The 41,733-nt window shown below is 72.8% G+C and carries 38 protein-coding genes; 9 read left to right on the top strand and 29 right to left on the bottom strand.

Going from position 1 to position 41,733, the window contains the following annotated elements; genetic code table 11:
• The 11 genes from ACFV0Q_RS08915 to ACFV0Q_RS08865 form a co-directional block, all read right to left on the bottom strand.
• A partial coding sequence (locus ACFV0Q_RS08915; protein WP_385002668.1) for a polyprenyl synthetase family protein occupies positions 1–536 on the bottom strand: 536 nt, incomplete at its 3' end.
• Positions 533–1,936 (bottom strand): hydroxysqualene dehydroxylase HpnE, encoded by a 1,404-nt coding sequence (gene hpnE / locus ACFV0Q_RS08910; RefSeq protein WP_385002665.1) that lies wholly within the window; start codon positions 1,934–1,936, stop codon positions 533–535. The genes hpnE and ACFV0Q_RS08915, both read right to left, overlap by 4 nt.
• Before the next feature lie 184 nt (positions 1,937–2,120).
• Positions 2,121–3,080: a presqualene diphosphate synthase HpnD gene (hpnD, locus tag ACFV0Q_RS08905; protein ID WP_385002661.1), complete on the bottom strand. Its 960-nt coding sequence runs from the start codon at positions 3,078–3,080 to the stop codon at positions 2,121–2,123.
• Positions 3,081–3,088: 8 nt separating this feature from the next.
• The gene (gene hpnC / locus ACFV0Q_RS08900) at positions 3,089–4,030 is read right to left on the bottom strand and encodes a squalene synthase HpnC (protein ID WP_385002658.1); all 942 of its coding nucleotides are present in this window, start codon (positions 4,028–4,030) and stop codon (positions 3,089–3,091) included.
• A 366-nt stretch (positions 4,031–4,396) separates the two neighbouring features.
• On the bottom strand, positions 4,397–5,179 hold the full coding sequence (locus ACFV0Q_RS08895; protein WP_385002655.1) for an ABC transporter ATP-binding protein: 783 nt from the start codon (positions 5,177–5,179) through the stop codon (positions 4,397–4,399).
• Entirely contained in the window at positions 5,172–6,101 is a 930-nt protein-coding gene (locus ACFV0Q_RS08890) for an ABC transporter permease (protein WP_385002652.1), read from the bottom strand. The genes ACFV0Q_RS08895 and ACFV0Q_RS08890 overlap by 8 nt, the downstream gene beginning before the upstream one ends.
• A gap of 96 nt (positions 6,102–6,197) precedes the next feature.
• Positions 6,198–7,070, bottom strand: a complete 873-nt coding sequence (locus ACFV0Q_RS08885; protein ID WP_385002674.1) for a glycosyltransferase family 2 protein — start codon at positions 7,068–7,070, stop codon at positions 6,198–6,200.
• Positions 7,071–7,078: 8 nt separating this feature from the next.
• A complete protein-coding gene (locus ACFV0Q_RS08880) occupies positions 7,079–7,858 on the bottom strand; it encodes a CDP-alcohol phosphatidyltransferase family protein (protein WP_385002649.1) in 780 nt (259 codons plus the stop codon).
• Positions 7,836–8,897: an iron-containing alcohol dehydrogenase family protein gene (locus ACFV0Q_RS08875; RefSeq protein WP_385002645.1), complete on the bottom strand. Its 1,062-nt coding sequence runs from the start codon at positions 8,895–8,897 to the stop codon at positions 7,836–7,838. Before ACFV0Q_RS08875 ends, ACFV0Q_RS08880 begins: the two co-directional genes overlap by 23 nt.
• On the bottom strand, positions 8,885–9,637 hold the full coding sequence (locus ACFV0Q_RS08870; protein WP_385002642.1) for a sugar phosphate nucleotidyltransferase: 753 nt from the start codon (positions 9,635–9,637) through the stop codon (positions 8,885–8,887). Before ACFV0Q_RS08870 ends, ACFV0Q_RS08875 begins: the two co-directional genes overlap by 13 nt.
• Positions 9,634–11,409: a DUF5941 domain-containing protein gene (locus ACFV0Q_RS08865; RefSeq protein WP_385002671.1), complete on the bottom strand. Its 1,776-nt coding sequence runs from the start codon at positions 11,407–11,409 to the stop codon at positions 9,634–9,636. The genes ACFV0Q_RS08870 and ACFV0Q_RS08865 overlap by 4 nt, the downstream gene beginning before the upstream one ends.
• 338 nt (positions 11,410–11,747) lie before the next feature.
• Between ACFV0Q_RS08865 and ACFV0Q_RS08860 the strand changes: the two genes are divergently transcribed.
• Positions 11,748–12,308 carry a GNAT family N-acetyltransferase gene (locus ACFV0Q_RS08860; protein WP_385002639.1) on the top strand — a complete coding sequence of 187 codons (561 nt, stop codon included), beginning with the start codon at positions 11,748–11,750 and terminating at the stop codon, positions 12,306–12,308.
• Positions 12,309–12,439: 131 nt separating this feature from the next.
• Positions 12,440–13,039 carry an isopentenyl-diphosphate Delta-isomerase gene (idi, locus tag ACFV0Q_RS08855; RefSeq protein ID WP_385002636.1) on the top strand — a complete coding sequence of 200 codons (600 nt, stop codon included), beginning with the start codon at positions 12,440–12,442 and terminating at the stop codon, positions 13,037–13,039.
• Positions 13,040–13,100: 61 nt separating this feature from the next.
• Here the strand turns inward: idi and ACFV0Q_RS08850 are convergent, their stop codons facing one another.
• Positions 13,101–13,628, bottom strand: a complete 528-nt coding sequence (locus tag ACFV0Q_RS08850) for an ATP-binding protein (RefSeq protein WP_385002633.1) — start codon at positions 13,626–13,628, stop codon at positions 13,101–13,103.
• Positions 13,629–13,722: 94 nt separating this feature from the next.
• Positions 13,723–14,400 (bottom strand): HdeD family acid-resistance protein, encoded by a 678-nt coding sequence (locus tag ACFV0Q_RS08845; RefSeq protein ID WP_385002630.1) that lies wholly within the window; start codon positions 14,398–14,400, stop codon positions 13,723–13,725.
• A gap of 80 nt (positions 14,401–14,480) precedes the next feature.
• On the opposite strand from ACFV0Q_RS08845, the gene ACFV0Q_RS08840 reads away from it, so the two are divergent.
• Positions 14,481–15,227, top strand: a complete 747-nt coding sequence (locus ACFV0Q_RS08840) for an enoyl-CoA hydratase/isomerase family protein (protein ID WP_385002627.1) — start codon at positions 14,481–14,483, stop codon at positions 15,225–15,227.
• Here the strand turns inward: ACFV0Q_RS08840 and ACFV0Q_RS08835 are convergent.
• Positions 15,205–15,837 (bottom strand): DJ-1/PfpI family protein, encoded by a 633-nt coding sequence (locus ACFV0Q_RS08835; RefSeq protein WP_385002624.1) that lies wholly within the window; start codon positions 15,835–15,837, stop codon positions 15,205–15,207. The two genes, ACFV0Q_RS08840 and ACFV0Q_RS08835, sit on opposite strands and share 23 nt — an antisense overlap.
• A gap of 330 nt (positions 15,838–16,167) precedes the next feature.
• The gene (locus ACFV0Q_RS08830) at positions 16,168–17,106 is read right to left on the bottom strand and encodes a GlxA family transcriptional regulator (RefSeq protein WP_385002621.1); all 939 of its coding nucleotides are present in this window, start codon (positions 17,104–17,106) and stop codon (positions 16,168–16,170) included.
• A gap of 113 nt (positions 17,107–17,219) precedes the next feature.
• On the opposite strand from ACFV0Q_RS08830, the gene ACFV0Q_RS08825 reads away from it, so the two are divergent.
• Entirely contained in the window at positions 17,220–18,857 is a 1,638-nt protein-coding gene (locus ACFV0Q_RS08825) for an ABC-F family ATP-binding cassette domain-containing protein (protein WP_385002618.1), read from the top strand.
• Between the two features lie 21 nt (positions 18,858–18,878).
• Here ACFV0Q_RS08825 and ACFV0Q_RS08820 read toward each other — a convergent pair whose 3' ends face one another.
• The 5 genes from ACFV0Q_RS08820 to ACFV0Q_RS08800 all read right to left on the bottom strand — a co-directional run bounded on the left by ACFV0Q_RS08820 (position 18,879) and on the right by ACFV0Q_RS08800 (position 25,004).
• Positions 18,879–19,664, bottom strand: a complete 786-nt coding sequence (locus ACFV0Q_RS08820) for an SDR family NAD(P)-dependent oxidoreductase (protein WP_385002616.1) — start codon at positions 19,662–19,664, stop codon at positions 18,879–18,881.
• A 5-nt stretch (positions 19,665–19,669) separates the two neighbouring features.
• Positions 19,670–20,866 (bottom strand): MAB_1171c family putative transporter, encoded by a 1,197-nt coding sequence (locus tag ACFV0Q_RS08815; protein WP_385002613.1) that lies wholly within the window; start codon positions 20,864–20,866, stop codon positions 19,670–19,672.
• Positions 20,856–21,308, bottom strand: a complete 453-nt coding sequence (locus ACFV0Q_RS08810) for a hypothetical protein (protein WP_385002610.1) — start codon at positions 21,306–21,308, stop codon at positions 20,856–20,858. The genes ACFV0Q_RS08815 and ACFV0Q_RS08810 overlap by 11 nt, the downstream gene beginning before the upstream one ends.
• 312 nt (positions 21,309–21,620) lie before the next feature.
• Positions 21,621–24,062 carry a Tex family protein gene (locus tag ACFV0Q_RS08805; RefSeq protein ID WP_385002607.1) on the bottom strand — a complete coding sequence of 814 codons (2,442 nt, stop codon included), beginning with the start codon at positions 24,060–24,062 and terminating at the stop codon, positions 21,621–21,623.
• A 78-nt stretch (positions 24,063–24,140) separates the two neighbouring features.
• A complete protein-coding gene (locus ACFV0Q_RS08800; protein WP_385002604.1) occupies positions 24,141–25,004 on the bottom strand; it encodes a hypothetical protein in 864 nt (287 codons plus the stop codon).
• A gap of 357 nt (positions 25,005–25,361) precedes the next feature.
• Here ACFV0Q_RS08800 and ACFV0Q_RS08795 point away from each other — a divergent pair, with 357 nt between their 5' ends.
• Positions 25,362–26,867, top strand: a complete 1,506-nt coding sequence (locus ACFV0Q_RS08795; RefSeq protein WP_385002602.1) for a M1 family metallopeptidase — start codon at positions 25,362–25,364, stop codon at positions 26,865–26,867.
• 36 nt (positions 26,868–26,903) lie between these two features.
• Here the strand turns inward: ACFV0Q_RS08795 and ACFV0Q_RS08790 are convergent, their stop codons facing one another.
• Positions 26,904–27,806, bottom strand: a complete 903-nt coding sequence (locus ACFV0Q_RS08790) for an oxygenase MpaB family protein (RefSeq protein ID WP_385002599.1) — start codon at positions 27,804–27,806, stop codon at positions 26,904–26,906.
• Between the two features lie 213 nt (positions 27,807–28,019).
• Here ACFV0Q_RS08790 and sph point away from each other — a divergent pair, with 213 nt between their 5' ends.
• Positions 28,020–29,015: a sphingomyelin phosphodiesterase gene (gene sph / locus ACFV0Q_RS08785; protein ID WP_385002596.1), complete on the top strand. Its 996-nt coding sequence runs from the start codon at positions 28,020–28,022 to the stop codon at positions 29,013–29,015.
• 57 nt (positions 29,016–29,072) lie between these two features.
• Here sph and ACFV0Q_RS08780 read toward each other — a convergent pair whose 3' ends face one another.
• A complete protein-coding gene (locus ACFV0Q_RS08780) occupies positions 29,073–30,902 on the bottom strand; it encodes an AMP-dependent synthetase/ligase (protein WP_385002593.1) in 1,830 nt (609 codons plus the stop codon).
• A gap of 87 nt (positions 30,903–30,989) precedes the next feature.
• Here ACFV0Q_RS08780 and ACFV0Q_RS08775 point away from each other — a divergent pair, with 87 nt between their 5' ends.
• Both ACFV0Q_RS08775 and ACFV0Q_RS08770 read left to right on the top strand, forming a co-directional pair.
• Positions 30,990–31,718, top strand: coding sequence for a MerR family transcriptional regulator (locus ACFV0Q_RS08775; RefSeq protein ID WP_385002590.1), 729 nt, complete (start codon positions 30,990–30,992; stop codon positions 31,716–31,718).
• Between the two features lie 10 nt (positions 31,719–31,728).
• Complete coding sequence (locus tag ACFV0Q_RS08770; RefSeq protein ID WP_385002587.1) at positions 31,729–32,403, top strand: 1,4-alpha-glucan branching protein; 675 nt, start codon at positions 31,729–31,731, stop codon at positions 32,401–32,403.
• Between the two features lie 114 nt (positions 32,404–32,517).
• On the opposite strand, the gene ACFV0Q_RS08765 is transcribed toward ACFV0Q_RS08770, so the two are convergent.
• The 6 genes from ACFV0Q_RS08765 to ACFV0Q_RS08740 form a co-directional block, all read right to left on the bottom strand.
• Positions 32,518–34,689 carry a 3-hydroxyacyl-CoA dehydrogenase NAD-binding domain-containing protein gene (locus ACFV0Q_RS08765; RefSeq protein ID WP_385002584.1) on the bottom strand — a complete coding sequence of 724 codons (2,172 nt, stop codon included), beginning with the start codon at positions 34,687–34,689 and terminating at the stop codon, positions 32,518–32,520.
• A gap of 46 nt (positions 34,690–34,735) precedes the next feature.
• Positions 34,736–35,950 carry an acetyl-CoA C-acetyltransferase gene (locus tag ACFV0Q_RS08760; protein ID WP_385002581.1) on the bottom strand — a complete coding sequence of 405 codons (1,215 nt, stop codon included), beginning with the start codon at positions 35,948–35,950 and terminating at the stop codon, positions 34,736–34,738.
• 27 nt (positions 35,951–35,977) lie between these two features.
• Positions 35,978–37,120: an acyl-CoA dehydrogenase family protein gene (locus ACFV0Q_RS08755; protein WP_385002578.1), complete on the bottom strand. Its 1,143-nt coding sequence runs from the start codon at positions 37,118–37,120 to the stop codon at positions 35,978–35,980.
• A 12-nt stretch (positions 37,121–37,132) separates the two neighbouring features.
• A complete protein-coding gene (locus tag ACFV0Q_RS08750) occupies positions 37,133–38,158 on the bottom strand; it encodes an LLM class F420-dependent oxidoreductase (protein ID WP_385002576.1) in 1,026 nt (341 codons plus the stop codon).
• Entirely contained in the window at positions 38,158–39,291 is a 1,134-nt protein-coding gene (locus tag ACFV0Q_RS08745) for a CaiB/BaiF CoA transferase family protein (protein ID WP_385002573.1), read from the bottom strand. The genes ACFV0Q_RS08750 and ACFV0Q_RS08745 overlap by 1 nt, the downstream gene beginning before the upstream one ends.
• Positions 39,292–39,406: 115 nt before the next feature.
• On the bottom strand, positions 39,407–39,808 hold the full coding sequence (locus tag ACFV0Q_RS08740) for an MmcQ/YjbR family DNA-binding protein (RefSeq protein WP_385002571.1): 402 nt from the start codon (positions 39,806–39,808) through the stop codon (positions 39,407–39,409).
• 96 nt (positions 39,809–39,904) lie between these two features.
• Here ACFV0Q_RS08740 and ACFV0Q_RS08735 point away from each other — a divergent pair, with 96 nt between their 5' ends.
• Positions 39,905–41,104 carry a saccharopine dehydrogenase family protein gene (locus tag ACFV0Q_RS08735; protein WP_385002568.1) on the top strand — a complete coding sequence of 400 codons (1,200 nt, stop codon included), beginning with the start codon at positions 39,905–39,907 and terminating at the stop codon, positions 41,102–41,104.
• 63 nt (positions 41,105–41,167) lie between these two features.
• On the opposite strand, the gene ACFV0Q_RS08730 is transcribed toward ACFV0Q_RS08735, so the two are convergent.
• Positions 41,168–41,733, bottom strand: a 566-nt coding sequence (locus ACFV0Q_RS08730; protein WP_385002565.1) for an endonuclease V, incomplete at its 5' end; no start/stop codon positions are given.

Here is a 41,733-nt window from a genome sequence, read left to right as displayed (position 1 = left end):
GTGCCGAGCTCCAGGAGGACCTCGTTGGCGAGGGCGAAGAGGGCGTCGCCGACGAGGATCGCCAGCGCCGGTCCGTGCACCTTCCACACCGTGTCGCGGTGGCGGCGCTGCTCGTCGCCGTCCATCAGGTCGTCGTGCAGCAGCGAGAAGTTGTGGACGAGCTCCACGGCGACGGCACCGGGGATGCCGACCTCCGCGGAGGCGCCCGCGGCCTCGGCGGAGAGCAGGGCGAGGGCGGGGCGCACGGCCTTGCCGCCGTCGCCGTCCGCCGGGTTGCCCTGGGCGTCGATCCAGCCGAAGTGGTAGGCGGCGACGGTGTCCATGGGCGCCGCGAGCCGGTCTACGGCGGCGCGGAGCACGGGGGTCGACAGCGTGCGGCCGCGTTCCAGGAGGGCGAGCGTGTCCGCCTTCTCCCCGCCGGCCGTGCCCACACTGGCAGCCGTGTTCTCGACAGCCGGGTTCCCCGGGTTCACTGGCTCTCCTCTGGTTCCTGTACGTGCTGTGCCGGTCGTGCTGTTGGTCGTGCTCGTCGTCATGCCGCCTCCTGCGGAGGATGTCCGGCGGGGCGGCCGAGGGTCTCGAGCGCCGCTCGCGCGGCGCCGAGGCCGCTGCGGACGGCGCTCTCCATGGTCGCGGGCCAGCCGGTGGCGGTCCACGCACCGGCGAGATAGAGCCCCGGCGTGTCGGTCCGGTGGCCGGGGCGCAGCCGGCCGACGCCCGGGGTGGGGGCGAAGGTGGCGGTGCGTTCCCGGGTGACGAAGAAGTCGCGTACCTTCGCGCCGCGGGCGGCGGGCAGCAGCCGCTCCAGCTCGGGCAGGTACTTGGTGCGCAGCACCGAGACGGGTTCGTCGATGTCGTCCTGGGCGACCGACTGGGACAGGGCCAGGTACTGGCCGCCGTCGGTGAGCCCGGAGGCGTCGGTGCGGTCGAACACCCATTGGACGGGCGATCCGAGCGCGGCGAAGAAGGGCTGCCGGAGCACCTTGCGGTCGTACACGACGTGGACGTTGAGGATGGGCGCGGTGCCGATGTCGAGGAGCTTGTCCGGGTCGGCGAGCGCGCCGGGCGGCAGCAGGGCGTGCGCGTCGCGCTGCGGGACGGCGAGGACGACGGTGCCCGCCCGGAGGGACTCCTCCTCGGTGTCGACGCGCCAGTGGCCTTCGCCGGTACGGGAGAGGCAGGTGACCCGGGTGCGCAGTTCGGTGCGTACGCCGGCGGCGTCGAGGGCCTTGCGGGCGAGGGTGTCGTGGAGGTCGCCCAGCGGTACGCGGGCCCAGCCGATGTCGGCTGCGCCGTTCTCGGAGAGCAGGCCGGTCTTGAAGACCATGGCGGCCAGGCCCAGTGAGGACTGCTCGGCGGTGGCGTTGAGGGTGGCGATGCCGACGAGGTCCCAGAGGGCTTCGATGGTGCGCGGGGACTGGCCGTAGCGGGCCAGCCAGGTGGCGAAGTCGAGGCCGTCGAGCGCCGGGTCGGCGGGGTCGAGGCGGCGCAGGGCGAGGGCGGCGCGGCCGACGCTCGCCCGTTCGGCGAGGGAGAGGTGCGGGTAGCGGGCCAGCGAGGCGGCCAGGTGCAGCGGGACGGGCAGGGCGCTGCGGCGCAGCCGGCCCAGGCGCGGTCCGCCGGGGTGGGCGACGTCGAGCACGGGGACGTCGAGCCGGTCCTGGAGGGGGGCGAGGGCGGCGCCGTCTACGCGGTCCAGGAACCACCGGTAGGCGGTGCAGCACCGCAGGTAGACGTGCTGGCCGTTGTCGACGGTGAGCTCGCCGCGCTTGAAGGAGAAGGCGAGGCCGCCGAGCCGGGGGCGGCCTTCGAGCAGGGTCACCTGGAGTCCGGCGTCGGCGAGTTGGAGCGCGGCGGTGACTCCGGCGAGGCCGCCGCCGACGACGACGGCACGCCGGCCGGCGTCCTGCGGCGCGTGCTGCGGCGCGCTGCTCATGCGTCCTCCCCCGTGGTGCGGTGGCCGTTCTGGTCGGTGGGTGCGGGCGCGGCGGATCCCGCCGCGGCCCGGGGCCCGGCTTCGCCCGCCCGGAGAGACGCCGCCGCCCGCGGCGGGGTTGCCCGGCCGCCCGCCGGACCTGCCGGGAGGGATGCGGCGGGGCCGCGGGTCCTCGTGCGGGCCATCAGATGCGCCTCCGCGTGCTCTGGCGGGAGATGGTGCGGGCGTCGAGGCCCGAGAGGCCGCGGACGGCCACGTACGCCTTCTCGTGGGTCGGCAGCGAGACGCGTCCGCGCAGCACCGCCTCGGGTTCGCGCTCGATGCGGTCCAGGAGGCGGCGGTAGATCCCGGCCATCGCGGCCACGCAGGCGCCGCTGCGCCGGTCGAGCATCGGCAGCAGCCGGTAGCCCTCGACGAACAGGGCCCGGGCGCGCCGTACTTCGTGGTGGACGAGGCCGGCGAAGTCGGATCCGGGCGGCATCCGCTCGCCGCGGAAGCCTTCCGAGCAGCCGAACTTGGCGAGGTCCTCGGCCGGGAGGTAGGTGCGTCCGTTGGCCGCGTCCTCGCGAACGTCCCTGAGGATGTTGGTGAGTTGCAGGGCCAGGCCCAGGGTGTCGGCGTACTCGTCGGCGCGGGCCGCTTCGGCGGCGCCGAGGCCGCCGGTGTTCACCGTGCCGAAGACGCCGAGCGAGAGCCGTCCGATGGCTCCGGCCACGCAGCGGCAGTAGGCCTTGAGGTCGTCCCAGGTCTCGTACTCCTGGCCGCGGACGTCCATCAGGACGCCGTCGATGAGTTCGTCGAGGCCGCCGAGGGGGATGGGGAAGCGGCGCGCGGCGTGCGCGAGGGCGACGGCGACCGGGTCGGTGTCGTCCTCCGCGATCTCCTCGGACCGGATCCGGCCGAGCAGGGCGCGCGTCTCCTCCAGCCGGACGAGCTTGGCCTCGGGCGCCAGCGTGCCGTCGCCGATGTCGTCCACGCGCCGCGAGAAGGCGTACAGCGCGGACATCGCCTGCCGCTTGTCGGTGGGCAGCAGCCTGATGCCGTACGCGAAGTTGCGCGCCTGCGTGCCGGTGACGGCCTCGCAATAGCTGTAGGCCGCGAGGACCGGAGCTGACGGTGCGGACGCGTGTGTGGGGCCCTCCACGTTCGGGCTCACCCCTTTCTCGGCGCTGTGCGCAATACGGCGGCCACCTCGCGGAGCAGGAGGCTCCTGGTGGGCTTGGGCGGGCCGGGAAGCACGTCGAAGCCGGCGGCCGAAATCGCTCGCAGGGCGGCTCGCCCCCCTCCCACGAATCCCGCGAGCAACAGCCGTAGCCTGCCGTGCACGCTACCCACGAGGGGGGTGCCTTCATTCAGGAGCTCGCGTGCGCGTTCAGATTCGAACGCGACCAGGGAGCGCACGGAGGCGCCGGCGGACGCCGCCCGCAGGTCGGCCTCGGCGACGTGGAAGCGGCGCATGTCCTCGGCCGGGAGGTAGATCCGGTCGCGGCCGAGGTCCTCGGTGACGTCCTGGAGGTGTTCGGCGATCTGGAGGGCGGTGCAGACGGCGTCGGAGCGGCGCACCCGCTCGGGGGTGCTCGTACCGGTGAGGGAGAGCACGAGGCGGCCGACCGGGTTGGCGGAGAGCTCGCAGTAGTCCAGCAGGTCCCCGTACGTCTCGTAGCGGGAGACGCGCTGGTCCTGGCGGTTGGCCTCGATCAGCCCGAGGAAGGGCTCGGGGGTGAGGCCGTGGTCGCGGACGACGGGCCGCAGGGCCAGCAACAGGGGGTGGCGGGGCGGGCCGTCGGCGGAGCCGAAGACGCGCAGCAGGTCGGCCTCGAAGGCGTCGAGCATGGCGAGCCGGTCGTCGACGGCGGCCGGTTCCAGGCCGAGGAGCACGGCGTCGCGGCCACCGGGGGCGAGGTCGCCGTCGCCGATGTCGTCGACGAGGCGGGCGTAGCCGTAGACGGCCGTCAGGCCGTCGCGCCAGGCGCGCGGCAGGAAGGCGGGGGCGACGGGGAAGTTCTCCGCCGCGGCCTTGGCGAGGGTCGCGCGGGCGTGGGGGTCGAGTGCGGCGTCGGGGGCGCCGGGCCGGATGCCGGGCCCGGGGGTCACCGCCCGCCGCCCGTGGCGGGGACGGCCACTGTGCCTGGGGGCCGCAGAGTTCCCGTAGCCATTGCCGTCACGTCTCCCGTTCTACACTGCCGACCCAAGTCATCCCATTTCGGACACGCCGCCGAACTTTACCCGGGAGTATCCGGGGAGGACCGGCTGCGGGGAATCGTCCCCTCTTGGCGCGATTGAGAACTGGTCCAGCTTACGCTGTACAACACCGCCGGGGCCTATCGGGTGGTCATCGCGTCCCGGAATGTCGGCCTCCGGTTGCCCGGCGTACACCTGGCGAAGCCCCCGCCGCGCGGAGCGGCAGGGGCCTTGCGGCGGCCGGGAAGCGGCCCGGGCCGGATCGAAGTGATCAGCCGGTCAGTGGCTGGTGGCCTTCTCGTACGCCGAGACGACTTCCTCGGTGGGCCCGTCCATCAGGAGTTCGCCCTTTTCCAGCCACAGCACCCGGCTGCAGGTGTCGCGGATGGAGTTGTTGTTGTGGCTCACCAGGAAGACCGTGCCGGCCTTCTCCCGCAGTTCGCGGATGCGCGCCTCGGAGCGGACCTGGAACTTGCGGTCACCGGTGGCGAGCGCCTCGTCGATCATCAGGACGTCGTGGTCCTTGGCGGCCGCGATCGAGAAGCGCAGGCGCGCGGCCATGCCCGAGGAGTAGGTGCGCATGGGAAGGGAGATGAAGTCCCCCTTCTCGTTGATCCCGGAGAAGTCGACGATGTCCTCGTAGCGCTCCTTGATCTGCTCGCGGGTCATGCCCATCGCGAGACCGCCGAGGACCACGTTGCGCTCGCCCGTGAGGTCGTTCATCAGCGCGGCGTTCACGCCCAGCAGCGAGGGCTGGCCGTCGGTGTAGACCTTGCCGGACTCGCAGGGCAGCAGGCCCGCGATGGCGCGCAGCAGGGTGGACTTGCCGGAGCCGTTCGAGCCGATGAGGCCGATGGCCTCGCCGCGGTACGCCGTGAAGGAGACTCCGCGTACGGCGTGGACCCGGCGGACGCCCGGGGCGTCGCCCTTGCCGCGGCGGAGTATCTTGCTCAGCGCCGCGGTGGCGCTGCCGCGGCCGGAACTGCCGGTGTTGACGCGGTACACGATGTGCACCTCGTCGGCGATGACGGTGGGCACGTTGCCCTTGGTGATCTCAGCCACGGCCGTAACGCTCCTCAGCCTTCCAGAAGTACACGAAACCGCCGGCGCCGATGAGGACGGCCCAGCCGACCGCGAAGGCCCAGACGTGGGGCGGGAGGTTCTCGGCACCGTAGTCGTCGATCAGGGCGAAGCGGACGAGGTCCATGTAGATCGCCGCGGGGTTCCACTGGAGGACGTCCGCGATCCACGCCGGCTTGTCCTTCAGCATCTCGCTGATCGAGAACATGACGCCCGAGGCGTACATCCACGTGCGCGTGAGGAAGGGCATCAGCTGCGCGAGGTCGGGGGTCTTGGACCCCATCCGCGCGAAGACCAGCGCGAGGCCGGTGTTGAAGACGAACTGGAGGGCCAGCGTCGGGACCACCAGCAGCCAGGACAGCTGCGGATAGTTCCCGAAGGCGACCGCCACGATGACCACGACGATCATCGAGTAGAGCAGTTGCTGGAGCTGCTGCATCGAGAAGGAGATCGGCAGCGACGCGCGCGGGAAGTGCAGCGCGCGCACCAGGCCGAGGTTGCCGGGGATCGCCCGGACGCCCGCCATCAGCGAGTTCTGGGTGAAGGTGAAGACGAAGATGCCCATCACCAGGAAGGGGATGTACACCCCCTTCTCCATGCCCCGGCCCGCGTTCAGGATGAGGCCGAAGATCAGGTAGTAGACGAGCGCGTTCAGCAGCGGGGTCGCCACCTGCCAGATCTGGCCGAGCTTCGCCTGGCTGTACTGCGCCACCAGCTTGGCCCGCGAGAAGGCCATGATGAAGTGGCGCCGGCCCCAGAGCTGCCGCACGTATCCGCCCAGGCTGGGCCGAGCGCCACTGACCGACAGGCCGTACTTCCTGGCGAGCTCGGCGGGGCTCAGGCCCGCGTCGTCGGACGGCGGCTTGCTCGTGGCGAGGGCGCCGTCGTGGGTTGTGTCACTCACAAGTTGAAACTTTCCGTCTTCAAGATGCGGCAGGAGGGGCATCGGGGCTGGAGCGCCGGACCCGTGATCGGGCCCATGCTCCCAGACGCGAGCTTGTCAGATGACAGGCGGTCGGCCCAGCCGGGTCAGCCGCCAGACCGTACGCCACTTCATGGGGTGCCGGGGACCGCAAGGAGTGGTCCAGCCCTCCTTGAATCCGCCGAACCAGGCCTTGAGCGCCGGCAGCGAAGGCCTGCGTACGAGCGTCAGCGCGAGCCAGACGCCCAGGTAGACCGGGACCAGCGGGGCGGGCAGGTTGCGGCGGGCGAGCCACACCCGGTTACGGGCCACCATACGGTGATAGACGGCGTGACGGGACGGGGCGGTCGTCGGATGCAGCAGCACCATGTCCGCGCGGTAGTCGATCAGCCACCCCGCGTCGAGCGCCCGCCAGGCGAGGTCGGTCTCCTCGTGGGCGTAGAAGAACTCCCCGGGCAGGCCTCCGACCTGCTCGAACACCGTCGTGCGGACGGCGTTGGCGCCGCCCAGGAAGGTGGTCACGCGGGAGGAGCGCATCGGGTCCGAGGCGCGCAGCCGGGGCACGTGGCGGCGCTGGGTCTCGCCGCTGTCCGGATCGGCGATGCGGAAGCTCACGATCCCGAGCTCGGGGTCCTCGGCGAAGGCCTGCCGGCACAGCTCGGCGGTGTCGGTGCGCTCCAGGAGCCCGTCGTCGTCGAGGAAGAGCAGGACGTCGACGTCGCGGCCGCCGGGGCCGAAGGCCTCGATGCCGACGTTGCGGCCGCCCGGGATGCCCAGGTTCTCCGGCAGGGAGACCGTGCGTACGCCCTCGGGCAGCCCGGTGAGCTCCACGCCCTGGCCGACCACGACCACCTCGACGGGGGCGCCGTCCTGCCGGGCCACGGACTCCAGGAGAGCCTTGAGCTCGTCGGGACGGTTGCCCATGGTGATGATCACGGCGCCCAGCCGCATCGCCGCGGTCACTTCAGCCTGCTGGAGGCCAGGATCGACACGAGGTGCAGCAGGGTCTGGAGCAGCGCGATGCCGGCCAGTACGGCGACACCCAGCCGGGAGAAGAACAGGTCGCCCCGGATCTGGTCCAGGACGGCGAGCACCAGGATGAGGAGGGACGCCTCGATGCCGAGGACGAGCCGGTGGAACTTGAGCGCGGCGGCGGCCCTGCGGGCGAGCGCCATGCCGGAGGAGCGCGGCTCGGACGCCGACTCCTTCACCGGCTCCTTGCCGACCTGGTGGCGGGCCACGCCGACGAGGTCGGTCTCGGCCTTGATCAGGATCGCGCCGAGCGCCGCGAGGGTGCCCAGGAAGGCCCACAGCCAGTCGATGCGCCCGGTGCCCCACAGGTCGGAGGCGCGCAGGCCGAAGCCGACGAGCACCGCGGCGTCGCACAGGTACGCGCCGACCCGGTCCAGGTAGACCCCGGAGAGCGAGAACTGCTTCTTCCAGCGGGCCACCTCGCCGTCGACGCAGTCGAGCAGCAGGTACAGCTGGACGGCCAGCACGCCGAGGACGGCGCCCCAGACGCCCGGCACCAGCAGGGCGGGCAGGGCGAGGACCCCGGCGAGGGTCATCACGTAGGTCAGCTGGTTCGGCGTGACCTTGGTGGTGACCAGGAGACGGGTGATGCGCAGCGAGATCTCGCGCATGTACAGGCGTCCGCCCCAGTGCTCGCCACTGCGCCGGTCCTTGACGCCCGGCGGGTGAACGACGGGCCGGAGTTCAGCTACGGATGGTCTGGGCATAGTCGGCGTAAGCGTCCCTGATCTCGGCTGCGGACAGGTTGAGGTGCTCCAGGATGGTGAAGCGTCCCGGGCGGGTCTGGGGGGCGTAGTCGACGGCCGCGACGAACTCGTCCACGCTGAACCCGATCTCCTCGGGCAGCACGGGCAGTCCGTGGCCGCGCAGCACCTGGACGAACAGTCCGGCCTGCTCGGCGGCCCCGCGCAGGTGCATCGCGAAGGCGGCGCCGATGCCGACCTGCTCGCCGTGGAGCGCGGAGCGCCCCGGGTAGAGCAGGTCGAAGGCGTGGCTGATCTCGTGGCAGGCGCCGGACGAGGGCCGGCTGTCGCCGCTGATCGACATGGCGATGCCGGAGAGGACGAGGGCCTCGGAGAGCACGGTGAGGAACTCGTCGTCCCCGCATCCGCCGGGGTGGCGCAGGACGGATTCGCCCGCGGTGCGTGCCATGGCGGCGGCGAGGCCGTCGACGGCCTCGCCGGTGATCGCGTGCGAGAGCTCCCAGTCGGCGATGGCCGAGATGTTGGAGATCGCGTCGCCGATCCCGGCGCGGATGAACCGCACCGGGGCCTCCTTGATCACGTCGAGGTCGATCACCATGGCGATCGGCGTGGGCACGCCGTAGGAGCCGCGCCCGTTGTCGTTGTCCAGGATGGACACCGGGGAGCAGATCCCGTCGTGCGACAGGTTGGTGGCGACGGCCACCATGGGCAGGCCGACCCGCGCGGCGGCGTACTTCGCCACGTCGATGATCTTGCCGCCGCCCAGGCCCACGACGGCGTCGTAGCGGCGGCCCTTTATGTCGTCGGCCAGCTTGACCGCGGAATCGATGGTGCCGTCGACGACCGGGTACCAGTCGGCGTGCGGCAGGACGGGCTCCAGCTTGGCGCGCAGCGCCTGACCGGAGCCCCCGCTGATCGCGATGGCGAGTTTGCCGGACGCGGAGATGCGCTGGTCGGCCAGGAGGCCGGCCAGGTCGTCCATCGCCCCTCGGCTGATGTCGACGACAACAGGCGAGGGGATCAGCCGCGTCAGTACTGGCATGCGATCGTCCGGCCCTTGGCGAGGTCGTCGTGGTTGTCGATCTCGACCCACTTGACGTCGCCGATGGGGGCGACGTCGATGGTGAAGCCGTCGTTGACGAGCTGCTGGTAGCCGTCCTCGTAGTAGAGGTCGGGGTCGCGCTCGAAGGTGGTCTTCAGGGCCTCGGCGAGCTGCTCGGCGGCCTCGGGCTCGATGAGGGTGACACCGATGTACTCGCCCGTCGCGTCGGCCGGGTCCATCAGCTTGGTGATCTTCCGCACGCCCTGACCGTCGGCGGTGACGACCTTCATCTCCTCTTCGGCCAGGCTCTTGACCGTGTCGAGGGCGAGGATGATCTTCCGGCCGTTGCCGCGGGCGGCGAGCAGGGTCTTCTCGACGGAGACGGGGTGGACGGTGTCGCCGTTGGCGAGGATCACGCCCTGCGCCAGGACGTCACGCGCGCACCACAGGGAGTAGGCGTTGTTCCACTCCTCGGCCTTGTCGTTGTCGATCAGCGTGATCTTGACGCCGTACTTGGCCTCCAGCGCCTCGCGGCGCTCGTAGACGGCCTCCTTGCGGTAGCCGACGACGACGGCGACCTCGGTGAGGCCGACCTCGGCGAAGTTGCCCAGGGTCAGGTCGAGGACGGTGAGGCTGTCCTCCTGCCCCTCGGGACCGACCGGCACGAGGGCCTTGGGCAGGGTGTCGGTGTAGGGACGCAGGCGGCGTCCGGCACCGGCAGCGAGTACAAGGCCGATCATGCTGGTTCTCCTTCGTCATGTACGGCGGGTGCTCCGGAGGAGACCCAGAAGCGGATGCTCTCCACGAGCACCACCAGTGCCACGAACACGGCCATGGCCGTGAGCGCGACGGGGAACGCGTCACGGGCGAGGACGGCGGCCAGCACCACGGTCAGCAGGACCCGGCCCTCGTGGCCGCCGGTCGTCCGCACCAGCCAGTGCGGGGGCGCGCCCGAGCCACCGCGGATGCGGTAGACCGTGTCGTAGTGATGGTAGGCGACCGCCGCGACCAGTCCGAATGCGGCGGGAAGGGCTCCGGGCACGTCCGCCTTCGCGGCGAGCACCAGGACCGTCACGTACTCGGCGAACCGGAAGAGCGGCGGGATCAGCCAGTCGAGGGGGCCCTTGAGGGGGGCGGCGACCGCCGCTCCGGAGAACAGGACGTAGGCCACGGCCGTCCCGGCCAGCCACGGGTCGCCGAAGCCGCGGATCACGGCGCCGCCGGTCATCAGCACCACGCCGGCCGCGGCCAGCCACACCGCGGCGCGGTCGGGCCGCTTGCCGGGCCGGGGGGAGCCGGTCCAGGCGAGGATCCCGGAGTCCGCGAGGTCGGCGAGTGCCCGCGCCGCCCGGTCGGTGCGGGTCGCCTTGCGGGTCAGGGAGCGCAGGACGCGGCCCGCGGTGGTGTAGAGCGCGCCGAAGGCGCAGCCGGCGAGGAGCGCGTAGAAGACGATCCGCGGGGTGGTGAAGGCGGTCAGCACCGCGATCATCGCCCAGCGCTCGCCGATCGGCAGGATGATCATGCGTCGGACCCAGACGGTCCAGCCGACGCTGTCGAGCCGGTCGGAGAGGGCCGCGGTCGGGCTCGTGTTCGCGGTGGCGTCGTGGTTGGCCTCGTTGAAGGCGAAGTCGACGACGTGCCGGCAGGTCATGAGGATCATCGCGCCGAGCGCCAGGGCCCAGACGTCGTCGCCGTTCCTGGCGGCTCCGAGCGCGAGCCCCGCGTAGAAGGCGTACTCCTTGGCGCGGTCGAAGGTCGCGTCGAGCCAGGCGCCCAGCGTCGAGTACTGCAGCGAGTAGCGGGCGAGCTGCCCGTCGGTGCAGTCCAGGACGAAGGAGACGAGCAGCAGCACCCCGGCCGTGACGTAGCCCCAGCGCTCGCCGGTGGCGGCGCAGCCCGCCGCGACCAGCGCGGTGAGCAGGGAGGCGGTGGTGACCTGGTTCGGGGTGAAACCGCGGCGCGCGCACCAGCGGGCGATGTAGCGCGAGTACGGGCTGATGAAGAAGGTGGTGAAGAACCCGTCGCGGGACTTCACGGCGGTGCGCAGGCGTACCGCCTCGTCGTCCACGGCCGCCACGGCGGCGACGGCCTCGTCGCGCTGCGCCCCGGCGGCGGGCACGGCCGCGACCAGGGTGCCGAGCTCGGGCCGCTGGACGGTGGTCCCGGCGGCCTCGACGGCGGCGGCGAGCCGGTCCGCGTAGGGGCCGGTGCCGGTGGGCGCGAGGGCGGCGGCCTTGTCGAGGGCGCCGCGCGCTCCGGCCTGCACGGCGAAGGCGCCGGTCACGGCGCAGGCGTCGAAGCGCGGGTCGGTCAGCGCGAGGCGCAGCGCGTGCGGGTGCCCGACGAAGGCGCTGTCGACGACGGCCACCCGCTCGTCGGCGGGTACGCGGGCCAGCGCGGCGGCGGTGTCTTCGGGACCGGTGACGGGGCGGACGTCGAACCCGAGCGAGCGGAGCTCGTCTTCAAGCGGTGATCCGGGGACCGGCAGGCCGGTGAGGATGACGGTCGACAGACGGACTCACTCCTTGCAGCGAACATTTCTCGAAGGGGCGCCCGGTGGGGCGGCGGCACGTCGGCAGAGGCTATCGGATGAATGGAACGCCGTATTCATCAGCCTTTTGGGTCCCTTGAGGCCCGTTTGGTCCCGGATGTTAGGGTGGACGCCGACGTGTACGAGTCCCGTAAACACGTCCCGGAACGAGAAATGAGGTGGGGTCGATGACCGTCGCAGTGGTCGCTGCCGAGCGCGGCGCACTCCGGTACGTCCCCCTCTCTTCCTTCCGGGCTCCCCGCCAGGGCTGAGCGCACCGTTCGGCCCCGTCGGCCGGAGCCCCCGTTCAAGGGCTCACGTTGACCGACCACACCCACACCACGGACAACATCCACACCCACACCCACACCGCCGTCGGCCGCTGGCCGGTCCGGCCGGAAGCCGCCTCCGACGTGGCCGCCGTGCGGGCCGTCAACCTGGCGGCCTTCGACACCCCGCTCGAGGCTGATCTGGTGGACGCGCTGCGCGCCGACGCCGCCTGGCTGCCGGGGCTCTCCTACGTCGCCGAGGGCCCGGACGGGTCGGTGGCGGCGCACGCCCTGCTGACCCGGTGCGCGGTGGACGGCGCAGCGGCCCTCGCGCTCGCGCCGGTGGCCGTCGATCCCGCGCTCCAGCGCTCGGGCGCCGGCCGTGCCGTCGTACGGGGCCTGCTCGCGGCGGCCCGGGAGCGGGGGGAGGCGCTGGTGCTGGTCCTCGGGCATCCCGCGTACTACCCGCGCTTCGGCTTCGTTCCGGCGTCCGCCTTCGGGATCCGGGCGCCCTTCGAGGTGCCCGACGAGGCGATGATGGCGCTGGTACTGGACGATTCCGTTCCGGTGCCGGCGGGAACGATCGGATATCCGGCCCCGTTCGGGATCTGACCGCGCAGGCGCGTGTCCGCCCTCCGCCGCCTACCACGCGGCGGAGGGCGGACATGCGTTGATCGCCGAAGTGGGGACAAGCCTCTTTTGTACGGCAGACTGAAGGCCGGAGTCCGAAGCGAAGGATGGGTATGCCGACCACACCAGCCACCGACGCCAACAGCGCGTCCGCCGGCACCGGAACTCAGGAATCGATCATGCTCGAACTGGTCGACGAGTCCGGCAACACCATCGGCACGGCGGAGAAGCTCTCCGCCCATCAGGCGCCCGGTCTGCTGCACCGGGCGTTCTCCGTGTTCCTCTTCGACGAGCAGGGCCGGCTGCTGCTCCAGCGGCGCGCCCTCGGGAAGTACCACTCCCCCGGCGTCTGGTCGAACACCTGCTGCGGCCACCCCTACCCCGGCGAGTCCCCGTTCGCGGCGGCGGCCCGGCGGACCCACGAGGAGCTGGGCCTGTCGCCGTCGCTGCTCGCGGAGGCGGGGACCGTGCGCTACAACCACCCGGACCCCGCGTCCGGGCTGGTCGAGCAGGAGTACAACCACCTTTTCGTGGGACTGGCGCAGTCGACGCCGAAGCCGGATCCGGAGGAGGTCGGCGACACGGCCTTCGTCACGGCCGCGGAACTGGTCAAGCAGCACGCCGAGGTGCCGTTCTCGGCCTGGTTCATGACGGTGCTGGACGCGGCGCGCCCCGCGATCCGCGAGCTGACCGGCGACGCCGCGGGCTGGTAGCGGGTACGCCGCCCCCGCGCGGCCGCCCCGGTGCCGCCGCTCCCGGCGGCCGGCCGGCGGCTCAGGGCGCGGGGGTGGCGGCGAGCGGGAGGGCGGCCCAGATCACCTTGCCGCCCGTCGAGGTGTGCTCGACGTCGCACACCCCGCCGGCCTCCCGCGTGATCTCGCGCACCAGCAGCAGGCCCCGGCCGCCGGTCTGGCCGAAATCGGCCTCCAGCGCCTTGGGCCGGTACGGGTGGTTGTCCTCGACGGCCACCCGTACCCACTCGCGGCCCACCGCGACCTCGACGGCCACCTCCGGGGAGAGCAGGGCCGCGTGCCGGACCGAGTTCGTCACCAGTTCGGAGACGATCAGCAGCAGGGAGTACACCAGGTCCTGCTGGGCCGGCACCCCCTGGCGGCCGAGCAGGTCGCGGACCGCGCGGCGGGCCTGGGGAACGGATTCTTCTACCGCGGGCGCGGTGAAGCGCCACACTCCCTCGTACGCGAGGGGGTCCGCCGGAGCCGGCGCCTCACCCTCCCTGGCTGGCGGGACGCTCCCGCTGTCGTTCATCTTCCGGCCCCCGTCTTCGCGCTCGATCGTCTCCACGTGCCAAGAGTGGGGACGGCGCTGGTCCGGACCGCGTCGCTGACCAGAAGTCAGCGTCAATCGGACACTTTCTGACCATTGGCGTATGACAGAGTCAGTTGTGCGACTGCTTCTGATCCGGTGCGGGCCTCTTCTCGGCCGCCTCGCGGACCCCGTCCACCTCCTTCGGCCCGGACGCCCCCTCGTCCTCCCTGACCAGGCCGAGGATGCGCCGGGCGCCCATTCCCATGACCACCAGGCTCAGTCCGTCGAACAGCAGGGCGAGCGAGAAGAACGTACCGATCACGTACAGACTGCTGCCAGGCCAGCTGGAGAGGATCAGGACCCCGAGCAGGATCCCGAAGGCGCCCTGGACGAGGGCCGGCCCGAAGTTGGCGCCGCGCACCACCAGCGCGCCGACGAGGCGGAACACCCCGCCGGTGAGGAACAGCAGCGCGGCGAACATGGTCAGCGCCTCGGCGCTCGCCTCGGGGCGCCGCAGGATCACGAACCCGGCCGCCAGGTCGATCGCGGCGACGATGACGGCGAGCCAGAAGTAGTTGCTCCCCCGCGACAGCACGGCCTGCGCGAGACCGACCACACCGCCGATCAGCAGCAGCCAGCCGAAGAGGACCATCGAGGTCAGGGTGGCCACGCCGGTGTACACCAGGCCCACCAGGCCCGCGATCACGAGGATCACCCCGAGCAGGGCCAGCAGCCCGTAGCCGCGCTTCAGCTCCTTCTTCTCCTGCTGGGGTTGCGGAGCGGTGCGGTCGGAACGGTCGGTGCCCATGGGCGTGCCACCTTTCAGCACCCCCCGGGGGACGGACTCCCTTGATCATAGGATCGGCGGCCCGGGATAGCATCCGGCGCATGGACGCAGCCCTCCGCTCCACCGTCACCGACGGCGTGGCCACCGTCGTCATCTCGCACCCCGCCAAGCGCAACGCCATGACCGCCTCGATGTGGCGCGCCCTGCCGGAGCTGCTGCCGGGCCTGGCCGCGGATCCGGCCGTCCGGGTGCTGGTCCTGACCGGGGCCGGTCCGACCTTCTGCGCGGGCGCCGACATCTCCTCCCTCACCGGCGACGACGATCCGCAGGCCCTGGCGGTGGCGGCGGAGGAGGCCCTGGCGGCCTTCCCAAAGCCGACGGTGGCGGCGATCCGGGGGTTCTGCGTGGGCGGCGGCAGCCAGCTCGCGGCGGCGTGTGACCTGCGGTTCGCGGAGGAGGGCGCCTCCTTCGGGGTGACCCCCGCGAAGCTGGGCATCGTCTACCCGGCCTCCTCGACGCGGCGGCTGGCGTCCGTGGTGGGCCCGGCCTGGGCCAAGTACCTGCTGTTCTCGGCGGAGTTGATCGGCGCCGAGCAGGCGCTGCGGGCCGGGTTCCTGCACGAGCTGCTGCCGGCCGGGCAACTGGACAAGCGCGTCGGGGAGTTCACGCGGATCCTGACCACGCGGTCGCGGCTGACGCAGGCGGCGGCGAAGGAGTTCACGGACGGGCGCACCGACCGGGACGCGTACTGGGCGGGGCAGGCGGCCGCGAGCGGCGACACCGCGGAGGGTGTCGCCGCGTTCCTGGAGCGGCGGGCGCCGCGGTTCAGCTGGCCGTCGGCGGAGTAGCGCGCAGCCGGGCGACGATCTCGGCCGGGGCCTTCTCCGGGGAACCGGCGTCGTAGGGCGGCTGGGGGTCGTACTCGCACATCAGCTGCACGGTCTGGGCGTACTCGTCCCCGGCGATCTTCCCGAGGAGGCCGAGGCCCATGTCGATGCCGGAGGACACCCCGGCGGCGGTGACGTACTTCCCGTCGTAGACCACCCGCTCCCCGGTCGGCCGGACGCCGAAGGCCGGCAGCCGGTCGAGGAAGAGCCAGTGGCTGGTGGCCCGGCGCCCTTCGAGCAGCCCGGCGGCGGCGAGCAGGAGCGAGCCGGTGCAGACGGAGGTGGTCCAGGTGGTGGTGGCGTCGACGGCCCGCAGCCAGTCGAGGACCACGGGGTTCTTCATCTCCACCTCGGTGTGCGGACCGCCGGGCACGATGACGATGTCGGGCCGCGTGACCTCGTCGAGCCCCTTGTCGGCGACGAGCGCGAGGGCCCCGTTGTCGGTCCGCACGGGCCCGGGCCGCTCGGCCACGAACACGACCTCGGCCCCCTGCAGCCGGCCGAGCGTCTCGAACGGCCCGATGGCGTCGAGGGCGGTGAAACGGTCGTAGAGCAGTACGGCGATCTGCATGGCTCCTCCAGAGCGATGGGTTGAAGGTGTCCCCGCCCACGGGCGGTCGTGCAAAGCCCGGGGCGGGTCGGGGTGCGGGGCGGAGCCCGGGGTGCGGGGCGCAGCCCGGATGGTCGGGCAAAGCCCGGGGCGGGTCCGGGGCGGTCGGGCAAAGCCCGGGCCGGTCGGAGTCCGGGGCGGAGCCCCGGGGGGTTTCGGGGGCCGGGGCGGAGTCCCGGTTTCGGGAAGGGGCGGGGTGGGGGCTCGCTCCGCGCGGCGGTACGGACCCCGGGCGGCGGGGCGCGCATCCCGGCGGACCGGCGGACCGGCGGACCGGCGGACCGGCGGAGCCTAAGGGCCGAAGCGGCGCCGGTATTCCGCCGGCGGCTGGCCGAGGTTGCGGACGAAGGCCCGGCGCAGGGCCTCCGGGGTGCCGTAGCCGCACGCCCGCGCGACCTGCGCCACCCCGCCCCCGCCGCCCTCCTCCAGCAGCCGCCGCGCGTGCTCCACCCGCACCCGCTCCACGTACCGCCCCGGCGTCACCCCCGTCTCCGCCTGGAAGGCCCGCGCGAAGTGCCGGGGCGACAGCGCCGCCCGCGCGGCGAGGGCCTCCACGCTGAGATCCCCGCCCGGATGCTCGGCGATCCAGTGCTGCACGTCCCGCAGAGGCTCCCGCCGTGCCGTCTGCGCCGCCAGCTGCACGCTGAACTGCGCCTGGTTCCCCGGTCGGCGCAGGAACACCACCAGGTAGCGGGCGATCAGCAGCGCGACGTCCCGCCCGAGGTCCTCTTCCACCAGCGCCAGCGCCAGGTCGATCCCGGCGGTGACCCCGGCCGAGGTGGAGACGGGTCCGTCCCGTACGTAGATGGGGTCCGGCTCCACCGACACCGCCGGGTAGTCCCGTGCCATCTGCTCGCACGCGTTCCAGTGCGTCGTCGCCCGCCGGCCGTCGAGCAGCCCGGCCTCGGCCAGCAGCAGTCCCCCGGTGCACACCGACACCAGCCGCTCCGCGCGTCCCCCGTACGCGCGCAGCCAGGCGGTGAGCCGGGGCTCGAAGTCGCCGCGGTACCGGCCCCCGGGCACCAGGAGCGTGGTGCCCGCGCCGGGCCGGGCGCTCTCCAGGTCCCCGTCCGGGACGAGGGTGAGCCCGCTGTCGGTCCGTACCGGCGCCCCGCCGAGGGACACCGTCCGGATCGCGTACCCGGCACCGTGGAACACCTCGACGGGTCCGGTGACGTCCAGGCTCTGGACCCCGTCGTAGAGGACGGCCAACACGTTTCGCGACGACATGCCTCCATGGTGTGACGCGGGAGCCGATGGCCGCAATGACAGGCAACCCACCTATCCGGACGGCGCCGGACGGCGGCAGACGGCGGCGGCCGCGCGGATAGGATCGGGGCATCATGACTGCAACCCTCGTCGCCAAGAACCTCACCGCCGCGCACGGTGAGCGCACGCTCTTCGCCGATCTCGACCTCGTCGTCGCGCCCGGCGACGTCATCGGACTCGTCGGCGTCAACGGCGCCGGGAAGTCGACCCTGCTGCGGATGCTCGCCGGGCTGGACACCCCGGAGACCGGTGACCTGCGGCTCTCCCCGCCCGGCGCGGCCGTCGGCCACCTCCCGCAGGAGCCCGAGCGGCGCCCCGGCGAGTCGGTGCGGGAGTTCCTCGCCCGCCGTACGGGAGTCGCCGCCGCGCAGGCCGCCCTCGACGAGGCCACGCAGGGCCTGGTCGACGGCACCCCGGGCGCGGACGACGCGTACGCGGACACCCTCGACCGCTGGCTGAACCTCGGCGGCGCCGACCTCGACGAGCGGGCCCAGGAGGTCGCCGACGAGCTCGGCCTCGCCGTGAGCCTGGACCTGCCGATGGCGGCCCTCTCCGGCGGCCAGGCGGCCCGCGCCGGACTCGCCTCGCTCCTGCTGTCCCGGTACGACGTGTTCCTCCTGGACGAGCCCACCAACGACCTGGACCTGGCCGGGCTGGAGCGGCTGGAGCAGTTCGTGAAGGGCCTGCGCGCGGGCACGGTCGTCATCAGCCACGACCGCGAGTTCCTGACCCGGACGGTCACCAAGGTCCTCGAACTCGACCTGGCCCAGCAGCAGATCAACCTCTACGGCGGCGGCTACGAGTCCTACCTGGAGGAGCGCGAGCGCGCCCGCGGCCACGCCCGCGAGGAGTTCGAGGAGTACGCGGGCAAGAAGTCCGCCCTCGAAGGCCGGGCGCAGATGCAGCGCAACTGGATGGACAAGGGCGTGCGCAACGCCCGCCGCAAGGCGAGCGACAACGACAAGATCGGCAAGAACCTGCGCGGCGAGTCCAGCGAGAAGCAGGCCGCCAAGGCCCGGCAGACGCAGCGCGCGATCGAGCGGCTGGAGGTCGTGGAGGAGCCGCGCAAGGAATGGGAGCTGCGCATGGAGATCGCGGCGGCCCCGCGCTCCGGCTCGGTCGTCGCCACCCTGCGCGAAGCCACCGTCCAGCGGGGCGACTTCGGCTTCGGCCCGGCCAGCCTGCAGATCGACTGGGCGGACCGGGTGGCGATCACCGGGGCCAACGGCGCCGGCAAGTCCACCCTCCTCGCGGTGCTGCTCGGCCGGCTCGCCCCGGACTCCGGCTCCGCGACCCTCGGCTCCGGCGTGCTGGTCGGCGAAGTCGACCAGGCGCGCGGGCTGTTCCTCGGCGACGAGCCGCTGCTGGAGGCCTTCTGCGCGGCCGTCCCGGACACCGAGCCGGCGGAAGTGCGCACGCTGCTCGCCAAGTTCGGCCTGAAGGCGGCGCACGTGCTGCGCCCGGCGGCGACCCTCTCCCCCGGCGAGCGGACCCGTGCGGCCCTGGCGCTGCTCCAGGGCCGCGGGGTGAACCTCCTCGTCCTGGACGAGCCGACGAACCACCTCGACCTGCCGGCGATCGAACAGCTGGAGGCGGCGCTGGAGTCCTACGAGGGCACCCTGCTGCTGGTCACGCACGACCGCCGCATGCTGGACGCCGTCCACGTGACCCGCCGCCTGGAGGTCGCGGACGGCAAGGTCACCGAGCTGTAGCCGCCCCCGTGCGGCGGCCGGTCAGTCGGACTGCGCCGCCGCCGGCGCCCGTCGGGTACGGGCCATCTTCCGGGCCACGAAGGCGCGCGGGAGGTGGCGGGCCGCGAGGGCGTACGCCTGGTAGTGGCGGCCGGTGATGCTGAGCGGGCGGCGCAGGGCGAGGTCGCGCAGCGCCTTGGCCACGACGGCCTCGGGCTCCAGCCACACCGCGTCGCGCAGGGCGCTGACGTCCATCCCGGCGCGCTCCTGGAACTCGGTGCGGGTGAAGCCCGGGACCACGGCCAGCACCCGGACCCCGTACGGCTCCATGTCCACCCGCAGGGATTCGCTGAAGGCCGTGATCCAGGCCTTCGCCGCCCCGTAGGTGCCGGTCGGCAGCAGTCCGGCGACCGAGGCGACGTTGAGGACCGCGCCCCGGCGGCGCTCCCGCAGGCCGGGCAGCAGGGCGTGGGTGAGCCGCAGCGGGACCTTGACGAGCAGGTCGAGCATCCGCTCCTCGTCCTCGACCGGGCTGTACGGGAACGGCGCGGGGAGCCCGAATCCGGCGTTGTTGACCAGCATGTCCACGGGCCGGGTCCGGTCGGCGAGCCGTCCGGCGACGGCCGCGCACTGGTCCGGGTCCAGCAGGTCGGCGGGCAGCACCTCGCAGGCGGCGCCGAACTCCCGGCCGAGGCTCTCGGCGAGGGCCTCCAGGCGGGTCTTGTCCCGGGCGACGAGGACCAGGTCGCAGCCCTTGGCGGCGAAGCCGCGCGCGAAGGCGGCGCCCAGGCCGGCGCTGGCCCCGGTGATCAGAACGGTGGTGCTCAAGGGTGTCACTTCCTGTACGGGCCGGGGGTGAAAGCGGTGGTCTCGGGGGAGGCGTAGGCCTGGGCGACGTCCACCAGGAAGCGGGCCTCGTCCTCCAGCCCGCCGCCCTCCTCGGAGGTCTGCATCGCGGACGGCAGCTCCAGGGCGGTGGCCGCCCCAGACTGCACGGGCAGCCCGCCCAGCTTCGCCCGCCGCGCCTCCTTCAGTACGCAGGCCAGCGCGGCCGCCGCGCGGCGCCGGTCGGGTATCCGGCTCCCGGCGACGTGGCTGCGGGCCAGTTCGGGCACGCCCGGGGAGACGTACTCCCCGAGGATCAGGATCGCGTCGCGGGTCTCGATGACCTTGCGGTAGACGAGCAGGTTGCGCGGTACGGGCGGCCACAGCAGTTCCAGCACCCGCCCGGCCCGGGGCTCGGAGAGGACCACGTGCGGGACGGCCTGGACGAGGTCCCGCCACAGCGGCCAGAGCCGCCAGGCGGTGGTGATGTCGGCGGTGGCGCGGCGCAGCGTGAACAGGGTGGGCACCAGGATCGCGGCGGCGCGCAGCAGCCCGTGCAGGTTCATCATCAGCGGCAGGGCGGGCATCGCCCAGGTGCTGCCGAACAGGGCCTTGAGCAGGTACGCGAACCAGAACAGGCCGGCCAGCGCGGTGCCCAGGGCGAACAGCCGCAGCCCGGCCGCGAGGCCCCGGCTCTCGGCGCGCAGGCTGTAGCGCCAGCAGACGTACACGCAGACGGTGTTGGCGATGACGTGGGCGGAGATCAGCACGAGCCAGTACGCGAGCGAGGGCACCGGGGAGCCGACGGGCGGGATGGTGTGCGTGCCGTGGCCGGGGGCGGCGGCGTCCAGGGCGACCAGGGTGCCGAGCCAGAGCAGGGTGCCCGCCCAGGCGGCGAGCTGGAGCCTGCGGCCGCGGGTGGCGGCGGCGACGAAGTAGAGCACGGCGCCCGCCGACAGGACCCCGATGAGGTTGCGGACCAGGCCGATGGCGTGCGCGTAGCCGGGGTCGCGGCCCGTGGCGTACGCGACGACGGCGGGCAGGTTCAGGGTCATCGCCGCGGCGGCGGTGGCGACGGCGAACCACAGTCCGCGCTGGTGCGGGGAGCGCAGGGCGCCGGGGGCGCGCAGCAGGACGGCGGCCCACAGGCACAGCACGCTGGGGACGGCGAGCCAGTCGCCGAAGGCGGTGAGGTCAGCGGCCATCGTGCGGGCCCCGCTCGTACCCCATGGCGGATTCCAGCCGGGCCAGGGCGCCCCGGGGCGCGGTGGCCGGGTATCCGTGGCCGGGGCCCGAGGTGCGGATGCGGATCATGCTCGCGAGCATCTCCGCCTCCTGTTCCTGGCGGGTGGTGTAGTTGGTGCGGCCGAGGATCACGGGGGCGCGGCCGTCGGTGTCCTCGCCCTCCAGGGAGTGGTGGCCGAAGAGGATGTGGCCGAGCTCGTGGAGCACGATGTGCTCCTGGTGCAGGGGGGTGGTCTGGGCCTCGTAGAAGACGTAGTCCACGGTTTCGGTGCCCACCCACAGTCCGCAGACGCCCGATTCGGCGGCCTCCCTGGGCAGGGGGTGCAGTCGGATCGGGCGGCCGCGCTGCTCGGCCAGCCGTGTGCACAGGGCGTCGAGGGAGAACGGGTGCGTCAGATCCATGTGACCGAGAATCAACTCGCACCGTTTGCGCAGGCTGAGATTCCGGTAGGGCATGTGTTCCCTCTTCGGACCCTTTCTCGGGCAGCGTCGGTAGGCGTGGGCGGGCATCGGCATGGGGTACTGTGCCTTGAGGCGGCCTCGGGAGTGGGGTTCCCGAGGGAGAAGAAACGCGGAAGCCCGTCCGCGCGAGCGAACGGGCGTTCCACCATGCCTACAGATCATCTACGGGGGTTGGCAAGGTGCGTCCCCCCGCGGGGTGGCTATTCGGCCACTCCTGCCGGTTGCCCGGAGCCAGGTCTTCCGCTTCTGGTCCTACGGCCGCTTGCGGCGCTCCTCCGGGCCCGTGAGGCCGGCCCGGCGCAGGGCGTCGGCCATGGCGCTGTTGGCGGGGGCCGGGGCGCCCGCGCGCTGCCCGCCGCCGCCCTGGCCGCCCTGCCGGCTCGCGCCCTGACCGCCGCCGCCGCGCTGGCCCTGGCCCTGGCCCTGGCCCTGGCCGCGCTGCTGCGGCGGGCGGCCGCCGCGGCGTTCCTGACGTTCCTGGCGCTCCTCGCGCTGCCGGGGCGCGCCCGTCGAACGGCCGTCCTCGTCCTCCAGCCGCAGCGTCAGCGAGATCCGCTTGCGCGGGATGTCCACGTCCATGACCTTGACCCGGACGATGTCGCCCGGCTTCACCACGTCGCGCGGGTCCTTGACGAAGGTCTTCGACAGGGCCGACACGTGCGCCAGCCCGTCCTGGTGGACGCCGATGTCGATGAAGGCGCCGAAGGCGGCCACGTTGGTGACGACCCCTTCCAGGATCATCCCGGGGGCCAGGTCGCCGATCTTCTCGACGCCCTCCTTGAAGGTGGCCGTCTTGAAGGCGGGGCGCGGGTCGCGGCCCGGCTTCTCCAGCTCGCGCAGGATGTCGGTGACCGTGGGCAGGCCGAAGGCCTCGGTGACGAACTGCTCGGGCCGCAGGGACCGCAGGACGGCGGAGTTGCCGATCAGCGCGGCCACCTCGGCGCCCGCCGTCTTGCCCATCGCCCGGACCACCGGGTAGGCCTCGGGGTGCACGCTGGAGAAGTCCAGCGGGTCGTCGCCGCCGCGGATGCGCAGGAAGCCCGCGCACTGCTCGTACGCCTTCGGGCCGAGGCGGGCGACGTCCTTGAGGCCCTTGCGGCTGCGGAAGGGGCCGTTGGCGTCGCGGTGGGCCACGATGTTCTCGGCGAGGGTGCCGCTGATGCCCGAGACACGGGAGAGCAGCGGCGTGGAGGCGGTGTTGACGTCCACGCCGACGCCGTTCACGCAGTCCTCGACGACCGCGTCGAGCGAGCGGGACAGCTTCGTCTCCGCCAGGTCGTGCTGGTACTGGCCCACGCCGATCGACTTCGGGTCGATCTTGACCAGCTCGGCGAGCGGGTCCTGCAGGCGGCGGGCGATGGAGACGGCCCCGCGCAACGACACGTCCATGCCGGGGAGTTCCTGCGAGGCGAAGGCGGAGGCCGAGTACACGGACGCGCCGGCCTCGGAGACCATCACCTTGGTGAGCTTCAGCTCGGGGTGGCGGGTGATGAGGTCCCCGGCCAGCTTGTCCGTCTCGCGGGAGGCGGTGCCGTTGCCGATGGCGACGAGCTCGACCGCGTGCTCCTTCGCGAGGCGGGCGAGCGTGGCGAGGGAGGCGTCCCACTTGTTGGCGGGAACGTGCGGGTGGATCACGTCCGTGGCCACGACCTTGCCGGTCGCGTCGACGACGGCCACCTTGACGCCGGTACGGAAGCCCGGGTCCAGGCCGAGCGTGGCGCGGGTGCCCGCGGGGGCCGCGAGCAGCAGGTCGCGCAGGTTGGCGGCGAAGACCCGTACGGCCTCGTCCTCGGCGGCGGCGCGCAGCCGGCTCCGCAGGTCGATGCCCAGGTGCACCTGGATCTTCGTGCGCCAGGCCCAGCGGACCGTGTCGGCGAGCCACTTGTCGCCGGGGCGGTCGCGGTCGGCGATGCCGAAGCGGCGGGCGACGAGGCCCTCGTACGTGGAGGGGCCGGGGGTGTCGGCGGGCGGCTCGGGCTCCAGGTCCAGGCTGAGGACGTCCTCCTTCTCACCGCGCAGCATGGCGAGGACGCGGTGGGAGGGGAGGGCGGTGAAGGGCTCGGCGAAGTCGAAGTAGTCGGCGAACTTCGCGCCCGACTCCTCCTTGCCCTCCCGGACCTTCGCGGCCAGGCGGCCGCGGCCCCACATGCGCTCGCGGAGGTCGCCGATCAGGTCGGCGTCCTCGGCGAACTTCTCGGTGAGGATGGCGCGGGCGCCTTCGAGGGCGGCGGCCGGGTCGGCGATGCCCTTGTCCGCGTCGACGAACGCTGCGGCGGCCGCGGCCGGTTCGACGGAGGGGTCGGTCAGCAGGCCCTCGGCCAGCGGCTGCAGGCCGGCCTCGCGGGCGATCTGGGCCTTGGTGCGGCGCTTGGGCTTGAAGGGGAGGTAGATGTCCTCCAGCCGGGCCTTGGTGTCGGCCGCGTTGATCCGGGCCTCCAGTTCGGCGTCGAGCTTGCCCTGCTCCCGTACGGATTCGAGGATCGCCGCGCGGCGGTCCTCCAGCTCGCGCAGGTAGCGCAGCCGCTCCTCCAGGGTGCGCAGCTGGGCGTCGTCGAGCATCTCGGTCGCTTCCTTGCGGTAGCGCGCGATGAACGGCACGGTGGAGCCGCCGTCGAGCAGCTCGACGGCGGCCTTGACCTGCCGCTCCCGTACGCCGAGCTCCTCGGCGATCCTGCCTTCGATGGACATCGTCACTGTGCCGTCCCGCCTGCCTTCGTTTGCGTGGAAGGCTGCCAATTGTGGCAGGTGGCGGTGACGGACGGCGGGAGCCCCTCAGACCTTTGCGATGAGGTCGCGGGGGAAGGCCCCCGCGGCGACGGCCTGGCCGACGAATCCGCCGCCCAGTTCCAGGAGCCGGGCGAGGCCTTCCGCGCCGAGGTGCTCGTACGGGGCCGCGTCGAGGCGGTCGGTCTCGGTCTCCAGCCGCTCGCGCAGGGCGGCGCCCTCCTCGGTGAGCTTGCCGTCGGCGTCGAGGACCCCGCGGGCGCGGAGCCGGTCGGTGGCCGCGTCGAGGTCGGCCTGCTCCCAGCCGCGGATGGCCTTGTCCCACTTCGGGGCCATGCCGCGGCCGGTGGCGGCGTGGCTGACCAGGGCCTCCACGGGGTCGAGGCCGGTGAGGAGCAGCGCGGCCACGTGGCCGTCGCCGCGGTGCTCGCGCAGGAGGGTGGTGGCGTGCCAGTAGCGCAGGTGCGGCTCCTCGGGGACGGGGAGGTCGGCGTGGGCGGCGTAGAGGGTGCGGCCGGAGCGGGTGCAGCCCTCGGTCGCGCGCATCGCGAGGTCGGCGGTCTCGGCGAGTTCGGGCGAGGCGATGGCCTCGGGGCCGAGGAGGCGGCGCAGGGTGGTGTCGGCGGCGCGCAGCCGGGCGGCGAGGGCCTGCTCGGGGGTGATGGTGTCCCAGACGGCGGGCAGGTGCTCGGCGACGTAGTCGTGACGGTAGTTGTAGAAGGTGGCGGTCACCGTGCCGGGGCCGACGGCGCCCAGGGCGGCGGAGCGGCTGGCGAGGTTGACGGCGACCCGGTGGGTGACGCCGAGGGCCGCGAACTCGGTGATGAGGTCGGGCGAGAAGTAGATCGTGGAGTGCAGGGGATTGATGGCGGTGTGCCAGCAGCGGCGGGCGGCATGGGGAGGAAGCGTCATGCGCCGCAGGTTACCGACTACTCAGTATGCCGGGTACCCCCGCTCTCCCCACCGCCGTTGGCGGGCAGCGGGGCGGCTGACGCTATTCGGTCAATGTGCGTCCCGGTGCGTTCCGGGCGTCGCCGCAGCTCGTACGGGCCCGGCCGGACCGCCGATGAGCCCCGGTCACCGGTGTGACGGGGGCTCCGTGGTGTCCGGATTGCAACAGACCGGCCCGATTGGGGGCGGATTCCTTGCGGCCGGATGGCGATCGTGTGACAGCAGGGGCCATGGACATGACGTGAGTGGCCAGGGGTGAATACGGTCGAACGACGAGACCTCGAACCGATCTGTCTCCCCTACCCCTTGGAGCTCTTCGTGCGCCGCAAAGTCATCGCCCCGAGCGTGCTCGCCGCCTCCCTGCTGCTGGTGATCCCGGCGTCGGCGGCCAGTGCCGGTCCGGGTGCCCCGGGTATCGGCGACCCCTACTACCCGGCCAGCGGGAACGGCGGCTACGACGTCTCCCACTACGACCTGCGCCTGCAGTACCAGCCGAAGACCGACCTGCTGGAGGGCACGGCCACCCTGCTGACCACCGCCAAGCAGGACCTGTCGCGCTTCAACCTGGACTTCGGCCTGAAGGTGAGCGAGGTCCGGGTCAACGGGGCCAAGGCGAAGTTCGCCGCCTCCGGCACGTCGGAGCTGGAAGTCACCCCGGCCCAGCCGCTCCAGAAGGGCAAGCAGGCCAGCGTCGTCGTGAAGTACGCCGGCAAGCCCTCCGAGTTCAAGGTCGACGGCTGGTCGGCCTGGCAGCGCACCCCGGACGGCGGCATCGCGGCGCAGGAGCCCGACTCGGCGGCCTGGTGGTTCCCGAGCAACGACCACCCGCTGGACAAGGCCACCTTCGACGTGTCGGTGAACGTCCCGGACGGCACCCAGGCCATCAGCAACGGCGTGCTCCAGTCGCAGAGCTCCAAGCTGGGCTGGACCCGCTACAACTGGCGCTCCAACAAGCCGCAGGCCACGTACCTGGCCACCCTCGCGATCGGCAAGTTCGACATCACCACCGACAAGACGGCGAGCGGCCTTCCCGTCCTGAACGCGTACAGCAAGGACCTCGGCGACAACGCCGGAGCGGCGCGCGCGAGCGTCGAGCGGACCACCGAGGTCGCGGAGTGGCTGGAAGGGGTCTTCGGCCCGTACCCGTTCAACGCGCTGGGCGGTTACGTCCCGAACGTGCCCTCCGGCTTCGCGCTGGAGACGCAGACGCGGCCGTTCTACAGCCCGAAGCAGTTCGCGAACGGGGCGAACGTCTCGGTGATCGTGCACGAGCTGGCCCACCAGTGGTACGGCGACAGCGTGTCCGTCGACAACTGGAAGGACATCTGGGTCAACGAGGGCTTCGCCCGCTACAGCCAGTGGCTGTGGTCGGAGAAGGAAGGCGAGGGCACCGCGCAGGAGCTCGCCGACTGGACGTACGCCTCCCGTCCCGCCGAGGACCCGTTCTGGCAGGTCAAGCCGGGTGACCCGGGTGCGGAGAACCAGTTCCACGGGGCCGTCTACGACCGCGGCGCCATCGCGATCCAGGCGCTCCGCAACGAGATCGGCGACGAGAAGTTCTTCGCGATCCTCAAGGGCTGGCCGACCGAGCGGGCCTACGGCAACGCCAAGGTCGGGGACTTCGTCCGGTACGCGGAGAAGATCTCGGGCAAGCCGCTCGCGCAGCTCTTCGAGACCTGGCTGTACACCCCGGGCAAGCCCGCGTTCGGCCCGCCGGCCGCCGCCAAGACCCAGGGAGCCCGCTCCCAGGCCCCGGCCAAGCCGGCCGCGGAGCCGAAGTCCTGGAAGAAGATCGCCGCGACGAACTCCCTCCACGAGCACTGATCCGCGCCCGTACGCGGACCCGCGCGCCGGTACCCCTCAGCGGGTGCCGGCGCGTCGGCGTGCCCGGGCGGCGCGGGCGAGCGGCAGGTAGCGCAGCCGCTCGGGCAGCAGCGGTACGAGGATCCGCGCGGCCGTACTGAACCGCCGGAGCCTGCGCTCCTGCGCGGGGGTCCACTCCAGGCCGATGGCGGCCCGCGCGTCGGGCGGCAGGTACCCGACGGTGAGGAAGGCCCGGAAGCGCAGGAAGGCGGTGCGCAGCAGCGGCCAGGTCAGCCGCAGCAGCAGCCGGACGGCCGGGGAGGCGGCGTCGGGGCGGGGCAGGTCCGTGTCGGTGGCGAGCAGTTCGCGGGCGACCTTGGTCGGCTCGATCTCCTCGGCCAGCATCCGGTGGTAGTAGGGCCAGAACTCCTCGACGGTCTGCGGCATGTCCCGGTCGCGGAGCCCGAGGATCCGGCCCACCTGGAGCCATTCGCGGTACAGCTGCCGTTCCTGGGCGGGGGTGATGCGGCGGAACAGGTACCGCCCGGAGTACAGGGCGACGGGGAACCCGGTGGCGTGCACCCACGCGTAGCAGGCCGGGTCGAGGGAGTGGTAGCGCCGGCCCCGGGTGTCGGTGCCCTGGATCTCCTTGTGCAGGCGGCGCACCCGGCGGCCCTCCTCGGCGGCGTCGGCCCCGCCGTAGACCCAGAGCAGGACCGAGCGCAGGGAGCGTTCGCCGCGTCCCCAGGGGTCGGTGCGGAAGACGGAGTACTGGTCGACCCCGGCGCCGACGGCCGGGTGGGCGACCTGGAGGGTGAAGGCGGCGGGCAGCGTCAGCAGGGACCGGATGTCCCCGGCGGTGGTCCACAGCACCCCGCCGGGCGGGGGCGGCTCGGGGTCGCGGCCGCGGACCGTGGCCGCCCTCTCCGCGTTCGTGTTCGTGCCCGCACCCGTGCTCATCCGTGCTCCCCCGGTCCTTTCCCGACGCGCGTCGGGGTCCTTCCAGTATCGCCGCCGGGCGCCGCGCACCGCGTCCCGGGACCCTGCGGACGGGCCTCCCCCACGTTGTCGTGATCCGGACAGAAAGTCTTGTCACGGGTGTTACCCCGAAGTAACCGTGGCTGCTTGGATGACGGCGTCGATCTTCCCCCGCAGGAATGATGGAGACCCTCAATGCTGCACACCTCGCACCGTCCGGGCCGCGCCGCCGCCACGGCCGTCGCGGCGATCGCCGCGGGAACCCTGGCCGTCGCCGCCGCGCCCGCCGCCACGGCCGCGGAGAGCGCCGGCAGCGCCGCGCCGCGGCTCAGCGTCCTGACGTACAACACGTTCCTGATGAGCAAGAACCTGTACCCGAACTGGGGCCAGGACCACCGGGCCGCGGAGATCCCCAAGGCGTCCTTCTACCAGGGCCACGACGTGGTCGTGCTCCAGGAGGCCTTCGACAACGGCGCCTCGGACGCGCTGAAGGCCAACTCGGCCGCGAAGTACCCGTACCAGACCCCGATCGTGGGCCGCAGCACGAGCGGCTGGGACGCGACCGGCGGCGCCTACTCCTCCACCACCCCGGAGGACGGCGGCGTCACGATCCTGAGCAAGTGGCCGATCGTCCGCAAGGAGCAGGTGGTCTACAAGGACGCCTGCGGCGCCGACTGGTGGTCCAACAAGGGCTTCGCCTACGTCGTGCTGAACGTGAACGGCGCCCGGGTCCACGTCGTGGGCACCCACGCCCAGTCCACCGACCCGGGCTGCGGCGCCGGCGAGGCGGCGCAGATGCGCAGCCGCCAGTTCAAGGCGATCGACGCGTTCCTGGACGGGAAGAACATCCCGGCGGGCGAGCAGGTCATCGTGGCGGGCGACATGAACGTCGACTCCCGCACCCCGGAGTACGCCTCCATGCTGGCGGACGCCGACCTGGCCCCCTCCGACACCCGCACGGGCCACCCGTACTCGTTCGACACGGCGCTCAACTCGATCGCGAACTACCGCTACCCGACGGACCCCCGCGAGGACCTGGACTACGTCCTGTACCGCAAGGGCAACGCCCGCCCGGCGAACTGGAACAACAACGTCGTCAAGGAGCAGTCGGCGCCCTGGACGGTCTCCAGCTGGGGCACCTCCTACACCTACACCAACCTCTCGGACCACTACCCGCTGATCGGGTCCTGAGAACGGCCTCCGGTCCGGGTGCCCGCCGCCGCCACGGCGCGCACCCGGACCGGGCGGCTACGGGGCCGCTGCGTAGAGTTCCTCGATCAGGGAGCCGTACTTCTCCCGGACCACCCGGCGGCGCAGTTTCAGCGAGGGGGTGAGTTCGCCGGTCTGCGGGCCCCATTCCTCGGCGAGCAGCCGGTAGCGCTTGATCTGCTCGGTGCGGTTGAGCCGGGCGTTGGCCGCGGCCACGGCACGGGCCGTCTCCTCCAGGACGGCCGGATGCTCGGCGAGCTCGGCCGGGGAAGCGGCCTCGATCCCCCGGGCGGCCGCCCACGCGGGGGCCAGTTCGGCGTCCAGGACCAGCAGGGCGACCAGGTAGGAGCGGCCGTCGCCGTGCACCAGGGCCTGGCCGATCAGCGGGTGTTCCTTGACGGTGTTCTCCACCAGGGCCGGGGAGACGTTCTTGCCGTTCGAGGTGATGATCAGTTCCTTCTTGCGGTCGGTGATCCACAGGAAGCCGTCCCCGTCGATCCGGCCCACGTCCCCGGTGGGGAACCAGCCCTCGGCGTCACGGGCGCTCTCCACCGTCCCGTCGGGCCGCAGGTAGCCGTCGAAGACGGTGGCCCCGCGCGTGAGGACCTCCCCGTCCCCGGCGATCCGCAGCTCCAGCCCCTCGATCGGGCGGCCCACCGAGCCCAGCCGGAACCCGTCGGGGCTGTTGACGGTGCACACGCCGGAGGTCTCGGTCAGCCCCCACGCGTCCATGATGGTGATCCCCCAGCCCGCCCAGAAGCGGACCACGTCGATCGGCATCGGCGCGGTGGCGCTGCCCGTCCAGACGAGCCGGTCCAGCCCGGCCCGCTCCAGCAGTGGATCCAGCACCCGCTCCTTGACGCGGGCGTACGAGGCTTCGAGCGCGGCCGGCACCTCCTCGCCCCGCTCCCGGTGCCCGGCCCGGGCGCGGGCCAGGCCGCCCGCCTCCTCGATGGCCCGCCGCTGTTCCTCGGGCAGCCGGGCGACGACGGCCTTGACGGCCGCGGCCAGCTTCTCCCAGACCCGGGGCACGCCGAAGAACTGCACGGGGCGCAGCTCGCGGACCGCGCCCGCCACGGCGGTGGGGTCCGCGACCAGCCGGACGTGGGCCGCCCGCAGCAGGGGCAGGTAGATGCCGAGGATCCGCTCGGCGATGTGCGCGAAGGGCAGGTAGCAGACGTGCTCGGCGTGCTCGGGCAGCTCGGTGTTCCGGTCGAGCCGGACCGACTGGAGCATCAGGTTGCGGTGGGTGAGCCGGACCCCCTTGGGGTCGCCGGTGGTGCCCGAGGTGTAGACGACCGTCAGGGCGTCCTCGGGGCGGGCCTCGCGCCAGCCCTTCTCGAAGTCCTCGGCGCGGTGCAGCCGGGCGCCGCTCGCGCAGAGGGAGCCGTAGGTGGAGTGCGCCCCCGCCTCGGCGGCCTCGGCGACCACGAGCCGCTCCAGGGGCACGCCGGGATCCTCCAGCAGCGGTTCCCACCGGGCCAGTTCGCGGGCCCCCTCGACGACGGCCAGCCGGGCCCGGCTGTGGCGGGCTATGTGGGCGATCTGCTCGGGCGCGGAGGTTCCGTACACGGTGACGGGGACGGCGCCGAGGTGGACGAGGGCCAGGTCGCTGAGCCAGTGCTCGGGCCGGTTGCCCATCATCATCAGGACGTGCTCGCCGCGCTCGACGCCGAGGGCGGCGTAGCCCGCGGCGAGGACGGCGACCTTGCGGCGGACCTCGCTCCAGGTGAGGGTCCGCCAGCCGTCCTCCTCCCCCTCGCGCCAGGAGAGGGCGGGCAGCTCGCCGTGTTCGGCGGCGTTGCGGACCAGCAGGGCGGGCAGGGTGAGCTCTTCGGGTCGTCCGGGCAGTCGCAGGTTCGTGGTCATGGGCAGCTCCTGGCCGTTTCACATCGTTGGTGCGACAGCAATACTGTTGAACCCAAGCTGTGGAGCAGAGAGAGCGAGGAGCGGACGATGGCCGACCGGGCGACCGAGCCGATGCTCACCGTGGACGAGCTGGCCGCCAAGGCCGGTGTCACCGTTCGCACCGTACGGTTCTACAGCACGCGCGGGCTTTTGCCCCCTCCCGTGATCGGACCCCGTCGGGTGGGCCACTACGGCCCGGAGCACGAGTCCCGGCTGGCGCTCATCGAGGAGTTGCAGCACCAGGGCATGACCCTGTCGGCGATCCAGCGCTACCTGGACGCGCTCCCCGACGACCTGAGCGCGCACGATCTGGCGATCCACCGGGCGCTGGTGGCCACCTGGGCCCCGGACGCGGCGCGGGAGGTGTCGCGGGCGGAGCTGGAGAAGCGGGCCGGGCGGAGCCTGTCGGACACCGACCTGCGCAGGCTCGCCGCGATGAACGTGCTCGCGGAGGCGGGGGACGGCTTCCGGATGGACGTGGGGCTGCTGCGGCTCGGGGTCGCGCTGCTCGACGTACCGATCGCGCACGAGACGATCCTCGCGGCCCGCACGGTGCTCCTGGAGCACGCCCGGACGGCGGCGCACGAGCTGACGGCGCTGTTCCGGGACGAGGTGTGGGGGCCCTTCACGGAGGGCGAGAGCGATCCGGAGCGGGTGGAGTCGATGAAGGCGCTGTCGGCGCACATGCAGCCGATGGTGGTGCAGGCGCTGGTGACGGCCTTCCAGCGCTCGCTGAAGGCCGAATTGCGGGCGGCGTTCGTCCCGGAGGGCGAGTAGGTTCACCGGCATGGCTGTCATCCACCGCACCACACTGTCCCCGACCAAACTCGAACTCCTCGCCGAGTGGCTCCCCTCCAGGCCCTGGTACCGGGGCACGAAGGACGCCCCTGCGCTCACCAGGGCGGGCGGTTTCCGGCTCGACGACCCCGAGGGCGAGGTGGGCATCGAGTTCATGGTGGTCACCGACACCTCCGGGGACGAGCCCGTCGCCCACCTGGTCCCGCTCACCTACCGCGGGGCCCCGCTGGACGGCGCCGGGGAAGGACTGATCGGCACCATGGAGCACGGGGTGCTGGGCACGCGCTGGGTCTACGACAGCCTGCACGACCCGGTCCTGGTGGAGCAGTTGCTGGCGCTGCTGGCCGGCCGCGCCACGGCCCAGGCGCAGAGCGAGAGCAACACCCCCGACCCGACGGTGGAGGTCCGCGCCGTACGGGCGGACGTACCCGCGCCCCTGGCCGGTACCGGGAAGGTGTCCGACACCGCCGACGCCACCGTCATCGCAGTGGGCCCGGCCGACGGACCGGGACCGCTCTTCGACCTCGTCCTGTCGCGGGTGCTGCGCCCAGGTCCCGCCGCCGACGGCGACGGGCTGCCGGGACGGGTGCTGGCCGGGTGGACCGACCCGGACGGCGCCGCTCGGCGCGGGGTGTTCGCCGCGTTGCGCGCCGCCGGGCACTGAGACGGCGCCGGTGCGGCTCAGGACGCCACACCGGCACGGCCGTGGGACGGCCGGTACGCCCGTCCCGGGCCCGCTCGCGCGCGGGCCCGGGGCGGGCGTGGGGAGCGCCCGCGCTCAGTCGGCGTAGCTCTCGCCCCGTTCGGCCTTGGCCACGAGAGAGGCGGGCGGGGTGAAGCGCTCGCCGTACGTGGCGGCCAGCTCGCGGGCGCGGGCGACGAAGCCCGGCAGACCGCCCTCGTAGCCGTTGATGTACTGGATCACGCCGCCGGTCCAGGCCGGGAAACCGATGCCCATGATGGAGCCGATGTTGGCGTCGGCGATCGAGGTGAGCACGCCCTCGTCGAGGCAGCGGACGGTGTCCAGGGCCTCGGAGAAGAGCATCCGCTCCTTCATGTCCTCGAAGGGGATCCGCGCGTCCGGCTTGGCGAAGTGCTCGCGCAGGCCGGGCCAGATGCGGGTGCGCTTGCCCGCCTCGTCGTACTCGTAGAAGCCGGCGCCGCCGCTGCGGCCGGGGCGGCCGAACTCGTCCACCATCCGGTCGATGACGCCGTCGGCGGGGTGCTCGGCCCACGCCCGGCCCTCGGCCTCGAAGGCCTTGCGGGTCTCGTTGCGGATCTTGCGCGGGAGGGTGAGGGTGAGCTCGTCCATCAGCGAGAGCACCTTGGCCGGGTATCCGGCCTGGGCGGCGGCCTGCTCGACCGAGGCGGGCTCGATGCCCTCGCCGACCATGGCCACGCCCTCGTTGATGAACTGGCCGATGACGCGCGAGGTGAAGAACCCGCGCGAGTCGTTGACCACGATCGGGGTCTTGTTGATCTGGCGGACCAGGTCGAAGGCGCGGGCGATGGCCTCGTCGCCGGTGCGCCCGCCCTTGATGATCTCGACGAGCGGCATCTTGTCGACGGGCGAGAAGAAGTGCAGGCCGATGAAGTCGGCGGGGCGCTTCACGCCCTCCGCGAGGCCGGAGATCGGCAGGGTGGAGGTGTTGGAGCAGAGCAGTGCGTCGGGGGAGATGACGTCCTGGATCTCCTGGAACACCTTGTGCTTGAGGGCGGTGTCCTCGAAGACGGCCTCGATGACGGCGTCGCAGCCCGCCAGGTCGGCGGCGTCGGCGGTCGGGGTGATCCGGGCCAGCAGCTCGTCGCGCTGGGACTCGGTCGTACGGCCTCGGGAGACGGCCTTGTCGAGCAGCTTCTCGGAGTACGCCTTGCCCTTCGCGGCGGCCTCGGCGGTGACGTCCTTCAGCACCACCTCGATGCCCGCGCGGGCGCAGGAGTACGCGATGCCCGCGCCCATCATCCCGGCGCCGAGGACGGCGACCTTCCTGACCTTGCGGGGCTCGACGCCCTGCGGGCGGCTGCGGCCGGCATTGACGGCCTGGAGGTCGAAGAAGAACGCCTGGATCATGTTCTTGGCGGTCTGGCCGGTGACCAGCTCGGTGAAGTACCGGGCCTCGATGGTCAGCGCGGTCTCGAAGTCCACCTGGGCGCCCTCGACGGCGCAGGCCAGGATGTTGCGGGGCGCCGGGTACGGGGCCCCGTTCAGCTGCTTCTTGAGGTTGGCCGGGAAGGCCGGGAGGTTGGCGGCGAAGCGCGGGTTGGACGGCGTACCGCCCGGGATCTTGTAGCCGGGGACGTCCCAGGGCTGCTTGGACTCCGGGTTCGCGTCGATGAAGGCGCGCGCCTTGGCGAGCATCTCCTCGGGGGTGGCGGCCAGTTCGTGCACCAGGCCGTTGTCCAGGGCGCGCTGCGGGTTGTACTGGGTGCCCTGGAGCAGGACCTTGAGCAGCGCGTCGGCGATGCCCATGAGGCGCACGGTACGGGTGACGCCGCCGCCGGCCGGGAGCAGGCCGAGGGTGACCTCGGGCAGGCCGATCTTCGAGCCGGGGGCGTCGAGGGCGATCCGGTGGTGGGAGGCGAGGCAGATCTCGTAACCGCCGCCGAGGGCCGCGCCGTTGATGGCGGCGACGACCGGCTTGCCGAGGGTCTCGATGCGGCGCAGCGAGCGCTTGATGGCGGTGCCGGTCTCGAAGGCGAGGCCCGCGTCCTCGGGGCGCAGCCGGATCATGTCCTTGAGGTCGCCGCCCGCGAAGAAGGTCTTCTTGGCGGAGGTGTAGATGATGCCGCGGATGGAGTCCTTCTCGGCCTCGGCGCGGTCGGCGACCGCCGCGATGGAGTCCTTGAAGGCCTGGTTCATCGTGTTGGCGGACTGGCCGGGGTCGTCGAGGACCAGGGTGACGACGCCGGTCTCGTCCTGTTCCCAGCGGATCGTGGTGGACTCGCTCATGTTCGCTACTTCCGTGTGAGAGGAGGGATCAGGGGATCAGGACGGATCAGACGCGTTCGACGATGGTGGCGACGCCCATGCCGCCGCCGACGCAGAGGGTGACGAGGCCGTAGCGCTTGTCCTGGCGCTCCAGTTCGTCGATGACGGTGCCGAGCAGCATCGCGCCCGTGGCGCCGAGCGGGTGGCCTAGCGCGATGGCGCCGCCGTTGACGTTGACCTTGTCGAGGGAGACGCCCATGTCCTTGACGAAGCGCAGGACGACGCCGGCGAAGGCCTCGTTCATCTCGATGAGGTCGATGTCGTCGATGGTCAGCCCGGCCTTGGCGAGGGCCTTGCGGGTGGCCGGGGCGGGGCCGGTGAGCATGATGGTGGGCTCGGAGCCGGAGACGGCGGCCGAGACGATCCGGGCGCGGGGGCGCAGGCCGCCCCGTTCGCCCGCCTCGCGGGTGCCGATCGCGACGAGCGAGGCGCCGTCGACGATGCCGGAGGAGTTGCCGGCGTGGTGGACGTGGTCGATCTTCTCGACCCAGTGGTACTTCTGCAGGGCGACGGCGTCGAAGCCGCCGAGGTCGCCGATGTCGGCGAAGGAGGGCTTGAGCTTCGCGAGGGTGTCGGCGGTGGTGCCGGGGCGGACGAACTCCTCGTGGTCCAGGACGACCAGGCCGTTGCGGTCGGTGACCGGGACGACGGACCGCGCGAAGCGGCCGTCCTTGATCGCGGTCGCGGCGCGCTCCTGGGAGAGGGCGGCGTACTCGTCGACGTCGCGGCGGGAGAAGCCCTCGATGGTGGCGATCAGGTCGGCGCCGATGCCCTGCGGGACGAAGCCGGTGTCCCAGTTGGTCATCGGGTCGGCGAACCAGGCGCCGCCGTCGGAGGCCATCGGGACCCGGGACATCGATTCCACGCCGCCGGCCAGGACCAGGTCCTCCCAGCCGGAGCGGACCTTGGCGGCGGCCATGTTGACGGCCTCCAGGCCGGAGGCACAGAAGCGGTTCTCCTGGACGCCCGCCACGGTGTCGGGGAGTCCGGCGGCGATGGCGGCGATGCGGGCGATGTCGGAGCCCTGGTCGCCGACCGGGCCGACGACGCCGAGGACGATGTCGTCGATGGTGGCCGGGTCCAGGCCGGGGTTGCGCTCGCGCAGGGCGTGGATGAGGCCGACGACCAGGTCGATCGGCTTGGTGCCGTGCAGGGCTCCGTTGGCCTTGCCGCGGCCGCGCGGCGTGCGGATCGCGTCGTAGACGTACGCTTCGGTGCTCACTGGTCAAGCCTTTCTGAAGGTCCGGCGTCAGCCGAGGAGGGAACGGCCGATGATCTCTTTCATGATCTCGGTCGTGCCGCCGTAGATGGTCTGGATGCGGCCGTCGGTGAAGGCACGGGCGACCCGGTATTCCGTCATGTAGCCGTATCCGCCGTGCAGTTGCAGGCAGCGGTCGGCGACGCGCTTTTGGAGTTCGGTGGCCCACCACTTGGCCATCGAGGCGTGGACGTGGTCCAGTTCGCCGGCCGTGTGGTCGGTGATGCAGCGGTCGAGGAAGGTACGGGTGACCGCGCACTCGGTGGCCATCTCCGCTATCTCGAAGCGGATGTGCTGGAGCTTGGAGAGCGGCCTGCCGAAGGCCTCGCGCTCCTTCACGTACTGGGTGGTGATCTCCAGCAGGTGTTCGGCGGCGGCGATGGCGGCCATGGCGATGCCCATCCGCTCCTGCGCGAGGTTGGTCATCAGGTGGACGAAGGCGCCGTTCGGTTCGCCGAGCAGGTTCTCCTTGGGGACGCGTACGTCGTGGAAGAACAGTTCGGCGGTGTCCTGGGCCTTCTGGCCGATCTTGTCGAGGTTGCGGCCGCGCTCGAAGCCCTCCGTGCCGCGCTCGACGACCAGCAGGGACAGCCCGTGGGCACCGCCCTCGGGGGTGGTCTTGGCGACCACGATCACCAGGTCGGCGAGGATGCCGTTGGAGATGAAGGTCTTGGAGCCGTTGAGCAGCCAGTGGTCGCCCCGGTCCTCGGCGGTGGTACGGATCCCCTGGAGGTCGGAGCCGGCGCCCGGCTCCGTCATCGCGATGGCGGTGATGGTCTCGCCGGAGCAGAATCCGGGCAGCCAGCGGCGCTTCTGCTCCTCGGTGGCCAGCGAGGTCAGGTACGGCCCGATGATGTCGTTGTGCAGGCCGATGGCGAGGCCGGGGGCCCCGGCGCGGGTGAACTCCTCCGCGATCACGGCCGCGTAGCGGAAGTCGGTGTTGCCGCCGCCCCCGTACTCCTCGGGCACGGCCAGGCCCAGCAGGCCCTGGCGGCCCGCGGCCCGCCAGGCCTCGCGGCTGACGATGCCGTCCTTCTCCCACTGCTCGTAGTGCGGCAGCACCTCCTTGTTCAGGAAGGTGCGGACGGTCTCGCGGAACGCCTCGTGGTCGGCGTCGAAGATGCGGCGTTGCATCGGTCGGTCCCCCTACAGCCAGCTCTTGACGGTTTCGATCAGCCGGGCCGGCTCGGGGCCGACGGGCGTGACGTTGAGCATGGTGACGCCCGCCTCCCGGAAGGCCTCGACGCGCTCGCGCACGTACCCCTCGGGCCCGCACAGGGTCATGAGTTCGCAGAACTCGTCCGGGACGGCGGCCGCGGCGTCGCGCTTGCGCCCGGACAGGTACAGCTCCTGGATCCTGCGGGCCTCCTCGCCGTACCCGTAGGCGACGGCGAGGTCGTTGTAGAAGTTCTTCCCGGGAGCGCCCATCCCGCCGACGTACAGGGCGATCTGCGGGCGCGCGAGGTCCCGTACGGCGGCCGCGTCCTCGCCGATGGCCAGCAGGCCGCCCGCGACGGTCCGCAGCGGGCCGAGCTCCGGCGCGCGCTTGGCCGCGCCCTCGGCGAGGGCGCTGCCCCACACCTGTCCGGCCTTCTCGGGGAGGAAGAGGGTGGGCAGCCAGCCGTCGGCGATCTCGGCGGTCAGCGCGACGTTGGCCGGGCCGAGGGAGGCGACGTAGACGGGAATCCGGTCGCGCACCGGCCGGGTCAGGATCTTCAGCGGTTTGCCGTGCCGGCCGCCCTTCCCGGGCGGCAGCGGCATGTCGGTGATGCCGTGGTGGTCGATGGTCTCGCGGCGCCAGATCCGCCGGCACAGCTCGACGGTCTCGCGGGTGCGGCCGAGCGGCTTGTCGTACGGCTTCCCGTGCCAGCCCTCCACCACCTGCGGCCCGGACGCGCCGAGGCCGAGCAGGGCCCGGCCGCCCGAGACGGCGTCCAGTCCGGCGGCGGTCTGGGCGATGAGGGCCGGGGTGCGGGAGTAGACGTTGAGGATGGCCGAGCCGATCTTCATCCGCTCGGTCCGGGCCGCCAGGTAGCCCATGATCGTCGGCGAGTCGAAGCCCCAGGCCTCGGCCACCCACACGGCGTCGAGCCCGGCGGCTTCCAGCGCCGCGGCCTCGTCGGCGGCCTTGCGCGGGTCGCCCGCGTAGTCGAGCAGCATGGACAGTTCCATCAGGCGTCCCCGCCCTTCCCGGTCAGGCCCGGCACGTCCCAGTCGCGGGCCACGGATGCGGTGCCGGCGCCCGGCATCGCGGGACCGCTGGTGACGGCGGCCGGTGTCGCGGAGAAGCGGGGTGCGGGGGCGGGCTGGGTGATCCCGCCGAAGTCGGTGAAGGTGGAGCGGGCGGCGAGGTGCGGGTGGTGCGGGGCCTCGCGCAGGGAGAGGACGGGGGCCACGCAGGCGTCGGTGCCCTCGAAGACCTCCGTCCACTCGGCGCGGGTACGGGACTTGAAGCGCGCGGCGACCGCCTCGCGCAGTTCGCCCCAGCGGGCCAGGTCCTTGCGGGCGGGGGCCCGGTCCTTGATGCCGAGGAGCTCCACGAAGGTGTCGTAGAACTGCTGCTCCAGCGCGCCCACCGCCATGTACTGGCCGTCGGAGGTCTCGTAGGTGCCGTAGAAGGGGCAGCCGCCGTCGAGGAGGTTGGCCCCGCGCCGGTCCTGCCAGCCGCCGGCCGCGACCATGCCGTGGATCATGGCGGTGAGGTGGGCGGTGCCGTCGACGATCGCGGCGTCCACGACCTGCCCGCGGCCGCCGGGGGTGCGGGCGTGCTGGAGGGCGGCGAGGACGCCGATGACGAGGTAGAGGGAGCCGCCCGCGTAGTCGCCGACCAGGTTGGCCGGAACCGCCGGGGGTCCGTCCGGGTCGCCGATCATGCCGAGCGCCCCGGTCACGGCGATGTACGCGATGTCGTGCCCGGCGGTGTGGGAGAGGGGGCCTTCCTGGCCCCACCCGGTCATCCGGCCGTAGACCAGCCGCGGGTTGCGCGCGTGGCAGTCGGCCGGGCCGACGCCGAGCCGCTCGGCGACCCCGGGGCGGAAGCCCTCGATCAGTACGTCGGCCCGCTCGACGAGGTCCAGCACCAGGGCGGGCCCCCCGTCGGACTTGAGGTCGACCAGGACGGAGCGCTTGCCCCGGTTGGTGACGTCGTAGGCCGGGTCGATCGCGAGCCCTCCGCCGCCCGGCCGGTCCACGCGCACCACGTCCGCGCCGAGGTCGGCGAGGAGCATCGCGGCGAACGGCCCCGGACCGATGCCCGCCAGTTCGACGACGCGTACTCCCGCGAGCGGGCCTGCTGTCACTGCCATCGAGCCCCCAGCATCCTGGTGTGCGAGTGTGCATGCGCCTGGGCATGCGTGTGACACAACCGATGTAACACCAGTGATGCTAGGAACGCGTTCCACTCAGCACAAGAGCAAGCGCTTAGCCGTTTGGCGGGATCGGCCCGGTGCGGGCGTCGAGCTCCTTGAGGTGCCTCTTGAGCGCGACGGTCCGGTAGCTCTCCTCCACCCACTCGCACAGCACCTCCGCCGACGGAGCCCCCTTCTCCCCCAGCGGCACCGACACCCAGCCGGCTCTGCCCAGGCCGTAGCCGGTGGGCTCGGCCCCGGGTGCGGTCATCGCGTGGCCGTGCAGCGCCTCGTCCTTGAGCTTGACGGAGATGCCCGGCGGCTGGTGCCCGTCCGTGTTGCCCAGGAAGGCGAAGATCTTCTTGTTGACCTTGACCACGCAGTCCTCGGGCCCCCAGGGGAACTCCTCGACGGCTTCGGGCAGCCCCAGCGCGAACTCCCGTACCGTCTCCCACTTGCGCACCGCAGCCTTCATCGACGCCTCCCGCTTACCGCCGGTCACACCCGCTCGTACGGACAGCCGACTCCCACGCTAGCCTCAGCCACCGACACCAGCTGGGAGGAGCGGTCCATGAACGAGCACGTCCGGCACGGCAGTCCGCCACGGACCTACGACGTCGTACTCTTCGGCGCCACCGGGTTCGTCGGCGCGCTCACCGCCGAGTACCTCGCCGAGCACGCCCCGGCCGGGCTGCGGTGGGCGCTGGCCGGCCGCGACCCCGGCAAGCTGGAGCGGCTGCGCGAACGGCTGGCCGCCCTGCACCCCGCCTGCGCGGACCTGCCGCTGCTGCGGGCCGACGCCGCGGACACCGCAGCCGTGCGCGAGCTGGCCGCCGCCACCCGGGTGCTGGCCACCACCGTGGGGCCCTACGTCTGGTACGGGGCCGAGCTGGTCGCGGCCTGCGCCGAGGAGGGCACCGACTACGTGGACCTCACCGGGGAGCCGGAGTTCGTCGACCGGATGTACGTCGCGCACGACGCGCGGGCCCGGGAGACGGGGGCGCGGCTGGTGCACGCCTGCGGGTTCGACTCCGTCCCGGCCGACCTCGGGGCGTACTTCACCGTGAGCCGGCTGCCCGCCGGGGTGCCGCTGCGCGTGGACGGGTTCGTCCGCTCCAACGCCCTCTTCTCCGGCGGGACGCTCGCCTCCGCGCTCACCGCGATCGGCCGCGGCCCGCAGACCCTGGCCGCCGCGCACGCCCGCCGGCTGCACGAGCCCCGGGTGCCGGGCCGTCGCGTACGGGGACCCGTGGGGCCGCCGCGCTTCAGCCGGGAGACCGGGACCTGGGCACTGCCGCTGCCCACCCTGGACCCGGCGGTCGTGGCCCGGTCGGCGGCCGCGCTGGACCGGTACGGGCCGGACTTCCGCTACCGGCACTACGCCTCGGTGCGCCGCCTCCCGGTGGCCCTCGGCGGGACGGCCGCCATGGGCGTGACGGCGGCCCTGGCGCAGGTCCCGGCGGCCCGGCGGTGGCTGATGGCCCGCTGGGAGCCGGGCAGCGGCCCCGACGCGGAGCGCCGCGCGCGTAGCTGGTTCACGCTCCGCTTCGTCGGCGAGGGCGGCGGGCGGCGGGTGTTCACCGAGGTGTCGGGCGGTGACCCGGGCTACGGGGAGACGGCGAAGATGCTGGCGGAGTCCGCGCTGTGCCTGGCCCGGGACGCCCTGCCGGAGCGTGCCGGGCAGCTCACCACGGCGGTGGCCATGGGCGACGCCCTGCTGGACCGGCTCCGCAAGGCGGGCCTGCGCTTCCGCGTGGCCGACGCCCGCTGACTCCCGCCGACTCCCGCCGGAGCCCCCGCCGGAGCCCTCGCCGGGGCCCTCGCGCGGCGGCGCTCAGGAGGCCTCGCGCAGGGCCCGGCGGCAGAGGGAGTCCGCGTGCCGGGTGGTCTCGGGGATCCGGAAGCGGGGGCTCAGCGCGAGGGCGTGGGCGCAGGCGCCCTCCAGCGAGATGCGGTGGCCCACGGACACGTACACCGGCTTGATCCCGTCCTGGGTGCGCAGCGCCCGGCCGACGACGGCGCCGTCGGGCGCCAGCAGCGGGGAGGCGTCGCCGCGCCGGCCGCCCGGTTCCTCGTACGTGAAGGTGAACGGGTTCTTCGCGACGCCCATGCTGGGGAGCCCGGTGACCACCCCGAGGTGGCAGGCGAGGCCGAAGCCGCGCGGGTGGGCGAGGCCGTAGCCGTCGCAGACGACGAGGTCCGGGACGACGGTGAGGGCGTCGAGGGCGGCCAGTACGGTCGGCAGTTCGCGGAAGGCCAGCAGCCCGGGCACGTACGGGAAGCTGACGTGCCCGACGGCGGTCGCCTCCGCGGCCACCTCCAGCGTGGCCGCGTCGAGGACGACGGCCGCGGCGGCGACGAGGTCGCGCTCGTCGTCGTAGGCCACGTCCACTCCGGCGA

Source organism: Streptomyces sp. NPDC059564, assembly GCF_042735575.1.
Taxonomy (GTDB): Bacteria; Actinomycetota; Actinomycetes; order Streptomycetales; family Streptomycetaceae; genus Streptomyces.
This window is presented reverse-complemented; position numbering and strand designations above follow the sequence as displayed.

Excerpts from the sequence above, each read along its gene's own strand:
- hpnE (WP_385002665.1), bottom strand. The coding sequence starts at position 1,936 with ATGAGCAGCGCGCCGCAGCACGCGCCGCAGGACGCCGGCCGGCGTGCC.
- ACFV0Q_RS08885 (WP_385002674.1), bottom strand. The coding sequence starts at position 7,070 with ATGCGGCTGGGCGCCGTGATCATCACCATGGGCAACCGTCCCGACGAG.
- ACFV0Q_RS08880 (WP_385002649.1), bottom strand. The coding sequence starts at position 7,858 with ATGCCCAGACCATCCGTAGCTGAACTCCGGCCCGTCGTTCACCCGCCG.
- ACFV0Q_RS08875 (WP_385002645.1), bottom strand. The coding sequence starts at position 8,897 with ATGCCAGTACTGACGCGGCTGATCCCCTCGCCTGTTGTCGTCGACATC.
- ACFV0Q_RS08870 (WP_385002642.1), bottom strand. The coding sequence starts at position 9,637 with ATGATCGGCCTTGTACTCGCTGCCGGTGCCGGACGCCGCCTGCGTCCC.
- idi (WP_385002636.1), top strand. The coding sequence starts at position 12,440 with ATGCCGACCACACCAGCCACCGACGCCAACAGCGCGTCCGCCGGCACC.
- ACFV0Q_RS08845 (WP_385002630.1), bottom strand. The coding sequence starts at position 14,400 with ATGGGCACCGACCGTTCCGACCGCACCGCTCCGCAACCCCAGCAGGAG.
- ACFV0Q_RS08840 (WP_385002627.1), top strand. The coding sequence starts at position 14,481 with ATGGACGCAGCCCTCCGCTCCACCGTCACCGACGGCGTGGCCACCGTC.
- ACFV0Q_RS08835 (WP_385002624.1), bottom strand. The coding sequence starts at position 15,837 with ATGCAGATCGCCGTACTGCTCTACGACCGTTTCACCGCCCTCGACGCC.
- ACFV0Q_RS08830 (WP_385002621.1), bottom strand. The coding sequence starts at position 17,106 with ATGTCGTCGCGAAACGTGTTGGCCGTCCTCTACGACGGGGTCCAGAGC.
- ACFV0Q_RS08825 (WP_385002618.1), top strand. The coding sequence starts at position 17,220 with ATGACTGCAACCCTCGTCGCCAAGAACCTCACCGCCGCGCACGGTGAG.
- ACFV0Q_RS08815 (WP_385002613.1), bottom strand. The coding sequence starts at position 20,866 with ATGGCCGCTGACCTCACCGCCTTCGGCGACTGGCTCGCCGTCCCCAGC.
- ACFV0Q_RS08810 (WP_385002610.1), bottom strand. The coding sequence starts at position 21,308 with ATGGATCTGACGCACCCGTTCTCCCTCGACGCCCTGTGCACACGGCTG.
- ACFV0Q_RS08800 (WP_385002604.1), bottom strand. The coding sequence starts at position 25,004 with ATGACGCTTCCTCCCCATGCCGCCCGCCGCTGCTGGCACACCGCCATC.
- ACFV0Q_RS08790 (WP_385002599.1), bottom strand. The coding sequence starts at position 27,806 with ATGAGCACGGGTGCGGGCACGAACACGAACGCGGAGAGGGCGGCCACG.
- sph (WP_385002596.1), top strand. The coding sequence starts at position 28,020 with ATGCTGCACACCTCGCACCGTCCGGGCCGCGCCGCCGCCACGGCCGTC.
- ACFV0Q_RS08780 (WP_385002593.1), bottom strand. The coding sequence starts at position 30,902 with ATGACCACGAACCTGCGACTGCCCGGACGACCCGAAGAGCTCACCCTG.
- ACFV0Q_RS08775 (WP_385002590.1), top strand. The coding sequence starts at position 30,990 with ATGGCCGACCGGGCGACCGAGCCGATGCTCACCGTGGACGAGCTGGCC.
- ACFV0Q_RS08770 (WP_385002587.1), top strand. The coding sequence starts at position 31,729 with ATGGCTGTCATCCACCGCACCACACTGTCCCCGACCAAACTCGAACTC.
- ACFV0Q_RS08765 (WP_385002584.1), bottom strand. The coding sequence starts at position 34,689 with ATGAGCGAGTCCACCACGATCCGCTGGGAACAGGACGAGACCGGCGTC.
- ACFV0Q_RS08755 (WP_385002578.1), bottom strand. The coding sequence starts at position 37,120 with ATGCAACGCCGCATCTTCGACGCCGACCACGAGGCGTTCCGCGAGACC.
- ACFV0Q_RS08750 (WP_385002576.1), bottom strand. The coding sequence starts at position 38,158 with ATGGAACTGTCCATGCTGCTCGACTACGCGGGCGACCCGCGCAAGGCC.
- ACFV0Q_RS08745 (WP_385002573.1), bottom strand. The coding sequence starts at position 39,291 with ATGGCAGTGACAGCAGGCCCGCTCGCGGGAGTACGCGTCGTCGAACTG.
- ACFV0Q_RS08740 (WP_385002571.1), bottom strand. The coding sequence starts at position 39,808 with ATGAAGGCTGCGGTGCGCAAGTGGGAGACGGTACGGGAGTTCGCGCTG.
- ACFV0Q_RS08735 (WP_385002568.1), top strand. The coding sequence starts at position 39,905 with ATGAACGAGCACGTCCGGCACGGCAGTCCGCCACGGACCTACGACGTC.